Source organism: Niallia tiangongensis, assembly GCF_044704065.1.
Classification (GTDB): domain Bacteria; phylum Bacillota; class Bacilli; order Bacillales; family Cytobacillaceae; genus Niallia; species Niallia tiangongensis.
In genome coordinates, this window is sequence record NZ_CP162613.1 from 4781885 (window position 1) to 4839555 (window position 57671).

Sequence of the window (57671 nt, forward strand, 5' to 3'; positions counted from 1 at the left end):
TTTTGCAACACTATTAACAATGCATTAATTACCAAATATTGAAAACTACTTAAAGCATTTCCAACCCCTTGAATCATTTAGCTCTTAAGAACGCTTAGCAGTGCCAGCTTTCATTTGTTCTCCTAGGATAGCAAAGAAGTCTTCATTGCTTTTTGTTTGTCTTAATTTTCTTAGGAACTTTTCAGCAAAGTCTGGTGAATCAGACATTGATTTACGAATAGCCCATAGCTTGTCTAAATGTTCTTTCGGAATCAATAATTCTTCTTTACGTGTTCCAGAACGTCTAATGTCAATAGCTGGGAATATTCTTCTTTCTGCTAATGCACGGTCTAAATGAAGCTCCATATTACCAGTACCTTTAAACTCTTCATAAATAACATCATCCATACGTGAACCAGTATCCACTAACGCTGTAGCTAATATCGTTAAGGAACCGCCCTCTTCTATATTACGTGCTGCACCAAAGAATCGTTTTGGACGATGGAACGCACCAGGATCTATCCCCCCTGATAAGGTTCTTCCACTTGGAGGAATAACCAGGTTATAAGCGCGGGCTAATCTTGTAATACTATCCATCAAAATAATAACATCACGCTTATGCTCCACGAGACGCATCGCTCTTTCTAAGACTAATTCAGCAACTTTAATATGATTTTCAGGAACTTCATCAAAAGTAGAGCTCACTACATCTCCACTTACAGATCTTTCAATATCCGTAACTTCTTCCGGTCTTTCATCAATTAGTAAAACAATAAGTTCTGCTTCCGGATGATTATTCGTAATACTATTTGCTATTTCCTTAATCAACATTGTTTTACCAGCTTTTGGAGGAGCCACAATAAGACCACGTTGCCCAAATCCTACAGGTGCTAATACATCCATGATTCTAGTAGATACATTTCGTTGTGTTGTTTCTAAATGTATTTGTCGATTTGGATACAGAGGAGTTAGAGCTGGAAAATGAACTCTTTCTTTCGCTGTCTCCGGATCATCTCCATTAACCGCTTCTACCTGAAGTAAACCAAAATATCTTTCGTTTTCTTTTGGAGGACGAACTTTCCCAGAAACTTTATCCCCATTTCTTAAATCAAATCTTCTAATTTGAGATGCAGATATATAAATATCCTGCGAACTTGGAGAATAATTAATCGGTCTTAGGAAGCCAAACCCTTCTGACTGAATAATTTCAAGAACACCTTCCATGAAAAAATAACCCTCTTGCTCTGCTCTTGCTTTTAGGATCGAAAAAATCAGCTCTTTTTTTGTCAACTTACTGTAATAGGCAACTTTATATTCTCGAGCTAATTCATACAACTCTTTTAATTTCATATTTTCTAAACTAGATATATTTAATCCCATTTTTACACCACTCTTTTGTATTTTCAGTTATCCCTACCATTTATTTAGAAATGTGGGAAGGTTAATCTTCTGTTTGAGGCGGACGCTTTTTGTGAAGAGAAATTTTGATGCGAGAAATAATTAATGTGAAGGATGGAAAAGAAGATTCCTACTTCTTCTCCAACTATCGATAAATCGTACACTTTCATTTTTTTAAGGCTCGCTTCATGAGAAAGGCTAAGTTTTTATTAATAGAGAAGAATAAGCCATTGTACGAATAGAAATTTATCTTAAGAGGAGTTTTTATTTTATCCTTCATGTTTATAATGCTTCTTTCGAGAAATCTATCAAAAGCACTCTCTATTTTACCTCCATCTATGAAAAATGTGCAACAAGAATTTTTTTACTGTCTCCTTGTTTACCCATCAGTGGAAGCAAAATATGGATGAAGTCTCTTATGATCCTTCTTTTTTAGGATGGCTCGAAAAGGAAGGTACGTGAGGAAGCTTAATGAATATTCCCGTTTTGAAGGACATTGATTCTTTCATCAACGCAAATGAAAAGGATGGTCCCGACATCCTTTATTGTGAGTATTACTTTTTTATAAGTATCGGAATGTATTGATTAATTATACCTGTTTCAACTAAAATTCTCTTCTGGTAAACTTTATCTTTTGGGCAAAAAGGGTTTTAAGTCTGCTTCTCTGTTACCTTCCACTCTATCTTTTTGCGTAAAAGGGCTTCTGCTTCTTTCCTGTTTATGACAGGGGGAAGGTCATCCCCCGCTCATCTTTTCCACTCAAGAATGGAAAATCCTTTTCAAATAAAATAATGCAACTAAGCCAACATGCATTATGCATTATCTATTTATTTGTTCATATTCTTCTTCGGTCATTTTTTCGCGCCAGATTGTAGCTCCTAAACCTGTAAGCTTTTCTACAATATGACTATACCCTCTGTCTATATGCTCTAGTCCTGTTATTTCCGTTACTCCATCGGCCATAAGTCCTGCTATCACTAATGAAGCTCCTGCACGCAAATCACTTGCTTTTACTTTTGCCCCTTGTAAATGAACAGGTCCATTTATAATCGCAGAACGTCCCTCCACTTTTATCGCGGCATTCATACGACGCAGTTCATCTATATGTTTAAATCTAGCACCATAGATTGTGTCTGTAACCATGCTTGTACCATTTGATTTTGTTAATAGAGACGTGAATGGTTGCTGAAGATCTGTTGGGAAACCTGGGTATACCAGTGTTTTGATGTCTACTGGTTTTAGCGAACTGTTGGAGCTCACAAACACTTGATCATCACTTGATTCAATCGAAACTCCCATCTCCCTTAATTTCGCAATTAGAGACTCTAAGTGCTGTGGGATTACGTTATCGACAAGGACTCCATCTCCAACTGCTGCACCAATAATAATATACGTACCCGCTTCAATCCGATCAGGGATAATCGTATGACGACAGCCATGCAAATGCTCTACCCCTTCAATTCGAATCACATCGGTTCCAGCACCTTTAATTTTCGCTCCCATATTAGTTAAAAGTGTTGCCACATCAATGATTTCCGGCTCTTTTGCTGCATTTTCAATGATTGTCTTCCCTTTTGCTCGAACTGCTGCAAGCATAATATTAATTGTTGCTCCGACACTTACTACATCTAAATAAATTCTTGCTCCTCTTAACTCATCTGCCCGAAGATAAATTGCTCCTTGTTCATTTGTAACCTGTGCACCAAGTGCTTCAAACCCTTTAATATGCTGGTCTATTGGTCTTGGTCCAAGATGACATCCACCAGGTAATCCAATAACTGCCTTTTTGAATCGTCCCAACATTGCTCCCATTAAATAATAAGAGGCACGCAATTTTTTAACCTTCCCATTCGGCATAGGCATAGAAATCATGGTAGAGGGATCTATTGTTATATCAGATGCTGATATAGATACCGCTCCACCTAGCTCTTCCATAATTTCTTTCAATATTTGAACATCTGAAATGTCAGGCAATCCCTCAATCATTACTGGAGATTCAGCTAATATGGTTGCTGGTATAAGTGCAACAGCACTATTTTTTGCACCACTTACCCTTACCGTTCCTTTTAATGGAGATCCACCTGCAATCATAAGTTTTTCCATTTCTAGCTCCCTTCTAAGCCAATGCAAAAGTACAAGTTCTGCTATAAGTTAATCAAGATGAGGCTTGGATGTAGAATCTTGTTTGAATTACTGTTACTTATTATACCAAATATTAAGACTTAATGGAAAAGTATATATGTATGAACTTTTGTTCTTATTCAATGATAAAGTACAAACATTTTTAGTATTACCTATAAAGCAAAACTTCAATCAGTTAGAGATTGCTCGAAAGTAAGTTTTATCACTTTCCTCTTTTTGTTTTTTTAATTCCCAAATACTTCTTTAGTAGCCTCTATCCTACAATACTTAATTTTTACCATATTAACTAACAGTTTGTACGGAGGTATTCTCTAATTTCTTATTTTAGACTTTTGCACTGTCCTAGAAAAATTCAGGCATAGAAAAGGAGGATATCCTTAAGGGTATGTCCCTATAAAGATATCCTCCTTCTATTTTTATCAATTACGCTCTATTTGAAGAACCGAATTCTTTGATTTTGCCGATTACTGTTGCTTTAATCGCATCACGAGCTGGTCCTAAGTATTTACGTGGATCGTACTCTTCTGGTTTAGCAGCTAATGTTTCGCGAACTGCTTTTGCAGAAGCAATTTGGTTTTCAGTATTAACGTTGATTTTAGCAGTTCCTAAAGAAATTGCTTTTGTGATATCTTTTGTTGGGATACCAGTACCACCGTGTAATACTAATGGTAAACCAGTTAAGTTACCGATTTCTTCCATTTCTTTGAAACCTAAGTTTGGCTCACCTTTGTAAGGACCATGAACAGATCCTAAAGCAGGAGCTAATGTGTCAATACCAGTACGTTTAACAAGCTCCACACATTCGTTAGCATCAGCATAAATTACGCCTTCAGCTACAACGTCGTCTTCTTGTCCACCAACAGTACCAAGTTCTGCTTCAACAGAAACACCTTTAGCATGTGCATATTCTACTACTTTAGAAGTGATTTCAACGTTCTCATCAAATGAATGGTGTGAAGCATCGATCATTACAGATGTAAAACCAGCATCAATTGCTTCTTTACATTTTTCAAAGCTTGAACCGTGATCTAAATGAATAGCAACTGGAACAGTGATGTTATAGTCTTCGATTAAACCTTCAACCATTTTTACAACTGTTTTGAAGCCAGCCATGTAACGAGCTGCACCTTCAGATACTCCAAGAATTACTGGAGATTTCTCTTCTTCTGCAGCTTGAAGAATTGCTTGAGTGAACTCAAGATTATTTAAGTTAAATTGACCAACAGCATAGCCTTCTGCTTTTGCTTTGTTTAACATGTCTTTCATTGAAACTAAAGGCATATTTCTTCCTCCTTATTTAATGATCGTTCTTTGTTACAAGAGAATCTTTATTAAATTTCCCAAAGGAAAGTTGAATATGTATATAATACCTCAAGTAAACGAAAACGAATCATTCCTTTTAAACTCAATTGTAATCATACCAAAATAAAACAAGAAATGCTATCTTTCAAGCTTTTTTTTCTATTTTGTCACAATTTAGTTTTGTCATTTGATGAATGAATGCGCTTCAAATATAGAGATATTTTCTAGTGTGAAAAATTCAACAGAAAAACCACCACCCCACTATTCGGATTGGCGGTTTTCTGCCTTTGTATATGACTGTTTTCATAATGTTTTACCGCTTCCCCCGCAGCCTAAATAATTAGTTTTTCCTAGCAGAAAATATCTTGTATAAAATATCACAGATTTTTTTCAAAATCGTAACCGAAATTCTTTTTAGGAATAAAGGATAATTTCTTAGAATATATGTATGATTTCCGAGTAATTACTCATTAATGTACTTTTTTACAGCATCTCTGAGATCATCAATATCAAACGGTTTAGCAAAATGAGTTAGTGCACCGAGATCTTTAGCTTCCTGAATCATATCTAGCTCTCCATAAGCTGTCATGATAATGACACGAATATCCTGATTAAGCTTTTTCATACGTTTTAATATTTCAATGCCATCCATCCCTGGAATTTTCATATCTAGTAGCACTAGGTCTGGAAATTCCTTTGCTACTATTTCTAACGCTTGAATGCCATTTGCAGCTTGAAAAGTTTTATATCCTTCCTTTTGAAAAACTTCATTCAAAAGGATTCTTATACCGAATTGATCATCAACAATTAGTATTTTCCCTTTCATATTTGAACCTTCCCTTCAAATTTGAGTTAATTTTATGTATTCTCCCGTTTTTTATCATAGTTATCTTTCTACTATTTGGTCAACTTCTCCTGCTAATTCCCTTAAATTTTACCTTTTCTCCATAATTAATTATAATTAACTACTATATAATGTGATTTACTGTTAATTTTTATAACAATGGAGGTTTTCCAAGTGCTTAAAATGTTCTCCACACAATTAAGTGGACTATTTAAAAGACTGCTTGAAAAAGAAGAGGAAGCAATCGAAGACAGCTCGAGATTATTAGCACAAGCCATCGTTAGTGATGGAAAAGTATATTTCTATGCAACGAATGAAATGGCAGGTGTGATTCGAGAGGCTACTAGAGGTATGGAGCCGATGCCAAGTGCAGAGGAATGGACAAGCTCTTCCCTTGATTTGATTACTTCAAACGATCGTTTCATTCTTTTCTCTCGTACAAATGATGAGGAAGAGATCAACAGTTTTGCTAAGACTTTATATGATGCTCAAATTCCTTTTGTTTCTGTCTGCTCGATCACTAATACCGGAATCAAATCAATGTTGGACTTTGCAGATGTTGCGATTGATTTAAAACTTTCTAAAGGTTTATTGCCTGATGACGAAGGGAATCGTTATGGCTATCCTTCCTTAATTGCTGCTCTCTTTGTCTATCATGGCATTAAATTTACAACCGATGAAATTTTAAAAGAATATGATATATAAATAGGAAGAAAAGTGACATTATACGTTACAAAAACTCACAAAAGAGGTTATTCCAAATAAAGGGAATAACCTCTTTTTTATTAACCCATTTTCTAATATTATCCACGAAAATGAATCTATCTTTATTATTTCTCCGCTAAGCGAATAGACGCACCAACAAATTCACGGAATAGTGGTTGTGGACGAGTTGGTCTTGAAATAAACTCTGGATGGAATTGAGAAGCAACAAACCAAGGATGATCCTTAAGTTCTACTATTTCTACTAGACGGCCATCTGGACTAGTTCCTGAGAAAATAAATCCTGCGTTTTCCATCTCTTGACGATATTGATTATTAAACTCATAGCGATGACGATGTCTTTCATAAATTACTTCGTCTTGATAAGCTTCATACGCTCTTGTGTCTTCTTTTAATTTACATGGATATAAACCTAAGCGAAGAGTTCCGCCTAAATCCTCTACATCCTTTTGTTCAGGTAAAAGATCGATTACTGGATGGGTAGTCTCTTCGTTAATTTCAGAAGAATGAGCATCATCCCAACCTAAAACATTACGAGCAAATTCAATAGACGCAACCTGCATTCCTAGACAAATTCCGAAGAAAGGAACTTTTTGTTCACGTGCATATTGTGTTGCTAAAATCTTCCCTTCAATCCCACGATCTCCGAATCCACCAGGCACAAGAATTCCATCTGCATCTTGTAGCAATTCTTGTACATTTTCTTTTGTTACATGCTCAGCATTAATCCACTCGATATCAATATCAGCATCATATGCATAACCAGCATGCTTCAATGCTTCTACAACAGAAATATAAGCATCTTGTAGCTCTACATATTTACCAACTAGAGCGATTTTTGTTGTTTTTGACAGATTACGAACGCGATCTACTAATTCAATCCATTCTGTCATATCTGCTTCTTGACATTTTAGTTTTAAATGCTCGCATACAATTTGGTCAAGGTTTTGCTCTTGTAATGCTAAAGGAATCGTATAAAGTGTATCCGCATCACGGCACTCAATAACCGATTTATTGTCGATATCACAAAATAATGCGATTTTGTCTTTCATATCTTCAGAAATAGGTTTTTCTGTTCTTACTACAATAACATTAGGCTGTATTCCCAAACTACGCAGTTCTTTTACACTGTGTTGTGTAGGTTTTGTTTTCATTTCTCCTGCAGCTTTAATATAAGGTACTAATGTACAGTGAATATACATAACGTTATCGCGGCCGATATCACTTTTAATTTGGCGAATAGCTTCTAAGAAAGGTAATGATTCAATATCCCCAACTGTTCCACCAATTTCCGTAATAACAACATCTGCATTTGTTTCACGACCCGCTCTATATACGCGCTCTTTAATTTCATTCGTGATATGTGGAATTACTTGAACTGTACCGCCAAGATAATCTCCTCTACGTTCTTTTCTTAACACGGTAGAATAGATTTTTCCTGTTGTAACGTTGTTATATTTCGTTAAATTGATATCAATAAAACGCTCATAGTGCCCTAAGTCTAAATCTGTTTCCGCGCCATCATCTGTTACAAATACTTCCCCATGCTGATAAGGACTCATTGTACCAGGATCCACATTGATATACGGGTCAAATTTTTGAATCGTTACACTTACACCACGATTTTTCAGTAAGCGTCCAAGAGAAGCTGCTGTAATCCCTTTTCCTAGTGAAGAAACTACTCCACCTGTTACAAAAATATATTTTGTCATTATAATATCCCCCTTGATTTAAGTTTGCTCCAATTCCTCTTTATTTAAGACGAATTAGCTAATTTTTTTAGAGGGGTATGAAACGATTGCTGTTTACTTCTTTACTAAAAAATAAAAAGCGCTCCACTTACTTTCTACAAGTAAGGGAGCGCTATATTTAGCGAATTTAAGTTCGTTCCTCTTTTTAAGGAGCCCAAAAAAGATTTTACTAGCAACGACAGTAAATGTCAAGACTAGGGAGAATTATTTATCCTCGTCCTCTTCATCAGCAAATTCGTCGTCTTCTTCTAACTCATCTTCTTCTTCATCCAACTCATCATAATCTTCGTCGAGTTCTTCATCGAAATCTTCATTTTCCGATAAATCATCGTCTAATAAATCATCGTCTTCCTCTTCATCCAAATCATCATCGTCCTCATCTAGAAGCTCTTCATCATCTAGATCATCATCAAAGTCATCAAAATCGTCCTCGTCTTCGTCTAAGCTATCAAAATCATCGAAATCCTCATCGACTGCTTTTTTCGCTTTTTTCTTCTTTGGTTTTGTTACTGTTACAACATCTTCTTCTGATTTATCTACCGGGTACCATAGGCGAAGTCCCCAACGATTGTCCCCTAATGATAAAAAGCGACCATCAATATTCACATCTGTATAAAATTGGGCTATTTTTTCATTAACCTCTTCTTCACTTAACTCTACTAATTTTGCTACTTCATTCATTAGTTCATTAAATGCATAAGGTGTTTTGCCGCCATTCATAATTTCATGCGCTACATCAATTAGTGACATTTCTCTTAATTCTTCTTTTGTGTATTTATCAACACTCATTATTTCGCACTTCCTTTCTTATCTACTCTTATCCCCTTCCTGAAAGCTTGGAACAATTCAGGTGGAAGTTTCACGTTTCGGGAGTTTATTATTTTTTATACATCTTATTGATCTTGTAAAAATCAATCCATTTAACCTATCTTCTTTTAGTAGGTCGGTTTTAAGGAAAGAAACCTAACTAAAATAGTAAAAATACATATTCTCCATTATAAACAAATTTTAGGTGAATATGCTAGTTCTAGTTAAGGTTTATTTAACTTTTCTTTGAAATAGAAGTTTTTCTTCTCTTTTCCGACTTTATTTTGATCTGATTGTTTATTCATCGCTAGTTTAAAAAAGAGAAGGGATAAGAGAAAAAAGCCGATGGAGCCCAATTGATGCTGATAAAGGAAAGAAAACAAAACTGCATATAAGATTATTCCTATCGAAATCAATATTTTCCGCATTGCTAATCCATCCCAACTTAATTAATAATTTATCTTTCCTTCTAGAATAACGATTATTGGAAGTACCCTGCAAGTTTCTTTTTTATATTTGCTATTTTTCAAACAAATGGTTGATAATTCTTAAAATTCTCCTATAAAAAAATAAGGTATGAAAGGAATAAGATATCGGCAATACTATCTTTTTAAGGAGGGAATTATAAATGAAGATATTCTTGATTATCCTATGCATTATTGCCATACTTATTTTCCTTCTCTATATAGACTATCAATTAGGAAAGAGAGCACACAAAAAACGAATAGATCGAAAAAATCATCCTTTTAGATATACTGATTTCCACATATATTCAGACGGGACAGAACTATTCCCAGCCTTGTTTCAAGCAGTCAAAGAGGCCAAAAGCCATGTTCATATTCTTTTCTATACGATTAAAACAGATAGCATTTCGAATGAATTTCTAGATCTTTTAAAAACAAAAGCACATGAAGGGGTGGAAGTACGCCTTATTTTAGATTGGTTAGGCAGTATAAATATAAGAAAAAAAATAAGAAGAAAGTTAAAGCAAGCGGGTGTTCAATTTGCGTTTTGCCAGCTCCCGAAGTTCCCTTTTCTCTTTTACTCCTTACAAGTAAGAAATCACCGAAAAATCGCTATCATTGATGGAAAAGTTGGTTTTATGGGTGGTTTTAACATCGGGAAGGATTATATTCATGAGAACTTTAAATTAAGTCCATGGCGTGACTACCATCTTCAATTGAAAGGAGAAGGCGTCGATGACTTACAACGAGAATTTTTAATTGACTGGTTAAAAGCCTCTAAAATAAATTTACTGCAAAACCGTGTGTACTTTCCGGTGCAGAAACAGGGTGAAGCTAGACATCAGATAATACCTACACAAGGGGTTTATTTAGAAGAAATAATATGTAATCTAATCAAAAATAGCAAAAGCTCTCTTTTCATTGCTACACCTTACTTCATTCCTAGCAATCGAATAACAGAGGAATTATTAAGGGCATTACATAGAAACGTTAGCCTTACCATCCTTATCCCAAATAAAGCCGATCACATGCTTGTTAAAGAGGCGGCTTTTCCCTATTTACGCAAACTATTAAAGAATGGGGCAAGTGTTTATCAATATATGAATGGGTTTTTCCATGGTAAATTAATAAATGCCGATGATGAAATTATCATTATCGGTTCATCTAATTTTGATAGGCGTAGCATCTTTTTGAACCACGAACTGAACTGTTGCATTTATGACCCTGTTTTCATTGATAAAATGAATAAAATTACTACTATGGATTTAGAACAAGCAAAGGAGTTATCCTTCGAGGTTTTAAAGAAGATAAATTTATGGAGTAAACTAAAAGAATGGCTTGCCCTACTTGCTGCCCCATTTTTATAGAGTGAAGCTTCAATCAGCGGGAGATGCCTCCCCCTGATTGAAAATGGAACTAATTAGGCTACAATTCGTCTCTTCATTTTGCTAAGGTGATTAACTACCCATTGTTTAAGAATAAACTTATCTTTGAAAAAGAACACTAATCCATTCAAATGCACGGTAGCCAGCATATATTCCAAAAATACCTACGATACCTGAAAATGCACCTGGGGCTGGGATCGGCAGTTTCAAAACACCAAAAATGAATCCAGTTAAAAATCCGGTTACTAAAGCAAATATCACTAATTTCATAAGTATCTCCCCTTCAAAAGTAGATACTTTTATTATTCGAAAAGATAGGTCGAAATATCCGATGATTCCTTAATCATCTCAAATTGTTGACAAACAATTTTAAATTTATGGTTCCGTTTTTGTTACCACCTAATGGGAAGTTGATTTCCGCTAAAGGAGTTCGCTTTCCGACTGCGGGGAATAGCAACAAACTTTACGAAAAAAGCCTTCGTTTTTAACCCTTGTCTGGTCAGATGGATTCACCTTTGTCCCCGTTGATTTTGCGCTGCTTAGCTCATCCAAGAAAGACAATCGATTTTGTGAAATGGATTCATCAATTGATAAGAGAACATCAGGTTACAAACGACGTTTAGAAGCTATAAAGTCAAAACCAGATGTGATGTCCAACCTGATTCAGTTTGGCCTTAGAAAAAGGAGTAAATGCAGATTATGTACTAATGTACACTTGGTTTACGCATGCTCCATTAATAGAATCCATTACTGCAAAAGGATTAGATATCCTTGGTATGTTTAAACAAATGAAGCAACGTTATCACTAGCATAACCAACTTTTAAAGCTCGATGAGTTATTTAAGTTGGTCAAGCCTACTCTTGGAAAGAAAGACCTTCTAGGATTTATTCAAGTCAGCTTAAAAAACGACGTCCAGATAGCTGTAAAGATTGCTTTTTGTGAGAAATCACAATAAGAAGAGCGAGTGGTTAGCAGTCTTATGCTCAGATACAGCTATTTGTGAGGAGGAAATCGTCTGAATCTATGGAATCCGTTGGTACATAGAAACGTTTTTTAAATGCACCAAATCTTTCTTAAAGCTTGCAAAAGAATTTCAAGGAAGATCCACGACTCTATAATCAGCCACCAAACACTTGTTTTTCATACGGTACATTCTGCTTGAATGGCAACGCAGAAAGGAACAACCCTTAGACATTGGGTCATCTGTTTTTTTAATGTGTGAAGATGTCAAGAATTTAGATAGGTTAACAGCCTTACAACCATTACTAGAGCTATTTGAAACACTGTTAAAAGACAAGGTTTCTTTGAGCACGAAAGCTATAATGAGTCAATTAACACAATGGTTTCAAACTCTACCTTGTTATATCAAGGATTCATTGAGTTTTTCTATGTGCGAAAGTTGACTGTATATTATTAATCTGTTTTTGATTGGGAGAATGTTGTTTATGAAGAATAAGTGGGTTATTAATTAAGTGAGTGTTTCCACTATTTATGTTATACCAACATTTTTTTGTAGATACCTCCAATAAAAAAACAGACTGTTAGAGGATAATCCCTCTTTATCAGTCTGTTTTTTTAGCTAAGCCTTCTTATGAATGATGAATGAATGAATAAATATATTATCTATCCTCTTAAGAAAGAAAGCGTGTGATTAAGTTCCCCCACTGTACATTCATAAAAAGGAAGTGTCAGAACCTTAAAATAAAATATGAACCGACACTTCAAAATCATATTCTTAACCCTTAATCAAGATAAGAAAATGAAGAGCATATTAATAGTATACTCCCTATATATTTTCTTTTTTTTAAGGAATTGTAAATACATATTAATTTTTGGCAGGACTAGCAATAAGAAATCCTTTTCGTTCATTTTTTTTGCAACTTTACATTAACTTTAAATCAACTTCACAATCCATTAATTTTCCAGCTATATAATGAACTTGTTTTAAAACAATAGACAAGAGAAAAAATCATCTTAATTTGGAGGTCAAAACATTGAAACTAAAAAACTTAAAATTGTCTTTTGCTGCATTATTAATGACTGGTGCTCTTGCAGCATGTGGGAATTCAGAAGAATCTACTAAAGAGAACGATACTTCTTCCGAACCAAAACAAGAAGAAATATCTGGTACTGTTACCGCAGCTGGTTCTACTGCTTTACAACCATTAGCAGAAGAAGCTGCGAACGATATTTTAGAAATATATCCTAATTTAAGTGTTACTGTTCAAGGCGGAGGAAGTGGCACGGGGGTAAACCAAGTGGCTGCTGGAGCGATTGACATTGGTAACTCTGATGTACCTGCAGCTGAAAAGCTAGAAGATCAATCAAAAGTCGATCAATTTGTTGATACTAAAGTAGCTGGTATTGCTTTTGCTGTAGTGGTCAACAAAGATGTAAGTGTTGATAGTTTAACAGATCAACAGTTACAAGATATTTTCTCTGGTAAAATTACAAACTGGAAAGATGTTGGCGGAGAAGATGCTGAGATTAATGTTATCAATCGTCCAGCTTCATCAGGTACACGCGCAACTTTTGAAAAAACCATTATGAATGGCGTTACTGTTGATGACAGCATCGGAACAGCCCAAGAATCAAACGGTGCAGTTGAACAGGCTATCAATTCTACTCCTGGTTCCATTAGTTATTTAGCAATGTCTTACTTAGTTGGCGATAAACAAGATAGTTTAACAACTTTAAAAATTGATGATGTGGAGCCAACAACAGAAAATATCGCTTCAGGTGATTATAAGTTCTGGGCCTATGAGTATATGATTACAGATGGTGAACCTACTGGGGCTACAAAAGCATTTATTGACTACATTTCTGGTGATGGTTTCGCTGACAAAGTGAAAGAAATGGGTTATATTCCAATGACTGAATTAGAATAAGTTTATTCTAACGCTTGTCTAAAAGGTAAACAGAATCATGATTATGATAACTATCTAGTAAACAAGTTATCATCATTAGATAAGAGTATTTCATTAAGAAGCTATTCTTATCTTCCTATCAAATTGCTACTAGATATCTTGAAAGGGCTGATTCTTATTGGACAGCCTTTTTCTTGCTTTTGTTTTTCCTAGGATAAAGGGGGAGTTCTAATGCGTAAGAAACAAAACATAAATTACTTAAAAAATGAGTATTTAGGAAGAGCATTTGTCACTTTTTGCGGTCTTTTGATTGTTGCCATTACATTATCTATCATTGTCTTTATCTTTAATAAAGGCATTCAATCTTTTATTCATAGCAACATCTCTATAATAGAAATGTTAACCTCTACAAAATGGGCACCAAATACAACTGGAGATGGATCTTATGGCGCTCTAGTTTTTATTGGTGGTTCAACTATTGTTTCACTTGGCGCAGTCTTAATTAGTACTCCTATCGGGATAGCTCTTGCCATTTTTATGAACCATATCTCACCTAGATTTGGTTCCAAAGTGCTGAAACCTGTTTTAGAATTATTAGTTGGTGTTCCTTCTGTTGTTTATGGATTATTGGGAGTGACTATAGTAGTTCCCTTGTTAAGAAATCAATTTGGGGGAGTTGGCTTTAGTTTATTAGCCGGGATTATTGTTTTAAGTGTGATGATACTCCCTACCATCGCCAGCCTTGCTGATGATGCAATCAAGAATGTCCCTTTTGATTTTTTAGAAGCATCGTATGGACTGGGTTCCACAAGATGGCAAACGATCTGGCGAGTAATCATTCCAGCATCAAGTAAAGGGATTTTAACTGGAATTATCTTAGGGCTGGCAAGAGCATTCGGTGAGGCTTTAGCCGTTCAAATGGTTATCGGAAATACGATTAAGCTACCAGACAGTTTATATAGTCCTACTTCGACATTAACGGGAATCTTAACAATGGATATGGCGAATACGATTAATGGCACAGCTTGGAACAATGCTCTATGGTCTCTTGCAATGATTCTACTACTTATTTCCTTTCTCTTTATCTTACTTATAAGAGCTGTCGGAAGAAAAGGAGACATAAAATGATGAAAATCAAAGCAAAAACAATGAATAACATAATGACTGGAATCTTTTATGGGATTGCTTTTATCATTGTTGCTCTACTGGTTTTTTTAATTGGAGAAATTATTATCAAGGGCTGGGGATTTTGGGATCCATCCTTTCTTTTTGGTAAACCAAGTAATCTAGCAGCTGGAGGCGGAATTGGTCCCCAATTATTTAATTCCTTTTACCTTCTATTTATCACTCTTATCATTTCGACTCCACTTGGGATTGGAGCCGGAATATACTTAGCTGAATATGCAAAACAAGGGCGCTTTTTAAATTTCGTTCGATTATGTATTGAAACAATGGCCTCCCTTCCGTCCATTGTAGTTGGGCTTTTCGGCCTCTTAGTCTTTGTTACTTTTTCTGGTTGGGGATATACCTTATTTGGTGGGGCTTTAGTTATTACTATTTTAAATCTCCCAGGTTTAACAAGAGTTTGTGAGAATGCCATTACTTCCATCTCTTCAGAAGTAAAGCAAGCTAGTCTTGCCCTTGGAGCAACTAGATGGCAAACGATTATAAAAGTAGTCCTACCTGCTGCTTTGCAACAAATCATTACAGGGATTATATTAGCAGCGGGGAGAATCTTTGGGGAAGCCGCTGCCCTTATTTATACCGCTGGGTTAACTACACCTATTCTAAATTCAGCAGCACCTATTGATAGTCCGATGAATCCATTTAACCTATTTCGTCCGGCCGAATCATTAGCTGTGCATATATGGAAATTAAATTCAGAGGGCATTGTTCCAGATGCCAAATTAATCGCTACTAAATCAGCAGCTGTTCTTATCATTATGGTGCTTTTATTTAATATTATCTCTCGAATACTAGGGAATCTTCTAGATAGGCATTTAACTGGTACAAAACGAACGAAAAGGAAGAAAAATAAGGAAAATGCGGTTATGTAAAGCCAATGCCTTTTGTAAAAATAAATAAGCTCTGTATCTATTTTGTATTATAACTAATAGGTACAGAGCTTTTATATATTATTTATCCCACTCTTACTGTCCGTAGGGGTCGGAATGGTTCAACTAGCCTTCAGGGGAGATAAAGGACCCCCCACTGATGGAAGTTCCACTTTATTACATTTTTTCTGGCGCGGATACACCAATTAGGGCAAGGGCGTTTCTTAATGTTATTTGCGTTGCTTGGATTAATGCTAGTCGTGCTTTTGTTCTTTCTAGATTGTCTGCATCTAATACCTTTTCTGCGTTATAGAAGCTATGGAAAGTCGATGCTAAGTCATAAATGTAATTTGTAATTCGGTGCGGCATTCTCTTTAACGCTGCTTCCCCTACTGCTTGTGGGAATTCGCCTAGTTTTTTCAATAAGTCAAATTCTTTTTCTGCAGTGATTAACGATACGTTTAGTTCATCAGCAAGCTCGATTCCTTGTTCTTTTCCTTGTCTTAAGATACTTGAAATACGCGCATGTGCGTATTGTGCATAGTATACTGGATTTTCATTGGATTGTGATACAGCAAGATCTAAATCAAAATCTAAATGCGTATCTGCACTTCTCATTGCAAAGAAGTAACGTGTTGCATCTAAGCCTACTTCTTCTACTAAATCTCTCATTGTAACAGCTTTTCCAGTACGTTTACTCATCTTCATTTTTTCGCCATCTTTATAAAGATGAACAAGCTGAATAATTTCTACTTCTAATGCATCTTTGTCATAGCCTAATGCTTGAATAGCTGCTCTCATACGTGGAATATAGCCGTGATGATCTGCACCCCAAACATTAATAAGCTTTTCAAATCCTCTTTCTAGCTTATCCTTGTGATAGGCTATATCTGGTAATAGATACGTATAAGAACCATCATTTTTGATAAGAACACGGTCTTTGTCATCACCGAAATCAGTTGAACGTAACCAAGTAGCTCCATCTTGTTCAAAAATATAGCCATTTTCTTTTAATGCGTTTAACGCAACATCAATTTTTCCATTTTGATAAAGAGATGTTTCAGAGAACCACACATCGAACTTCACGCGGAAATCTTCTAAATCCTGCTTTAATTTAGCCATTTCATACTTCAGGCCATATTCACGGAAAAAGTCAAAACGTTCCTGTTCTGAAACATTTACATACTTATCGCCGAATTCCTCTGCTAGTTTTTTTCCGATTCCGATAATGTCTGCACCATGATAGCCATCTTGTGGCATCTCTTTTTCTATTCCTAACGCTTGGAAATAGCGTGCTTCTACTGATAATGCTAGGTTATTAATTTGGTTACCAGCGTCATTAATATAGTATTCTCTTGATACAGCATAACCCGCTTTATCTAAAATATTAGAAAGAGAATCCCCTACTGCTGCACCACGAGCATGTCCTAAATGAAGGTCCCCCGTTGGATTTGCAGAAACAAACTCCACTTGTACCTTCTCTTTGTTTCCAATAGTAGTCTGTCCGTATTGATCTCCTGCTTTAAGAATAGTTGGGATTAAATCTGTTAAATAACTGTTATCCATATAAAAATTGATAAAACCAGGTCCTGCGATTTCTACTTTTTTAATAGATGCCTTTGTTTGATCAAAGTTCTCAATAATAGCATCCGCAATCATTCTTGGTGCCTTTTTAGCCACTCTTGCTAATTGCATCGCCATATTCGTAGAATAATCACCATGTGCTTTTTCTTTTGGTAATTCCAATACTACCTCTGGAATTTGTTCTTCTGTTGCTAATCCAGCTTTTATCACACTTTGCTTAATTTCTTCCTTTAACTTATCTTTTATTTGATTTACAATATTCATTCTTACTCTGTCTCCTCCTTAAATGAAATGGTCATATGATAGGTTCCATTATTGCTGCCTTGCATTTTTAAATCATATAGAATATCTAATGATCCTGTTGTTGCTTGCTCTTCTACTTCTAATGCAAGCCTCTTTGTATCTGTTACTAATTGAAAGACACCGTACGGACTTTCGTAGCTGCCAATTTTTTGTTTATTAATAAGAAAAGGCAGACGCATTTTCACTGCCCCACTTCGAAGGATTAATCCTTCTTTTCCAGTGACTTTTATAATTGTTTTAATGGTGCCTTCTTCTATGATTTCTTCATATTTTATATATTTACTAGTATCTTTTTCTAAGTATTGACCAAACCCAATCCACTCAATACTTTCTTTATTTTTCCCGTTATATATATGTGTTGTAACTTTTAATTTTACAGGCACCTGTTGCGCTGATGGTTGAGACAACGACAACACTTCCTTTTCTTTTACTGTGTAACTTTATAAGTATAAATTTTTTATAGGGGAAGTGCAAGATGGTTCGATAAATGGACGTAGATATTATCTGTGCTTAAGGAATTCCATCCATAGAAAAAACCTACAGCGAATTCCTGTAGGTTTTCGTTTTAATAGTTGCTTAGCTCCTTGATAGGTGTTTGTATAATCACTGGATTCTTTTTAGGGTCTAACCATTTAAGAATCTTCACAACATTCGCTTCTGAGGTTGCTGTACATCCAAGGGTGTAGCTATTTGCAATATGGAAGAAGATTGCACTGCCTTTGTACGGAGTACGTTTTGTATTGTAGTTAATAACAAACCCATATTTGTAGGCAGGTACATTCATATTTTCCGCACTTTTCCATTGACCATTTGTTTTCTTTTTCGATTGCCATGTATTATATAGCTTAGATTTTGGATCATCTACCCACACATCATCATTGGTAATTTTTCGATAAGGTAATTTTGTTCCAGGATTATTTTTGGTGCCAAAGGCTGTCCCAATTGTAAATTTTCCGATCGGAGATTTTTTTCCGCCTTCCTTCATATTTGAAGTGAAGCCAAGTTTACCAATATATCCAGCTGTAGTTAAAACTGGAATCCATTCCCCTTTCGCATTCTTTTCAAATGTACGAATTTCAGCAGCGGATGCATTATATCCATTTGATGTGACAAGAATCAATTGCTTGTTTTTCCCTACCGTCTTTAGACCTGCTGCTAAATTATTGGGAGCAGCTGGCTTTTTGGTAGTCAGGTATTTAGTGGAGATCCAGCCAGTTTTATTTCCAACTATTACTTTGCTCCAAGTTCCTTTTGTTTGCGATACTTTTACAGATTGATTCTTTTTGACGGTCGCAACTATCTTATACGTGGTGCCTGCACCGCTTCTCACATTTAAGGTACTCGCTGTCACATACATTGTTTTTGTAGTTGCTTTTGTAGCTGGCTTCTTTGTTGTTAAATATTTATCGGAAGCCCACCCCGTTTTCTTTCCAACTGTCACCTTATCCCAAGAACCTTTTGTTTGCGTCACTGTCACAGCTTGATTTTTCTTAACAGTGGTAACTACTTTATATGAGGTGCCTGCTCCACTTCGAATATTAAGTGTACTCGCTGTCACATACTTCATTTTTTTACTGGCAGCTTGAGCAGTGTTTACCGTGTGAAATCCTGTAAATAAAACCAATACTCCTATTAAAAGGACAAAAACTTTTTTACCCATTTTATTCCCTCGCTTTATCAAAATGATGATATGTTCTAATCTATTTTTCCAGATTCATTCACTTCAAAAACAGCTCAAACTTTTCAATTTTTCTATATTTTAACATATCATAACAGGTTTTACGCTGGGAATTTTTTAGAGGGATATTGTTGTGATTCGTAATGGTAGAGGAGATAATGAAGAGTATATGACACAACTAAATAGATAATCTGTAAAGACGAACAATGTTAATTTAGCTCTTAAAAAAAGGCTTCTTTCTCATACTGATTATTTATGTTTATAAATTTAGTTAAATGTAAAAACTAATTCGTTCCATTGCGCTACAGACACTCGTTTTTATAAGTTGTTTTTTGTTAATATTTCCAAAGCAATTCAATTAATTTGAAAAACTGAGCAGCCTGAATACACGGAATGCTCCTGTGGGATTAGCGAGGAGGCCACTGAAAAACTGTTAGCTATTGATGATTGAAAGTAACCTCTTTCTAAACTTAGATGTGGGAATTGTTTTCCGCTTTCAAATCTCAAAATCCTAGTTGAATTTAGATTAAACATACTTTTTCAGTGGCCTCATTAGCGAGACTGCTGAGACCCTGCAGGCCAAAGGCAGACCGCTGCTCAGCGTGAGCCCCACGGAAAGCGAAGTGTATTCAGGCTGCGGATAATAGCACAAACTTTACTGAAAAAATCTTTTATAAAACTGTAAATAAATCCGAACAATAACACGTAACTCTAGTGCAGTTGTTCGGATTTTTCTCTAACTGGAATACTTATGTCCCAACCTCTTTTTCTTTAGCTAAGATACTTATGTCCCAGCAACTTTTTAAGCAGTTAGCTTCCCAATGATTCAAGCGGGATTTTACTCGGCTACTGCGTAAGATTTTTTATTATTTTACAAATCCTAAAAGCATTTCGCGGATTAATTTACTTGCCGTATTCGCTGTTTGTTCAGATGGATCATAGATTGGCGCCACTTCAACTAAATCTGCTCCAACTACTTGAACGTTAGAACGAGCGATTTCATGAATAGACGCCAATAATTCTTTAGAAGTGATTCCGCCTGCATCTACAGTACCAGTACCTGGTGCATGCGCTGGATCTAGTACATCAATATCTATCGTTACATAAACAGGTCTGCCTGCAAGCGTTGGTAAAATTTCTTTTAAAGGCTCTAGTACTTCAAACTTAGAAATATGCATTCCTACTTCTTTTGCCCATTGGAACTCTTCTTTCATTCCAGAGCGGATACCAAAGGAATAAACGTTTTTTGGACCAATTAGATTGGCTACCTTTTTGATTGGTGTAGAGTGGGAAAGTGGCTCTCCTTCATACTCATCACGCAAATCTGTATGGGCATCCATATGTATGATTGCTAAATCTGGATATTTTTTATACATCGCTTGGAATACACCCCAAGATACTAAATGCTCTCCACCCATTCCAAGAGGGAATTTATTATCTCCTATTACTTTGTCCACAAATTCTTCAATCATATCTAGGCTTCGTTGCGGATTTCCAAACGGAAGCGGAATATCACCTGCATCAAAATATTTTACTTCATCAAGCTCTCTATCTAAATATGGGCTGTACTCTTCTAACCCAACTGATACCTCTCGAATTCTAGCAGGACCAAAACGTGAGCCTGGACGGAAGCTAACAGTCCAATCCATCGGCATTCCATATAATACCACTTGGCTTTCTTCATAATTTGGATAACTTTTAATAAATACATTTCCTGAATACGATTCATCAAAACGCATTAGTAATCACTCCTTTTTCTATTCCGGGACAGCTCGCTCAATAAGCGGCTATTCTCCTACTCACAAAGATCCTGAACAAACTTTGGCAAAACAAAGGCTGCTTTGTGTAGTTCTTTCGTATAATATTTTGTTTCTATAGAATGGAAACGACTCTCTGGTACCTGCAATGGATCATATTGCTTAGAACCAACAGTAAACGCCCACATGCCACTTGGATATGTTGGAATATTGGCGATATATAATCTGGTTATTGGAAAGATTTCTCTTACATCTCTTTGTACAGAACGAATTAAATCTCCTTTAAACCACGGGTTGTCGCTCTGAGCAACGAAAAGACCATCATCCTTTAATGCTTTCGCTATCCCTGCATAGAAGCCTTTTGTAAAGAGATTAACAGCTGGTCCTACTGGTTCTGTTGAATCGACCATGATTACATCATATTCCTTCTCGCTTTTGGCAATATGCATAAAGCCGTCGCCTACTTGGACATCTACTCGCGGGTCATCCAGCTTCCCTGCTATCTCTGGTAAAAACTGCTTACTATATTCAATTACTTTACCATCAATATCAACAAGCGTCGCCTTTTTAACACTTGGATGCTTTAATACTTCCCGAATCACCCCGCCATCGCCGCCACCAACAACGAGGACCTGCTCAGGGTTTGGATGTGTAAATAGCGGAATATGGGCTACCATTTCGTGATAAACAAATTCATCTTTAACGGAAGTCATTACCATATCGTCCAATAACAGCATATTTCCCCATTCTTCTGTTTCTACCATATCTAACTTTTGAAACGGTGTCTGTTCTGTATGTAATATACGTTTGATTTTCATCGTGATACCAAAATGATCAGTCTGCTTCTCCGTAAACCAAATTCCCATTTTTCATATCCTCCATTCATTTGATTGGTTAAAGTACTTATAAGCTAGAAAGTTGAAATTCTTGTTAAGATGCCTGCTGCTTTTTTTGCAGGAGGCAAGAACCCCTGCTCCAGTCACTCAGACTATTAAGTCTTACCTTTAAAGAAACATTTTTTATGAAAGCAACCTTCTTTTTATACTTCCCAATCAAACAAATAACAAACACGAAAAAAGTATAGTGGATATTTGCAAAAATGCAAAGAAATTTTTTTATATTCCATGATAAAAATGTTTAAAACGCCAATCTTTACCACATACTAGTGCTATCTATTTAATGCTTTGTTTAAAACGATAAAAAACGAAGGAAAATCAACTAAGGAGGTGTCATGTATTGGAAGTCATTGTAAATAGACTAAAGAACTCTGGAAAGTATTTACGCTTATTAATCATATTGGGGCTCCTTTTCATGATAACCGCAAGCATCATTTTTATCGGTATATATGTATATGCTCGTACATTAGGACCTCCTCCTCTAGCCGTTTCCCAATCCACCATCTACTACTCAGATAACGGCAGTATTATTGGAGAAAGCAGTAATGGGCAAAAAAGATATTGGGTTTCCATTGATGATATTAGTCCTTATTTAGTGGATGCCACTGTTTCTATTGAAGATAAGAATTTTTATTCCCATCATGGTTTTGATTATAAACGGATTGGCGGGGCAATTTTAGCTGATATTAAAGCGATGGCGAAAGTACAAGGGGCAAGCACGATTACGCAGCAATATGCCCGAAACTTATTTTTAGAGCATGAAAAGACGTGGACCCGAAAAATTGCAGAAGCTTTTTACACCCTTCGCCTAGAAATATTTTATACAAAGGATGAAATTCTAGAAGGCTATATAAATACAATCTATTATGGTCATGGAGCGTATGGAGCAGAAGCAGCGAGTCAATATTACTTTAGTAAGGAAGCCTCGAAGTTAACTCTGGCCGAGGCAACGATGCTTGCTGGTATTCCGAAGGGACCTAGTATTTATTCTCCATTTTCATCGATGGAGAACGCCAAAAAAAGACAAGGCATCATCCTAAACTCATTAATTGAAAATAGCTATATAACGGAAGAGGACAAAACATTAGCTTTAAATGAAGAACTCTCTCTCGTAGGGAAATTCCCAAATGCTAATATGGAAACAGCTCCTTATTTTCAAGACGCTGTTAAAAACATTCTTAAAAACCAGCTTCACTTAGATGACAAAACGATTCAATTAGGCGGCTTAAGGGTGTACACAACCTTGAATACAGAGCAGCAAAAGATTGCAGAGGAAACGATTACCCATACGATAAATAAGGATAGCAATATTCAAATAGGCTTTGTTTCCATGGATCCATCTACCGGATATGTTAAAGCAATGGTGGGTGGAAGAGATTATGAAGAAAGCCCTTTTAACAGAGCAATTCAAGCGACTCGTCAACCTGGTTCTACGATAAAGCCTTTATTATATTACGCAGCACTTGAACACGGTTTTACTCCTGTTACCATGATGAGCAGCGAGAAAACAACCTTCCGTTTTGATGATGGAAGGGATCCGTATACTCCGCATAATTTTAATAATAAATATGCAGATGGCAATATAACAATGGCCCAAGCGCTCGCCGTTTCCGATAATGTTTATGCTGTTAAAACTCATCTGTTTTTAGGTCAGGATACATTGGTAAAAACAGGAAAAAAATTTGGCGTTACAACCGATTTACAGGAGCTACCTTCTCTCGCTCTTGGAACATCCAATGTTCGCGTAATCGATATGGCAAATGCTTATAGTATGTTTGCCAACGGAGGAAATAGTGTTTCCCCTGTTTTCATTACAAAAATTGAGACAAATGACGGGCAGATACTCTATGAACATAAAGCGAAGAAGGAAAAGGTATTAGATACGGATTTAACCTTCGTGATGAACCAAATGATGACAGGCATGTTTGATCCTAATCTAAATGGCTATGCATCTGTAACAGGGAGTACCGTTAAAAATGAGATAACAAGAATTTATGCCGGCAAATCTGGTTCTACCGAATCAGACAGCTGGATGATTGGTTATACCCCACAACTAGTGTCTGCTGTTTGGACTGGTTATGATCAAGGGGAGCCAATTACACTAACTGCTGATAAAACCTATGCCAAAAAGGTTTGGGTGCAATTTATGGAACAAAGCTTAAAAGAGGAGCCAATCAAGGGATTCCCCCCTACAAAAGGTACTGTTGGCGTGTACATCGACCCTAAGAGCGGAAAACTTGCAACAGATGCTTGTGAAACAAAAAGAATGATGTATTTTACAAAAGAAACTGTTCCAACAGAATATTGCGCTGATTTACCGAAAGACGATTCCAGTGATAACCCAGCAAATAATGAAAAAGGAAAAGAAAAAGTGCCATGGTATAAACGGATTTTGCCTTGGTAGGAAGAAAGTTTGAAAAGAGTCTGGGACATAAGCATTTCAATTAGTAATAAACACGAATTCCCATGCAATGTAGACGCATTTTCGTTCGTGTTTTTTGTTTTAGAAAGAAGGTTTCAAAAAAGTCTGTTGCTATTACCCGCAGTCTAAAATACACTTCGCTTTCCATGGGGCGAGCGCCAAGCCTCCTCGTCGCTAGCTCCTGCGGGGTCTCGGACTTTCTCGCTGCTCCCATAGGAGTATACGTGTATTCAGACTGCTCAGTTCTTCCATATAATTAAATTTTTCTATTAAAATTTTTTTAGAAAAGACTTTAAAAAACGCAATGGAACGGCTTAGTTTTTACATGTGACTATATTTAAAAACATAAATAACCATCCTGAGAAAGTAGCTTTATTTAAGCGCTAAATTAGAGATTGTTCGTCTTTACAGATTGGCTACTTAGTTTTGTCCCAGCCTTTTTTTGTTTAGATCAATTAGATAGCGAGAACTTTTCTCTGTTACCTTCGAAGGCTTTTTTTTGCTTTGTCGGGCTTAGAGACGGATCCTCTGTTACCTTCGAAGGCTTCTTTTTGCTTTGATGGGCTTAGAGGCGGATCCTCTGTTACCTTCGAAGGCTTCTTTTTGCTTTGATGGGCTTAGAGGCGGATTCTCTGTTACCTTCGAAGGCTTCTTTTTGCTTTGTCGGGCTTAGAGACGGATCCTCTGTTACCTTCGAAGGCTTTTTTTTTGCTTTGTCGGGCTTAGAGACGGATCCTCTGTTACCTTCGAAGGCTTCTTTTTGCTTTGTCGGGCTTAGAGACGGATTCTCTGTTACCTTCGAAGGCTTCTTTTTGCTTTGTCGGGCTTAGAGGCGGATTCTCTGTTACCTTCGAAGGCTTCTTTTTGCTGAAATGGGCTTTAAGACAACTTCTCTGTTGCCTTTTCCCAATCTCCCTCTTTATTCCTCCTCCAGCCAAACGTCTTCCACATATTTTCTTTTTTGCTGCTTGCTTATTTTTCGATATTCTTTTGATTTAAAAATAATATCAAAATCATAATCTTCTGGATAAAGCTCTATTCCTTTTATATATAGCTTTAATCGTTTTTGGTTAACTATTCTTTTTTCCTGGCGAACCTGTACTACATATCTTCCTTGTGCATCTGGCCCTTGGTAAACAATTCCCATCTCATTTGTCTCTGTAAGAATAACATTATCTCCTTGCTCAAAAATAGGCGCTTGAGACGGAGGGATATTAACCGTTTTTTTCACCAATGAGTTTCTTGCGTATTTATTAACAACGATTTGCTGTTTATAATTCGCATCATCTAAACGTTGCTCCTGATGGAAATTCCGATGTGTTTTATACGTTATCTCATGGGCTTTTTCAATTAGCTTAGGGTGCAGACCCAATTTGCTTGCAATTTCAAATGCTTGGCTTCTTCCACTTTGCCCTAATAATAGTTTATACGTCGGCCGCAGCGTATCGATATCAAATTCCATCGTTCCATTCAAAAAGCCTTCTGTTTGATCCGCAAATTCTTTCATTTCACTATAATGAGTTGTGGCAAATAATGTTGCCCCTTTTTGATAAAGCTGTTCCAAAATGACAATCGCAAGTGCCATCCCTTCTCCCGGATCTGTGCCTGATCCTAGCTCATCAAGTAGTATGAGAGAGCGATCATTGGTCGTTCTTAAGATATCAATAATATTCACTAGCCTTGAGCTAAACGTACTTAAATTTTGTTCAATGCTTTGTCCGTCGCCGATATCCACAAATATATGCTGAAAGACCGCAATTTTGCTGCCGTCTTTTGCAGGAATCAGTAAGCCTGATTGTGCCATCATTGTTAATAAACCAATCGTTTTCAATGTTACCGTTTTTCCACCTGTATTCGGACCAGTTATTACTAATGCCCGATGTTCTTCCCCAAACGAGATGGTCAAAGGTACAGCCTTTTCACCTAGCATTGGATGGCGGGCTTCTTTTAAATGAATCGTATAGTCTTCTGTTAAAACAGGGGGATTCGCTTCAATGGATCTACAATATTTTGCTTTCGCAAATAAAACATCATAATAGTGCATTGTTTCTATGGCTAATTGAATTGCCTCTTCCTCGCCTAAAAGTCTTTCTGTTAATTCATATAATATCCGTTCCACCTCGTACTCTTCTGCAAGCTTCATTGTTTCTATTTCCGCTTGCATATCTGCCAATTCGAGCGGTTCGATAAATACAGTTGCTCCTGATGCTGAGGTATCTAGTACACTACCTTGGATTTTCGTACGATATTCTCTTTTTACTGATAGAGTCAGATGACCACTACGTTCTGATACAATTTTATCTTGCAGATAACCTGCATATTTTTTTGATTTCACAAGTTGGTTCGCTTTTTCTTTTACTCTGTCTGTCAAGATTGATAGCTGCCTTCTTAAATAAGCTAAGTCACTAGAAGCATAGTCATCGACATTACTATGCCTAATGCATCTCGCTATTTCTTCTGTAAGCTCCCGAACATCAGGGATGGATTGAACGTAAAGAGAGACATTCGGCGCTGCATATTCTTTATCACGCATAAACTGCTTTAGCTTTGTGCAATGCTCTAAAAAGGAAATCACAAACGGAAATTGGTCTGCTCGAATATAGATTCCTTTCTTCGCTTGGTTAAGATAAAGGGACATTTCGTCTAGTGTATGAATGGGCACACTGCTTGATATTTCTAATATTTTCATGGCCTCTTCTATTTCTTTTATCGACTGCTCCATTCTTCTTATGTCCTGCATAGGTCGAAGTTTTTGGATTGTTTCTTTCGCTAAATTAGTTTTCGCAAAAGTTTCTATTTCCTCTAAAATTCTATAAAATCCTAGCACTTCAAATGTCTGTTGATTCATTTTATTACCTCCTGCTTTTCTTTAAAAATAAAAAAAGCTAGCGTGAACAAACGCTCACACTAGCTTTTTGGGGCAGACCTATCCGCCTTTAAAACGGCGTTAGGAAATCCTTTGCAATAAAGTAAAAAAGCTATGACAAATATGCCATAGCTTCTATCTCTATTGCTTGCTATGAGGCTTATTCTTAACCTTCCTTGAAATTCGCATGCTAAATAAACCGGTATAATCCCGATTTTTTCATCAAAATTCAAGGCCGTATAAAATTAACGGTTAGTTAAGAACAATCACACTCATAAAACAATCTCCTTTAAAGGGGTTTTTATTTTTACTCCCTTTTAGTTTATCGATTTCTCTCTTCAATTGTCAACATTTTCAAAAAATTAATCTACTAAATCCTTTTTCAGTTGGTCTAAGGAATTAGACCATAGTTGCTGATCATGGTTTTTTAAGAAATCAGCAAGCACCTTTTTGGACTTATCATCCATATGATTGACCATAATATGTCTTTTCATACTTTTATCCATCTTATTCACATGCTCTGGAAGAGACTTATATCCTCTGCGAATAGAACGGTCCACGGTCATTTCACATGCTGTCACTCCAGCATAATATGGTCCTTCAGGCTTACGGTCAATTGTTACCCACACTAGCCAATAAGGCTTGCCATTTGGTACTTCTTCTTTCGTTTTCAAAAATTTGATACCACGCTCTACAGCACTTCTTGCATGCATGGCTCCGATATCTACGATTGCTTCTCCTTCTTCCACATCAATAATAACAGGAGAGACATTTTCTAAACTAAGACTGCCAATTCCAAATCCTTTATGTCCATCTGTTGGGTCATTTTTAATAATATTAAATCCCATTGTTTTTTTCTTTTTTTCTTCCACTTTTCATACTCCTCCCGTGATTTATTAGCTGCTATGTCGTCTGACTCCTGAGGTAAATAAAGGGAACCTTCCATCAACGGGGGTTTTCCTTCATCCCCTACTGAGGGTTAGTTGAACCAATCGGACCTTTACAGACAGTTGATCTCCCACCTATCTTCCTCGAATTCTCATTAGTAAGAAGTGAGAGTCTTACTATCCGTTAAGAGTGGGATAATTTCTGGCGTATAAAAAACGACTCTTTCCCATGCTGTGAAACTTATCAATCTGATAGAACAACTAAAACAATAATTGATTAAACAGCTGGAGAAAAAAGATTCGTACAAACTCAATCCAAGGGAATATCGTATAGCTCGATAAACCTGTTACAATTAACACAATAAATAAAATCGATCCATATACCTCATACTTTGACATTTGTGCTCTTACTCGAGAGGAAACCAAATCCTCAATAATTCGGTAACCATCTAGTGGTGGTAGAGGGATTAAATTAAAAGCAAAGAGTAATAAATTCATATAAATAAAAATTTGAAAAAACGGATATAAATCAAAATTGCTTCCTAGTGGTACATTTAACTTTATTAATATTGCAATAATTATAAAACCAAGAAAAGCTAGTAGTAAGTTACTAACCGGACCTGCTAATGATACCAATACTCCAGCGAGCTTAGGTCGTTTAAAGTAATGACGATTAACCGGTACTGGTTTCGCCCATCCAAACCCTGCAAGCAAAATAAAGATTGCACCAACTAGGTCAATATGAACGATTGGATTTAACGTCAGCCTTCCTTGCTTTTGCGCTGTTGGATCGCCAAATTTATAGGCTACAAATGCATGTGCAAATTCATGGATGGTAAAACCTATTACAATGGACAAAATAATATAAGGCAAATCCGCCAAATTTTGCGAAAATAACAAATGAATAGCTCCCCTCTATACTCAGTTTCTATGGAAAAGGTTTCTTTTCTCTCTATGTTTCCTTTTAAAATTATACATGATTATAATTTGGAAAGGAAAATATTCTTTCTCCTAGGAAAAAGCATACGGAATAATCCCTATTTTATACCTACTATCTCGAATAAAGACTTGCACTTTTCCAAAAAATATGAAAAACTACTATCAAAAACCAAGGAGGATTTTAACCATGCCCTATGTAACTGTAAAGATGCTAGAAGGTAGAACAGAGGATCAAAAGAGAAATCTAGTAGAGAAAGTAACAGAAGCAGTTGTTGAGACAACAGGAGCATCCAAGGAAAAAGTTGTTGTCTTTATTGAGGAAATGCCAACAAACCATTATGCTGTAGCTGGCAAACGCCTAAGCGATCAAGAATAACTAGCATCATTAGAAAAAGGGCATCCAAAGCAATGTTACAATTTGCTTTGGATGCCCTTTTTTATTTAATGAACCGTTTTTTCTTTTAAATTGTCAATATATGCGTAGGCTATCTCCATTTCTTCCTCTGTATATTTTTGCTTTGCCTTTAAAGTAAAAACCTTTTCCTTTACCTCTTCTTTCGATAAGGTATCGAAGAATAGAACTGTGGAAACAAGCTCAAGAAACCTTGAATTTTGGCCATTCATATCTTCGAGACAAGGGGATAAGTTAGGCATCTCCACTTCATTAAGGGCAAGAAATTCTTTTCCATTATCTGTGAGCGTATAGCGATATTGGAAATATCCTCCCTTTTTTTCTTTTACTTCATTTAAAAATCCCATATTGCATAATTCTTCTACTCGCAAAGTTAATTCTTCTGAATAGGGACCGAAAAAGTGAAATTGATATTTTTCATGAAAAGGAAAATCAAGCTTTTTCGCAATATATATCATTTTTTGTAGCTTTTTTCTTCCAATAATTTCGCCCGAAGCAGCAATTGCTTTCATTACTTTGGCATGATCTTTTAACAAATTGGGTCATCTCCTACTCCATTTAATCCTAAAACACGCATCTATTGAATATCTAACAATTGACGAATTTGTTTTTTGACTTTCCCTTTGGAACTGTCATCCTTCAGGATATCCTTTGGAAAATATAGCTTGTGATCCGTTCTTCTTTTTCCAGAAATACTATCGACTATTTCAGATTCTCTGGAAAGCTCTCTTATTTCTCCGTTTTTCATCAAAAGATGGATTGGTAACCGTTCTTCTTCCTCACCTGGCCTGTAAAAATCATATGGAAGATCGGAGGAGGAATCTACAACCAAATAATACTCTGGATCTAATCCTGCTTTTTGAAATAACCTAGATAGTTCCTGAAGCTTCTTATATTCGTTCGCTGGATCAAACTCTACGTATTTAAAAAGATTCCTATTCATAAATCTACGGCAAAGGTCCTTCAAAATGGCATCATCTTCTTCTTGCCACATTTGAAAATAATAGAGAATAATAGCCTCATCCAATTTCAAGTAGTCTTCTAAGGATGTCTCTTCTTCAAAGAGTGAGTAAAAATGAATTGGGTGATATTTAAAGGCGTAGAACTGCTCGTGTAAGTATTTCGCTCTGTGTAGAATCTTCGTAAGAATTACTTCCGCACTTCTTGTTACTGGGTGGAAATATACCTGCCAGTACATTTGATAACGGCTCATAATATAATCTTCTACTGCGTGCATTCCACTTTTCTTAATAACAGCCTGATCTTCACGGGGACGCATCACACGCAAAATTCGCTCCATATCAAAATTCCCGTAGCTAACCCCTGTAAAATAGGCATCCCTTAGTAAATAATCCATGCGATCTGCATCAATTTGACTGGAGATTAAACTGACTACTAGTTTTTCCTTTGAGGTTTTTGCAATTATTTCGGCAACCTTTTTCGGAAAATCCTTCTCTACTTTCGTTAAAACCTTATTTACTTCTGTCTTCCCCAGAATAATCCTACGTGTAAATTCTTCGTGATCAAGATCAAACACTTTTTCAAACGAATGAGAAAAAGGTCCATGTCCTAAATCATGCAAGAGGGCAGCACATAAAGAAAGCAATCTTTGGTTATTATTCCATTCTTCTCTGCCTTCAAAGACATCGTCAATAATTCTTCTAACAATTTCATATACTCCTAGAGAGTGATTAAATCTACTGTGTTCCGCACCATGGAAAGTAAGGTATGTTGTGCCCAGCTGTTTAATTCTTCGCAGCCGCTGAAACTCTTTTGTTCCTATTAGATCCCATATTACTCGATCGCGCACATGTATATAGCGATGCACTGGATCTTTAAATACTTTCTCTTCATTTAGCTTATCCGTCGAATATGGCATCTTTCTTCACTCTCTTTCGTTCTATTGACTATTTTTTATTCATTCTAGTAATTTAGAGTACACTCCATATTCTAAAGATAGAAAAAGAGGGTTCCGTGTAAGCATTTTAAAAAGGAAAAAATAATTTTTTCTCGATAAAATAACTCTCTAGTGGAAGCTCCTCTGGTTTTACAAAGACTAAATTTTCATTGTTGTTCATTCGAAGATTTAAAATAATGGCTCTTTTCGTAATGTTTGTTGGTAACCCGCAGACTGAATACACTTCGCTTTCCATGGGGCGAGCGCCAAGCCGCTTCACAGCTCACGCTCCTGCAGGGTCTCGGACTTTCTCGCAGCTCCCACAGGAGTCGAGCGGTCACCTCTCCAAACCAACATATTTTCGCTTTCAAAGCTTAAAATCCTAGTTGAATTTAGATTAAACATACTTTTTCAGTGTCCTTCTCGCTAATCCCACAGGAGTATACGTGTATTCAGTCTGCTCCGTATTACTTAAAATTTTTTCAATTGAAAACAGCCAAAATAATAGACTGGTTTCTATTATTTTTTTAACTTCGCATTGATTTTATCCATTAACTCTTCTTCTGTTAATGCAGCTAGTGGACGATTATTGACAAAAGCAAATGTTTTTTTGCGACCAGGACCGCAATAAGATTGACAGCCTATATCAATTTTTGCATCTGGATCTATTTGCTTTAAACGTGGTATTAACGTTTTTAAATTTACTGCCTGACAATCGTCGCAAACACGAAATTCGTTTGCCATTTGGACAACCCTTTCTATAAATGCTCTCCAATAAAGTTATCGACAATCCTATCGACAACATTCTCACTCATTACTATATGGTATTTTACCCCTTCTGAACTAGCAATGCAAGATGCAAAAGATTGTAAAACAGTGACGAATTATCAACAAAAACCGTACGTTTCCCATGACTATTAAAGCTTATTTTTTCATACAAAAATTAAAACCATTTCAATTCTCTATATTAATTAGGTAATATACGTTATAATTTTCTCTTGAATATAGGGAGGTCATGAAATGAACAAAAGTAGAATATTAGTAATGTGCAGCATTGTTCTTGCAATGCTTATTGCCTCTATTGATACGACCATAATGAACACAACCATGCCTATTATTGCAGATGAGCTTGGCGGTACGGAATTATACGCCTGGGCTTTTGCTGCTTATATGATAGCAAGTACCATTCTTTCGCCAATTGCCGGCAGACTTTCTGATCTTTTTGGACGAAAAAAACTGTTTGCTTTTGGCATTATTGTCTTTCTGATCGGCTCTCTCTTATGCGGAATCGCAGCAACTATGCCTCAACTAGTCATTTTCAGAGCACTGCAAGGGATGGGAGCTGGATTTATGATGCCATTTCCCGCTATCATTGCTGGAGACCTTTTTTCTATTGAAAAAAGAGGGAAAATCCAGGCATTGTTTACTGGCATGTGGGCATTATCTGCGGTATTAGCTCCTACACTTGGTTCTCTTTTTGTAGAGTTTATGAGTTGGAGATGGATTTTTTATATTAATTTACCAGTATGTATTATTGCCCTACTAACTTTGATTCCATATAAAGAAGTCTATCAGCCAAAAAAGGCACAGGTAGATTATATCGGAGCAGCACTATTTGGAATCGGAATAACTTGTGTGTTATTAGTTACCGTGCTAGAAAGTTATCTTTATATTTTCGCTATAGTTGGTATCCTTCTATTAATCACATTTTATTTCTTTGAAAAAAGACAGCCTTCACCAATTGTTCCATTATCCATTTTTAAAAATAAAACCATCACCTGGATTTTTCTTAATGGGTTCGTTGGAACATTGGCTTTGTTTGGAACATCAAGCTATATTCCTTTATTCCTGCAAAATCAGGCTGGACTCTCTGTGCTATGGAGCGGCGTTTCTCTCCTTGGTATGTCTGTTGGGTGGATGGCTATGTCCGTTCCAGCTGGTAAATGGATATTAAAATATGGCTATCGCATTCTATTAATAATCGGAAATACATTACTTTTGCTTTCAGGAATTTTATTAGTATTATTAAATGAGTCAAACGGCTTTTGGTACGTATTTATCCTTATGGTTGTTCAAGGACTAGCATTTGGTCTGCTAAGCACTGTCGGAATAATTGGTGCTCAAGCACTAGTTGGAAATCACGAAAAGGGTGTTTCCACCTCATTCTTTATGTTTTGTCGAAACATGGGAACGGCGATTGGTGTTACTATTATGGGTTCCTTATTAAATAGTGGTACAACCTTTATGGAGGGCATTCACCATCTCTTCCTTTTTGGATTTATTGTAAGTATATTTGCTTTTCTCTCTGCATTCTTCATTCAAAATGGAGGAGCTTTAGTAGAAAAACGTGCATAAGTATTTTATTAATATCTGTATCGAACAGTTGGCTTGATGGCCGACTGTTTTTTTTTATCCTCTTTATTTGTATTTTTCCTAAACTATAAAAAAATCTACTATCCTTGTATTTCTTTTGTATAAACAAATACGTTTCTGGAAAAGATGGAACTAGAAAGATTTATTTATCGTGATTAAGTTGGGAGTTGAGTTAGAAATGAAAGTTAGACAAGACGCATGGTCGGAAGAAAATGATCTTTTATTAGCAGAAACTGTTTTAAGACATGTTAGAGAAGGAAGCACTCAGTTAAACGCCTTTGAAGAAGTTGGGGATAAATTAAATAGAACGTCAGCAGCATGTGGATTCCGCTGGAACGCAGTCGTTCGTCACCAGTATGAAAAGGCGCTTCAGCTTGCTAAAAAGCAGCGAAAGCAACGGCAACGTATGTTAGGAAAAGATCAAGGTGGCAAGAAGAAACTATTATATTCACCACCAGTTCCAACAGTGGATGATCTTGAAGCTCTTACCGTTTCCACAAGTTTGGAAATGGGCTCTATGGAAGTGGAAATGGATGTTATGGATACCTTCTTTACATCAGAAACATTAGATACAAATGTTACTAGTCCACAAGAAGACGAGCTTGTAAACTATCAATCAGAAGAAGAACCAGAAGAGGAAGCACAGCCAGTACCAGTATATGACGCAAAAAAAGCACCTGCCTATCCATCAGTAAACCATAGTCATGCTGGTACACTAAATTTTGACACTGTTCTTTCCTACTTACAAAATTTCCGAAATGCCACAATACAGCTGGAAATCCTAAAAAGTGAGAACGAAAGATTAAAACGAGAAATGGCAACAATCAAAAGCCGGAACAAAGAATTAGAAGAGAAACTACATCAAATCGAAAATAACTCAGAAACAATGCAAGAAGATTACGAAACACTCATGAAAATCATGAACAGAGCCCGAAAACTCGTAGTACTAGAAGAAGACGAGCGCCCAACCAAATTTAAAATGGACAGAAACGGAAACCTCGAAAAAGTCGCAGAGTGAGTATAAAGCGGAAAGGGACCGTTTAGCGGCGTGTGGGGTGGAGCGACATTTCCTGAGATATAGGAAACACGGTGAACGCTAGTGAACCGATGTTGACTTATCGTAGGGAAATGGCGGGAAGCCCATCAGCCGCTGGTCCCTTGGAGCTGGATTGAGTATAAAGCGGAGGCGCCTTGCTTATCAGCGTACAAACTGGAGGGCTTCGACTGAGATAAAGGAAACACGGCGAACGTTAGTGAGTCGATGTTGACTTATCGTAGGGAGGAGACCGAAGTTTGCTAGCTGATAGGCGCCGGAGCTGGATTGAGCATAAAGCGGAAAGGGACCGTTTAGCGGCGTGTGGGGTGGAGCGACATTTCCTGAGATATAGGAAACACGGTGAACGCTAGTGAACCGATGTTGACTTATCGTAGGGAAATGTTGTGAAGCCCATCAGCCGCTGGTCCCTTGGAGCTGGATTGAGTATAAAGCGGAGGCGCCTTGCTTATCAGCGTACAAACTGGAGGGCTTCGACTGAGATAAAGGAAACACGGCGAACGTTAGTGAGTCGATGTTGACTTATCGTAGGGAGGAGACCGAAGTTTGCTAGCTGATAGGCGCCGGAGCTGGATTGAGCATAAAGCGGAAAGGGACCGTTTAGCGGCGTGTGGGGTGGAGCGACATTTCCTGAGATATAGGAAACACGGTGAACGCTAGTGAACCGATGTTGACTTATCGTAGGGAAATGTTGTGAAGCCCATCAGCCGCTGGTCCCTTGGAGCTGGATTGAGTATAAAGCGGAGGCGCCTGGTCATCAGCGTACAAACTGGAGGGCTTCGACTGAGATAAAGGAAACACGGCGAACCTTAGTGAGTCGATGTTGACTTATCGTAGGGAGGAGACCGAAGTTTGCTAGCTGATAGGCGCCGGAGCTGGATTGAGTATAAAGCGGAATGGGACCGGGTAAAAAAAAGAGAGAAAATTAGGAGTTGGCAACACATTCACGATTATAAATAGAGGATAAGGAAAGGGATTTTCTTTTACTAAAATTCCCTTCCTTATCCTCTTTTTGGTTTTAGCGGAATGCCTGCATGATTTTCTCGTTTCTTTCCACAACCCGATTATAATAGGATTCAAATTGCGAAAGCTCTTCTCCCTGTAATTGATCTGCAAATAAAAATTCTGCATGATCTTTTAAAGCGAGTAGTAATTTAGTCATCACTTGATCGACTGTTAAAGATACTCCTAACAATTCTGCTAAAGATGCCATTACCTCAGGGTTTATTTCTGGATATTCAAACTTTGTCGTCTCTCCTTTTAGACCAGAAGAGTAGAATTGTTTGATGATTTCCGCTCTTTCCTGTCCACTTCCATTTACACAAAGATAAATTTGAACAGCAACTCCACTTCTTAAGCGTCTTTGAGAAATTCCCGCAAACTTTTTCCCATCTATGCTTAAGTCATAGCTTCCTGGACAATAGGAACCAACAATTTCCCTTGCTTCTATGCGTTTGCCATAATCCTGAAACATATATTTAATCAATTCGAACATCGTTTCATAGCCACTGTTAATATCAATTCGTTTCTCCTGCTCTGGAAGAATAAGAGATATGTTTAACACCTCTTTATCTAAAACGACAGCTAGACCACCTGAATTACGAACAATATATTGATAGCCCTGTTCTTTTAAAAATGCTAACGCATCTTTTAAATGAGGCAGCCTCGTATCCTGTATTCCTAATACAATCGTCCGATCATGTACCCAAGTTCTTGCCGTAGCAGGTACTATCCCGCTTCCAACAGAAGAACATAAAGTATCATCCATTCCGAAAGAATGCAGCGCTGATACATGTAAACCTGTTGTGGACTGATCAATGAGTCTCCACTTATCTTGTTTTAACAAACTAGTATTGCCGACCATCACTTAGCTCCTTCTGTTTTAACAACCATCTATTCTATTTTTAAAAGATATTGTATTCTTTATTCATTCACAATGATTTATTATAACGAAATTGGAGCTATTTCAAAAGCTATCTTCTCTTTTTTGTAGGCAATTTTCGCATACCTTCATATTTTTTGAAGAAAACATAAAACAGCTTCTTTCGCTCCAACAACAAAAGGGGCTGTTATTATTCATTGTTAATTTTCTTGTTGGGATGAGAATTCATAGGCGGAGAATTTCCGGCTAATGTATACAGAGGGAGCCTAAGTAGCAGATATAAGCGGAGATATTCCGAATAACTGCTCTAAATAAGACAAAATTCAACGATTTGGATACTATAAACGGAAAAACCTCCTTTATTTTTAAGGAAATATGGACATTTCCCAATTTAAACGGAATTATACCGTTTATTTTTCAAACACAATAAAATCAACATTCCGTTATAACAGAGCTTAATAAAAAGATTAATCTGTGACTAGGTTACCCATACTTTATATATAAAAGCATTGTTTACGGCTATTTTTTCGGTATGAACAACAAAATGAGGAACGGATCCTAAGAAAAAAGAAAGAGCATAAGCTATTTTATAATCAGGCGTTATATATCCATCAATAGTTCTTCCATAGATTTCATTAGCTATTGAATCTGCCCACACTTCTGATTCCCATGATGTATCAAAAACAACGTCTTCCCTTTTCCATCTTATTTCCATAAATTTTATAACCCCCTTAATCAATTTCCTTATGAATCTCTTAGTGATGGGTAATGTTTATTTTGTATTTTAGATATCAATAATTCTCCAATAGCTTCTTAGCAGTTAGATACCAATTAACTATATCAGCTTTTTAAAAGCATAGTTACTACCCTTTATTGATTATTCTTTTTAAAATTTTGTAAAGCACCTTCTGTATGAGCGGGATAGGGTGAGGGATAGATGTCGGTAGATTCCTTAACATAGCATAACTCAAAAAGGACGCCTCCCTAGCTTAAGGAGACGCCCTTTTTTTAAAAATTACTTTGTTAAGCTTTGACCTGCTGTGATTAATGCTAATTTATAAACATCTTCTTCGTTACATCCACGAGAAAGGTCGTTTACAGGAGCATTTAATCCTTGAAGGATTGGACCAACTGCTTCAAAATTACCTAGTCTTTGTGCAATTTTATAGCCAATATTTCCAGCTTCTAAGCTTGGGAATACAAATACGTTTGCATCACCTTGAATTGGAGAATCAGGAGCTTTTTGTTTTGCAACAGATGGAACAAATGCAGCATCAAATTGGAATTCACCATCAATTACTAATAATGGATCTCTTAATTTTGCTTCTGCTAATGCACCTTCTACTTTTTCTGTTTCTGGTGATTTTGCAGATCCTTTTGTGGAGAAGCTTAACATTGCAACACGTGGATCAATGTCAAACATTTTTGCTGTTTTCGCACTTTCCACAGCGATTTCTGCAAGATCTTGGCTATCTGGAGTAATGTTAATTGCACAATCGGCAAATACATATTTCTCGTCTTCACGAACCATGATGAATACACCAGATGTCTTTTTTACACCTTGTTTTGTCTTAATGATTTGTAAAGCTGGACGAACAGTATCAGCTGTTGAATGAATCGCACCACTTACTAAACCATCTGCTTGGTTAGCATATACAAGCATTGTTCCAAAATAGTTTTCATCTAAAAGGATTTTACGAGCATCTTCTTCTGTTACTTTTCCTTTACGTCTTTCTACAAAAGAAGCAACAAGTGCATCAAATTGAGCATATTTCTTTGGATCGTAAATTTCAGCGTTTTCTAAAGAAACGCCAAGATTGTTTGCTTTTGCTTGAACTTCTTCTATGTCTCCAATTAAAACAGGAATTAAAATTTTATCTTCTGCTAAACGACCAGCAGCTTTTAAAATTCTTTCATCTAATGCTTCTGGAAAAACGATTTTCACGTTTTGGCCAGTTACTTTTTCTTTTAAACTTGTAAATAAATCACTCATTACATTTCTTCCTCCTTTTTATGTACACTTAATAGGATACTCTACCATGATAAAATTTCAAGGAATATTCCTTACTTTCTTCTATTTTTGTCCCTAAAAAACACGATTGGTTCACATTCCTATTACTTGGGAGATGAAAGTTAATATGGATGAAATGCTTCCTTTATACAATCTGATATTTCCCTATATTTATCTTCCTTATACTTTTTTGTGCTATTTCAAACTTCTTTTTATAGCAGTCACAATTTGTTCACAATTATCTCAAGGTTTATTCCGTTTGTAACTGGAGAAACTATGATATAGTTATTTTGTATTTAAGGTTTAAATAAGGAGTGAACATATAAATGAGTGAAGCGGCAAAAACGTTGGATGGCTGGTATTGTCTTCATGACTTCCGAACTGTAGATTGGACAACCTGGAAAATGTTGCCTAGTGAAGAAAGACAGGCAGCAATCAACGAATTTCTAGGACTATTGGAAAAATGGAACGTTGTTCAAGAAAATAATAGCGGCAGCCATGCCCTATATACGATTGTTGGACAAAAAGCAGACTTCATGATGATGATTCTGCGCCCAACTATGGAAGAATTACAGCAACTAGAAACAGAATTCAACAAAACTAAATTAGCTGAATTTACTATTCCAGCTCATTCCTATGTGTCTGTTGTGGAATTAAGCAATTATCTACCATCTGATTCTGATAAAGACCCCTATGAAAATCCATATGTGAAATCAAGATTATATCCAATCCTTCCGACATCCAATTATGTATGCTTCTATCCAATGGATAAGCGTCGCCAAGGAGAAGACAACTGGTATATGCTTCCTATGGAAAACCGTAAAGACTTGATGCGTAGCCATGGGATGATTGGTAGACAATATGCGGGGAAAGTAAAACAGATTATTACAGGATCTGTTGGCTTTGATGATTACGAATGGGGAGTAACGCTATTCTCTGATGATGTTCTTCAATTCAAAAAATTAGTATATGAAATGCGTTTTGATGAAGTGAGTGCTCGTTATGGTGAATTCGGCTCCTTCTTTGTAGGAACCATTCTTAAACAAGAGGGAATCACAGAATATCTACATGTAACTGAATAAAATAGAGTCGTTCTCTAAAAGAGTCTAACCGTCGTATCGATTTATAATTACTGCGGAGCAGAAGCTTATTAGAGAACGCTCTTTTTTTATCGCCTATAGATTTCTTAAAGTTCATTTGATTATGTCCCACATAGATTATTTTTCCCTCAGCACTAGTCATTCCCTCTTTCTATCAACTTATAACCTGCAGCTTCTAATGGCATTAGATTTTCCCACATAGTTCTTTATTGTAGACTCTTCTATTTAAATTGTATCTACTTGTCATAACTTATTCTTTTTCCTCATAGGATGAAATAGTGAGCGATGACCTATGAATGATATAACATTCACCGTCTACTTCTTATTTCTAAATTTTATGGTCAACTTCGAAATGACGGAAGTATGTTGTGAAGATTGGATAGAAGAATATGGAGGGATGAAAATGAGTCAGTCTAATTATGGGAACTATGGTTATCCACAAGGATACGGGGCATATCCCGGACAAATTCCTACCTATGGAAATCAGCAAATGTATCAGCAGCAAGCACCAATACAACAAGGAGTACCTACACCCACACCAAGTACAACACCTACTACACTGCCAGGACAGCTGCCAATTGAAGCATCTTATATCGAGAATATTTTACGCCTTAACAAAGGGAAAATTGCGACTGTATATGCAACATTCGAAAACAACAAAGATTGGAATTCAAAAATCTTTAAAGGCATTATTGAAGCAGCAGGGCGAGACCATCTAATCTTAAGCGATCCACAAACTGGAACTCGCTATTTAATTCCAATGCTATATATTGATTACGTTACGTTTGATGAAGAAATTGAGTATGAATATCCGTATGGAGTTGCAGCACCAAATCTAACTACATACCCACCTAGATAATCCAAAACGCCTACTGCTTTAAAACTTTTAAAATTATGAGACTGGGACATAAGCATTTCAACTAACAACAAACACGAACTATAATGTAATTAAATTACACTATAGTTCGTGTTTGTTTTTTAGAATAAGGTTTAAAAACGAAGTGAAATGGAGCGGAGGACGCTCGACTCCTGCGGGAAATAGAGACGCTTTAGACCCCGCAGCGCAGTGAGGAGGCTCAGCTTCCTCCCCTGCGCATCGAGCGTCTGTAGCGCAATGGAACGACTTAGTTTTTACACTTAACTATATTAAAAAACATAGATAACCATCATGAGAAAGTAGCTATATTTAAGAGCTAAATTAAAGATTGTTCGTCTTTAAAGACTAGTTATTTAGTTTTGTCCCAGTCTCTTTTTTGTTTTACAATACTTTCAGCTTATAAAAAATCCCTTTTTTATCGTTATACAATCTATTCAGCTATTTTATCCTTCACCAAAAAATAAGCTGTTATCCATGCAGTAATAGGAATGACAAGTGTAACACCAGTTCCTGCACTAAGTATCGTGATCATTTCTGCACTGAATATTTTTGAATTGATAATTTCTCCTATTGAGTAAGACAAATCTTTAAACCAAATTAGCAATGCAATGTAGCCTCCAAAGAATGCGAAAAACAACGTATTTGTGCTTGTTCCTAAAATGTCTTTACCAATGCTTAATCCAGCCTTGTATAATTCGCCTTTACTAATATGTGGATTGTGAAAATGGATTTCGCGCATTGGCGATGAAATAGCCATGGCTGTGTCTGTAATCGCACCAATTGTACTCATGATAATTACAGAAGTTCCAATTTTAATAAAATCTACACCGATATTAAGGGAGAACATACTAAGTTCCTCTAATTCTTCGACCCCAAATCCCTGAATCATTGCTTTATTTGACAAGTAGAGAATAAACACGAGTAGAAGAATAATCGTAATCATGGTTGAAAGGAATGCTGTTTTTGTTTTGATATTCACTCCATTAATATAAAATAGGTTGATACAGCTAATTACTATACTGGCAAATAAGGTTAAGATAATCGGATTTATGTTTGGGTTAGTCATGAAAACCGTAATAATAATAACCACACTGAAGTTAAAGAATAACGCGAAAAACGAACTTACTCCCTTTTGTCCACCTATAATGCTCATTAAGATAAATAAAATAATACCTAGCACTACTAATACATTCATTCGCTTGCCCGCTTTCTGTTAACGAAAAAAATAGTTATATATAAACCTATCGGAATCGTTAACACAATTCCTATACCGCCAGCTAACGCTCGTGCCAATTCTAATGATAGGTTCATGGAGAGAGTAAAACCTAATGGCGAGGTATTTTTAAAGTAAAGGATAAGCATTGGTATTGTTCCACTTATATAGGCAAAGAGCAAAATATTCGTCATGGTTCCCATTATGTCTTTTCCAATTTCTCTTCCTGATGTTATTAGAGCTTTAACCGATATATTGTTATTCTTTTCATATAATCCAAATATGGAAGAAGACATCGTAATAGCTACGTCCATAACAGCACCGAGCGATCCAAGGAATAATCCTGCAAGAAAAACCAATTTATAAGGACGCGTGATAAATTGCAGCTCCTCATAGCGAAGACCTTTTTCTGAAGTTAGCCATAAAACTAAATAAGTAATGGCTAAAGAAAGAAACGTACCTAATAAGGTTGCTATAATCGCTGCATATGTTTTTTCATTTCGTCCGCTTACGAGTATAAGAGAAATAATCGTAAATATAATAACACTGATACTACAAATTATTAGGAGGCTTTTCTCTGAATTGTTTACATAAACATCCAATGCAATGGATAATATAATGGCGTTAATGACCAAACTAAACAGAGAAAACAGCCCTTGTTTTTTACCTACAAATAGCAAGGAAAAAATAAAAACCCACGTAATCATCAACAAATATTTATCCCTTTTTACATCGTGAACACTTCCTTTGAGATAGCCATTCTCTCCTAGCTTGGAATCAATATGAACAAATAACTCGTTTCCAACATGAAATTCGTCATTATTTGCCTTGGAGGAAGTAAATTCATTCATTAGATATATTTGTTTCCCTTTTTCCTCTCCGTTTTTTATTTCTCCAATAATCTGCTGCGTAAATAAATAATCTTTATTATTAAAATGATCCTTTATTTCGGTTTGGTCTAGAAGTTCCGCTTTTACTACTTTCACTATTGGCCTTTCATAAAAGGAGTAGTTGTTATGAACAAAAATAATAGAGCCTATAAAGGTAAGTAAAACGACACTAAAAAAGCATTTCATCTTTTTGCTCATTTCTGTTAATGTTTTCATCATTTGATTCAAGAGCAGCCTCCTACTAAAAATTTCGTTTCTTCTTTCAAGAGTAAGAAAAAAAGGATAGGTAAGAACATATTATCTTCTGCTCACCTATCCTTTATTATATAATCCTATTACATCCACTTCCACGCAGCGATAATAACTAATAGCCACGCGGTCAAAAATGCTACGCCGCCTATTGGTGTAATAGCTCCTAGTACTTTAATTTGGGTAACTGCCAATATGTATAGGCTTCCTGCAAATAGAATAATGCCAATAAACATTAGCCACCCTGCCCAGTTTAACAAGCTGCTTGCTGGAAACTTCCCTAAGAGCAAGCCAATTAGTATTAAGCCTGTACTATGGAACATTTGATATGTTACTCCCGTTTTCCATGTTTCCAAGTATTTATCTGGAATTTTACCTTCTAGACCATGGGCACCAAAGGCTCCTAAACCAACGGACAATAATGCATTGATGGCTCCAATAATGATAAAAGTTTTCATTTTTGTCTCCTTTTTTCTTGCAGATTATTGGTATCATATGTATGAAATTGATTGTATGATGAAGGAATAACATTTCTCAAGCTATTGTCTAAAAAGGTATTCCTTCATTTACAAAAACTATCCTATGTCAACAACCCATAACTGAAGTCACGAGGGTTCTCGGCTAAAGCCTAAAAATCAAATAAAGAATCGCCATTTCCTTCATCCATCTTTATTTTATTTGTTTGTGTCTGTATCGGTTGTTGTTTTGGAATGGTTAATGGTGCTTGCATAGCTTGGAAGGATGGCTTTTGCACAGGGTGCTGGTAGGTTATGCTTTCTTTCCCCTCTTGTTCAAGTACTAATTCGCATAAGGATTTAATAGCATAAACTCTTTCCCTTATTCTTGCATCCGAATCGCTTGTCTTTGCTTCTAGTAACTGATCCTCTATTTTAGCAAGTAATTGCTGTACAGATATATTCATTTCATCCCTCCTTTTGCCTGGAAACGAAGGCACTCTTGTCCAGATGCTCTCTTTACTTCAACGGAAGGCATCGTTCTTCCTTTAAATTGAAACGCCTTACATCCTTTAGGGAACTGACTATCCCATGTTACATAGTAGAACTTACATTTATAACAATTTACCTTATTCTTTTCCATTCCATACCCTTTCTTAATCCCTTAAAGAAAAACACAAGCAGAGGCTGGGACAAAAGTATCCCAGCTTAAAATAAACCAGAAAACGAAGTAGCCAACAAAAATCCGCGTACTTTCTTTGTTTGGGCTTTTTTAGCGTGTTCCAGAAAGCTAGTGCTATAATCCACAGCCTATATATTTCCTTTATTATATTATTGTTTTTCTAAAAAATCATCTATGCACCAATTAATAGGAGTCTTCCCTCTATTTTCAAGCATTCTATTAATGGTAGAAAACGGCCGGCTTCCTAAAAACCCTCGATGGGCAGAAAGGGGACTTGGATGTGTTGATAAGATAATGCCATGCTTTTCTTGGTTGATGAGAGCAAGTTTTTTTTGAGCTGGATTACCCCATAACACGAAAATGACTGGCTCCTCTCTCTCATTCAACATGTGTATCACTTGATCTGTAAATTCTTCCCACCCTTTTCCACGATGAGAATTAGCTTGACCTGCGCGAACCGTTAAAACTGTATTTAGCAATAGTACCCCTTGCTCAGCCCAGCTTTTTAAATAACCATGATTTGGAATTGGACAGCCCAAATCATGATGTAGCTCCTTATAAATATTTTTTAAGGATGGCGGTATTTTCACTTCTGGCTTAACAGAAAAGCTTAATCCATGTGCCTGATTTGGACCGTGATAAGGATCCTGTCCTAAAATGACTACTTTCACCTTTTCATAAGGTGTGTATGATAAACTATTAAAGATGTCTTCCTTTTTTGGATAAATAGTGAATTCACTATATTCCTTTTCTAAGAATGCTTCTAATTGGATAAAGTTATCCTTTTGGCGCTCCATTTCTAATAGCTGTTCCCAGGATGTAGCCATCCCGTCTCCCTCCTTTATTCCCCTTCAAAGCTTACTTGAACAGAATAACCTAGTCTTCCATAGAATTCCTTCAATGTTTTTTCAGCATTTTCCTCTGCTTTCACTAAAATCCCTTGTTCTATTGCCTCTTCCTTCATGATTTCCTTTGCTTCATCCATTAAGCTATAGGCTTCTTCCCATTTTACGTCTCCTCTAAAAATACCAGAAACAGAATAAGTCTCGACTTCATCAAAATTAATAGAAGGATTTTGTAGAAAATCTGCTTTTGGCAATAGAATGCGGATACTTTTCTCTTCTTCGTCAATTTCAAGTTGATTTTCTGTAATGGTAGATAGATCTACTCCCGCTGTCAGTGTACCAGGCACAACCAATAATATTTTTCGCTTTGTTCCTGGGATATTTGTCTCAATTTCTTTTCCAAAAATCTCATTATCTTCTTTTTCTAAAATTGTTTTCACAAAGGCTTGAGAGGTGGCTAATGTCGATAAATCCTTCATCTGTTCTAAATAGGCTCCTGTTTTTACAACTGGCTCTTTCGGAAAAGCAACTTTCCAGAGCCCAACAATTCCGACTATTAAAAGTACAATTAAAACACTTAAAAATAGCATGATTTTTTTATTTAGCCGATTCTTTACTCTATATAAACCAAATTTGGGAAAACGAATCCCCCTTCTGTTATTTATCTCCATTGTTGCACTTGCTTGTTCCTTTTCCCCCGCTCTTAGTTCTCGATTAATTTGTTCTTTTTCTCTTTTGCTTACCATTCGACCCCTCCTGTTTTCTATTATTCTCTTCTTTTATTATATAAGGAAATTTGTCGATTGTGGGGATATTTGTCTATTTACAATTTCCCAAATATCGAAAGATGAAAATATTACCAACAGATTAGGTGTTTCATCTTGTTTATAGAAGGCTATATAAAAAACATAGATAAATTCCACTATAATAGGAGGCTATCACTATGTATAAAGTTGAAGTAGTAGAAAATGGTGTACAAGCAAGCAATATTATTCATGCGTTAGAAAACCAAGGCTATAAAAAGGATAATATTTATATTTTCGCACATGATAAAGACCGCTCAGAAGATTTATCAAATGCGACGGAAACAGGAAATGTATCCATGAAGGAACAAGGATTACTTGATTCCATCAGCAATGTTTTCCGAAAAAGAGGCGACGAATTGCGTTCTAAAATGCAATCAGTCGGATTAACCGAAGCAGAAGCATCTAAATACGAGGAAGTTTTAGATACAGGTAAACTAGTTATTGTTGGTTCGCTCGAACAACTCCAACAATAAGAAAAATCCCGCGTTGCATTTCCAACGCGGGATTTTTCTATCTAACCGAGTAATTGATCGTATAGCGTTTTTGCATATACCATATCATTTGTCTCATGTATCAGCGCTCTTCCATCTCGGAAAAACACAACCCTGTTGCTTTCTAGCTGAACGGACAGTAGAAATGGATTTTGTTTCACTGCATATCCTTTCTTTTGAAAACTTTCTGCAAGTTGTTGAAAAGGGATGGCTTTTGGATTAGAAGGACGAATCTGCACGGTTTCTCTTCCACATAGCACAGCTACCTTTGTTTGATTTTCTTTTTCCAGAAAAGGATAGGTCCGATTTTCTCCACATGTAGGACAATCTGCTCTCTTTGCACGACTAACCTTTATGTTTTGGTATTCATTTTCCCATAAATCAAAGGTCAAAAAAGTTCCACGTAATGCATTCTTGTCCCCGATTAACAGCTTTAGTGCTTCGGTTACCTGATGGGAAACCACTAGTTGAACGGCTGGGGCAATGATTCCTACAGTATCACAAGTCATTCCAGTCATAGGCATGGATTTTAATAGGCAATGTAAACAAGGGGTCTCACTTGGTATAATCGTGTAGCTCATTCCTGAACTCCCTACACACGCACCATAAATCCAAGGAATACTATGCTTCACTGCTAGATCATTTAGGATCATTCTTATTTCCATATTATCTGTAGCATCCATTATTAAATCTGCTTTTTTAGCTAGCTGTTCCAATAAATCTACCGTTGCTTCCCCAACAATTCCTTGAACGATGCATTCCTGATTAATTTCCTTTAATCTTCTTTCAGCAGCAATAGCTTTCGGCATTCGTTCCCTCGCATCGTCTTCTGTATACAATTGCTGTCGCTGTAGATTGCTTTTTTCTACATAATCTCTATCTATAATGGTAAGACTCCCAACCCCACTTCTACATAGCATCTCTGCAAGAGACGAACCTAAAGCTCCTGCCCCGATTATTAATACATGCTTTTCTCCTATTACTTTCTGTCCTTCCGCTCCAATAGAGGTGAATAACATCTGGCGGGAATACCTACTTTGCTCCACTTCTCTCTTCTCCTTCCTTCAGCCCCCACTAACAGGTGGAATAAATGCTACTGTATCGTTTCCCTTAACCATATCCTCGTCCAGTGCAAACTCTTCGTTAACTGCTACCATTACTCCTTGAAGAGAAAGAGTGGGATAAGTATTTAATAAATGCTCCTTAATTTGAGCTATCGTCTGTTGCTTCTCTTCTATCATTAACATTTCACTACCTATCGTCTCTCTCACACCCGCAAAAAAAAGCAATGTAATCAATGTAAATCCTCCTCACTCGGCTTACCATTTACATACATTTTGGTCCCTTTTTGATTTCCAATCCACTCTTCTCCAGTTTCCCAATGCTCTTTTTTCCAAATAGGAACGATCTCCTTTATCCTCTCTATTGCATATTGATTTGCTTCATAGGCATCCTTTCGATGAGGCGTTGAAACCGCAATGACTACTGCAACATCACTGATTTCCAGCTTCCCAACTCGATGAGAAATCGCCATTTCAATATCGTCCCACTTTTCCTTGACCTCATCGCCGATTTGTTCCAGTTTTTTCATTGCCATTGGAATATATGCTTCATATGTTAAATATAGTGTTTTTTTTCCTACCGTCATTTCCCTTACTGTGCCAATAAAAGTAGTCACAGCACCCGCATTTCTTCTTATTACTTTATCAATAACATTTTGTATATTAATTGGATGATCTATTATTTCAAAACTCATATAGATTCCTTTCTCCCTGCGTACTTTTTCTTTTGTCCTATTCATAACCGTAAAGAATATATATAGATTACCACAAATGTAGACAGAATTCTCTTACTATTCCCATCTATTACACGACTTTACGTGAGTGGTATGCAAAAAGGTTCTATAAACCAAACTAGGAAGGAAGACGGAAAAGTTGTATCCTTATTTAAAATGGTCTACAATTATTCAATCAAACAAAATTATTTTTCGCTGAAAAAACGTCAATTACATAGGAGGCATAACAAATGAAGAAAGTATTAACTTTAGCAGGTTCTGACACAAGCGGTGGTGCAGGTATTCAAGCAGACTTAAAAACATTTCAAGAACTAGGTGTTTATGGAATGACTGCCTTAACAACGATTGTTACAATGGATCCAAAGAATCATTGGCACCATAATGTTTTCCCGCAGGATATCAATACAGTTAACGCTCAATTAGAAACCGTATTATCTGTTGGAATCGATGCTATGAAAACAGGCATGCTTGGATCTGTCGAAATCATTGAAGCTGCCGCAAAGCTAATCGATGAGAATGATATTAAAAATGTGGTTATCGATCCAGTTATGATTTGTAAGGGAGAAGATGAAGTACTTCATCCAGAGACAGCAGATGCCCTTCGTGAATTACTTGTACCAAGAGCAACTGTCGTAACACCTAACCTTTTCGAAGCTTGGCAGCTTGCTAAAACAGATAAACCAATTAAAACAGTGGAAGATTTGAAAGAAGCTGCTGTAAAAATCCATGAACTTGGACCAAAATATGTTCTAATTAAAGGCGGCAGCAAATTAGGCCATGAGAAAGCAATCGATCTTCTATATGATGGAAAAGAATTTACGATTTTAGAAAGCGAACTAATTGATACTACGTATACCCATGGGGCAGGCTGCACAAACTCTGCGGCTATTACTGCTGAACTAGCGAAAGGTGCTTCAGTAGAAGAAGCTGTTCAAACTGCAAAAGACTTTATTACTGCAGCTATCCGCAATGGCTTTAAATTAAATGAGTACGTGGGACCAACTATGCACGGAGCATATCGTAATGAAAAAGAAAAACTTAGCGTGAAGTAAAAGCCTCTAAAACAGTGGTTTTATGGCATATCTCCTTTTAAACATATGAATCATTGTTATTAAAAACGAGAGCATGCCTAACCATTTTTTTGTCCGATCAATAAAGTGAAACTTCCATCGGTGGGGGGCCTTCATCCCCCACTGATGGTTAGTTGAACCAATCAGACCTTTACGGACAGTTAATTTTCCACCTATCTTCCTCGTATTCTCATACAAGAGGTGAGAATCTAACTGTCCGTTAAGAGTTGGATAAACTAGTAAAAAGGAGGGATACTCTTTGGAATTTGTACAAATCGAAAAAGTACAAGAAGTAATCGATCGTTTAAGCGAAAAAGAAATATATATTCACCTAGAAACGACTAATGGCGCCTATGCAAATCATAATGATGAAACCTTCTTTAACTCCGGTGCTTATATCCGTAATGCAAAGCTATCCTATGAATATGGCAAGATTACAGGAAACGGCCCTTATCGAGTTGGCTTAAAAACCGCTATTGGCTGGATTTATGCGGAAGGTATTACCCATTATGAAGTGGATGACATAAATAGATTGTTATTAGCAGGTCTAGATTTTACTGGAAAATTGGCAGTAGCACTGGAAATAAGTGAAACACCCTTTGAATAATAAATAGAACGTATTTTATTTTATTTTTACCATTCCATGAAAGGAGGATTTTATATGGAGACAGAAAGACAGGTATTAGTTATTTTCCCCCATCCAGACGATGAAGCATTCGGTGTATCCGGAACAATTTCTAAATTTATACACGAAGGAGTACCAGTTACTTATGCTTGCTTAACACTAGGTCAAATGGGAAGAAATTTAGGAAATCCACCATTTGCCACAAGAGAATCCTTGCCAGAAATTCGCAAAAATGAGTTACAGGAAGCTGCCCGAGCAATGGGATTAGAGGATCTTCGTATGCTAGGGTATCGAGATAAAACGATCGAATTCCTAAAGGAGGAAGTTCTAGTCAATGAATTTACCGCGTTACTAGATGAATTAGAGCCTTCTTTAGTCATTACCTTCTATCCAGGTTATTCTGTTCACCCGGATCATGATGCTACAGGGGCAGCTGTTGTAAAAGCAATTGAAAATAGAGAAGCTTCTAAACGACCAACGCTTTATTGTGTAGCCTTTTCCAAAAACTGTGAGGAAGACCTAGGACAACCGGATATTGATATCAATGTTCAAAATTTTGCAGAGCAGAAGGTCGCAACAATCGCTGCCCATCTTTCCCAAACGCAACAATATGCAGCCACTCTTCAAGAAGGGCTAAATAATCAAGAGCCTGATGTTTTAACTCGATTATATACGGAGAGATATTGGACCTATAAATTTTGATTTTTAGAGAACGATAAAAGCAAGCACGGAAAATGATTCTGTGCTTGCTTTATTTTTCCCTATTTTCTAACTGCGGTTCATTGTTATGCCTTTAACCATGCATTAGCAAGCAATAAAGCTCCTTTTGCTGCTTCTGTATGAGCTAATGCATGGAGCATCACAAAGTCATGAATGATTCCGCCAAAGCGAGCAGCTGTTACATCTACTCCTGCCTCACGAAGCTTATTGGCATAGGCTTCCCCTTCATCTCTTAATACATCTGCTTCTGCTGTAATAATTAGAGCCTTTGGCAAACCACTTAATTGCTCTTTTGTTGCTCGTAAAGGAGAAGCTGTAATTTCCGCTCTTTCTTCTTCGTTTGGAGTATATTGATCCCAGAACCACTCCATGCCATCTCTTCTTAAAAAGAAACCTTCTGCAAATTGCTTATATGAACCTGTTTCAAACGATGCATCTGTAACAGGGTAGAATAGTAATTGTTTTTGGATAGCAGGACCCTTACGTTCTTTTGCCATTAATGTAATCGCTGCAGACATATTTCCTCCGACACTATCACCTGCTACAGAAATATTATTTGTATCCAAGCAATAGTCCGCTCCTTTTTCTGCAATCCATTCCAATACAGTATATACTTCTTCCATTGCGATTGGATATCTAGCTTCAGGAGAAAGGCTGTAATTTGTAAATACAACAGCTGCATTCGACCCCACCGCTAGTTCACGAATTAAACGATCATGTGTATGGTCATTTCCAAATACCCAACCTGCACCGTGTGTATATAAAATAACAGGTAGTTTAGTTATAGATGTATGTTCTGGACGAACAATTTTAATAGAAACTTGATTTGTTGGCCCACCTTTAATTAACAATTCCTTTACTTCCACAGGTAATTTATCTATCTCTCCAGATTGTACTTCATCTACCGCTACTCTTCCTTGTTCTGGAGCCAAGTCGAATAAGTATGGAGGGTTAGCCGTATCTTCTGTAAACTTTTTAGCTGCTGGTTCTAATATAATTTGATTATTGTTTTTCATGGTTATTCGCCCCTTATCATTTACAAAATTAAATTGCACACAACTTAAATAGCTAAAATTTTTTACTCCTATTCGCTATATAATTTCTTCGCATTAGCATAGTGAGTAACAATATTATAACTTATACTTTATATTTAAAAATTAAATTGTGCACAACTTAATTTTATATTACTCATTTTCTTTCTCTAAGTCAACCTATTTTTTCAAATAAAATAGCTGAATCAAAAAGTCTTTCTAACAACCTTTTGCCTCAGCTCTTCACGCTACTACAAACTTTCTGCTACTCCTTCTAGCACTTCTTTTGCATTTTGCACATGATCACTATCTTCTGATTTCACCATTTTTACGAGGAAGTTTCTCATTAGTCGCATTTTAAGACCCTTAACATGAACGGTTCCTTCAAACTCTACTTGGGTACCTTCAGGAATCTCTGAAAAACGATAAGCATAGTCAATAGTTAATCCGTTCGAGCTACTTCGTCGTGTAAACCTTACATTTTTTTCATAAGATAAATATTCTATTTCTGCATAGACCTTATTACCCCGTACATTTCTTATTTCTTTATATTTTGTGCCAACCCCTATCGGTTCATCCGTCTTTTTCTCTATTGATTCCACTTTATTCATATATTCTGGAGCATTTGCCATATCTGCAAAATATGCAAACACTTCTTCAATGGGCTCACAAATAATCACACTCGCATTAAAATCAGCCATTTTTCCACCTCAATAGGATCTCTCTTTTTTAATTTAATTATTTCTATTATAGCGAATACATATGGAATTGAATAATTGATTTCAAAAGTTCGATGGAATGTAAGCAGACATTTATTAAAAATGAGTGATTACTCACTTTACAAACTGTTTTTTCTATCGTAATATACGAAGTGAGTAATCACTCACAAACTTAGAAAGGTGGTCTTTTCATGATTGTACCATCCATTGTTTCTGTTAAAAATCTTTCCAAATCATTTGGAAAAAAACGAATTTTAGATGCTATCGATTTACAAGTTTATCCTGGCGAAATTTTAGGATTGCTCGGTCCTTCCGGAGCTGGAAAAACAACACTTGTAAAAGAGATTATTGGTTTAGATTTACCTAATAATGGTTCTATTCATGTATTGGATGAAAAAATGCCAAATCTGAACATAATGGAAAAAATCGGATATATGGCACAAGCGGACGCTTTATACCAAGATTTAACCGCTAGAGAAAATCTTGATTTCTTTGCTAGATTATATGGATTAAAAGGAATAGAGAAGAAAAATAGAATCGAAAGTACTGCCACTTTAGTAGAGTTGTCTGAACATCTTTCCAAGCCTGTATCCCAGTATTCAGGGGGAATGAAAAGGAGATTATCTATTTGTATTGCGCTGTTAAACAATCCAAAACTACTCATTTTAGATGAGCCTACAGTTGGGATTGATCCGATTCTTCGAAAAGCTATTTGGCAAACCTTTAACAAGCTTAAAGAAAACGGGACATCGATCATTGTAACTACACATGTCATGGATGAAGCAGAAAAATGCGATCGGCTAGGGATGATAAGAAATGGTCAACTTATTGCTATCGATACTCCAAGCAACTTGATGAGTAACTGTAATGCACAGACAATGGAAGAAGCATTCTTATATTATGGAGGTTTAGCAAATGAGAATTAATGCCTTAGTATTACGCATTATGAGACAATTCTACCGTGACAAACGAACCCTTGCATTGATGATTTTAGCTCCTATTCTCATATTAACTTTAGTAAATCTAGTTTTTAATGGGGATGACTATGAAACAAAAATAGGGTTAATTAATGTGCCTGAGCCCATTGGTGCAGCTTTTGAAAAAGAAGATTTACGTACCTCTATCTTTAAATCTGAAGCAACAGCAATAGCCTCGTTAAAGGCTGGGGACATCGATGCTTATTTCGCTGTAGAAAATGGAAAGACCAAATTAATGGTAGAAGGAAGCGATCCCTCCATTAGCAAAGCAACAATAGCAAAGATACAGGAAGCCATGCAAAGTCTATCTCCTAATGAAGCAGCAATTGATGTAGACGCACTTTACGGCTCTATTGATATGAAACAATTTGATGCATTCGGTCCTATTTTACTTGGATTTTTTGCATTCTTCTTTGTTTTTCTAGTAGCCGGTGTATCCTTTTTAAGAGAAAGAACAACGGGAACGTTAGAGCGATTGCTTTCGAGCCCTATTAGAAGATGGGAGCTTGTTCTCTCCTATATCATTGGCTTTGGTTTATTCACAATGGTGCAATCAGGAATCATCGTCCTTTATTCGGTTTATGTACTTCATATGTCAAACGCTGGTTCCATTTTATATGTGTTATTAATTACGTTACTATTGGCATTAGTAGCACTTACATTAGGAATTCTCCTATCGTCCTTTGCCAATAATGAATTACAAATGATTCAATTTATTCCGATTGTCGTTGTACCACAAGTATTCTTTTCTGGATTATTCAACTTAGATACGATATCTTCTGCAATTAGTTGGATTTCTTACTTAACTCCTCTATATTATGCAGCAGATGCCCTGCGGGAAGTAATGATTCGCGGCAACGGGTTTATGGAAATAGTAGGATCTCTCAGTATATTGCTTGGCTATTCCATTGTCTTGATGATTATAAATATCTTTGCATTAAAAAAATATCGCAGTATCTAGGTTATTACATTTTTTCTTCGCAATCCTATATAATTAGAGTAGATTGTATGGATAAAGGAGTTTCCTATGAACAATAGCGAAAATATATTAGAGATTATTTTAAAAGAAGAACAATCGATAACAGATAAACAGAAAAAAATATTGATAGCTGCCATTGATGCGTTTTCTGAGAAAGGATATGCAGCAACCTCTACTAGTGAAATTGCAAAAATGGCAGGTGTGGCAGAAGGGACAATCTTCCGTCACTACAAAACGAAAAAAGATTTACTGCTCACCCTTCTCTCTCCACTATTAAGCACACTAATTGCACCAAGAGTGATTAAGGATTTTGACAAAGTATTAAATGTTTCTCATCATAACTTTGAAGATTTTCTACGCGCAATTGTAAAAAACAGAATGGAATTCCTGCAAAAAAATAATACATTATTTAAAATTTTGATACAGGAAATCCCCTTTCATGATGATCTCCGTGAAACGTTTAAAAATCAGATTGCGGTGAAAATCTTTGGACGTTTTCAAGAAATCATGGAATCCTACAAAGAAAAAGGGGAAATTATTTCCATTCCTTCTTCCAGTTCGGTACGTCTAACAGTTACTTCGATTTTCGGTTACTTTATCGCTCGTCATATCCTGCTTCCCGATATAAAGTGGGATGATGAAGAGGAAATCGAACGGACCATACAGTTTATTCTTTATGGATTAAAACCTCGTGAATAGGCAATTTTTATAAAAAAAAACGGTGGATGAACTCATTTATACCAAGTTCATCCACCGTTTTTTTGACTATCAGCAAAAAGAAGCTGTTGCCGCTTATTCCTCTAATGCTTTTCTAATCGCTTGAGCGACGCCACTTTCTTCGTTTGTTCCTGTCACAAAATGACATTGGCGTTGAATATCTTCCACTGCATTTCCCATTGCTACCGCTCTGCCTGCCTTTTGAAACATGGAAACATCATTATAATTATCCCCAATTGCCATCGTATCAGAAAGAGAAATATCGCGGGCATTCACAAATTTCTCTAGAGCAACCCCTTTTTGTGCATGAACAGAAGTAATTTCTAAGTTCTCCTTCCCTGAAGCACTTATTGCCACACCTTCTAGCTTAGTCAACTCTTCTCTAACATTACCTAAAACGATTGGATCAAAATGGAATGCTAATAATTTATAAACAATCTGGTCATCATCTTCAAATAATTCTTCATAGCTATCTAATTGGTGAATAACCGCTAATCGTTCCTCTGCCGCTTTTTTAATCTCTTCCATATCCTTAACATGACCACTCACAGTGAAAATATCCATAATAAGGGATTTAGCAACTGTTTTATCTACCGTATACGTCCCTCTATTCGTGTATACCTCATAATATACTTGATGTTTATGTAAAATTTCAGCAATCTGTCTCGCCAGGCCTTTACTTAATGGGTTCGTATCTACGATGATATGCTCATTCGTTCTTATTTCTGCCCCATTTGCACAAATCATCGGTGTGATAATTCCTGCATCCTTTAAAAGATCTCCTGCTTCTTCATATGCACGGCCAGTAGCAATCACTACTTCTACGCCCTTGCCTTGCGCATATTTAATAGCTTCCCGATTTTCTTCTGTAATTTCTTGCGTGGATGTTAATAACGTACCATCCATATCAATCGCTATGCATCTAATCATCTAAACACCCTCAAATCTTTTATTCATCTTGATTATTTTCGAATTTTCTTACTCCTGTATCATCATAACATGAAAGAACAAGCAGCAAAAGGAAGAGAACTTTAAGAGATGCTTGTCTTTTTGTAAATTATTTTGCGCCAGCTAGTTGTGTATGAGGCAGGTTTTAGGAGCTCAAACAACTTTATTTGCGACTTTCTCACTTTTACTTGCAACTTCCTACCCTTTACTTGCAACTTCCGCACCTTTACTTGCGACTTCCTACCCCTTACTTGCAACTCCTACCCTTTGCTTGCAGCTTCCTCCCCCTTACTTGCAGCTTCCGCACTTTTACTTGTTACTTGCGACTTCCTACCCTTTGCTTGCAGCTTCCCCACTTTTGCTTGCGACTTCCTACCCTTTACTTGCAACTTCCTCCCCCTTACTTGCAGCTTCCGCACCTTTACTTGCGACTTCCTACCCCTTACTTGCAACTCCTACCCTTTGCTTGCAGCTTCCCCACTTTTACTTGAGACTTCCTACCCCTTACTTGCAACTCCTACCCTTTACTTCCAGCTTCCGCACTTTTACTTGCAGCTTCCTCCCCCTTACTTGCAACTCCTACCCTTTACTTGCAGCTTCCGCACTTTTACTTGCGACTTCCTACCCTTTACTTGCAGCTTCCGCACTTTCCTCATTACCATTCCTACTATACCCATCCCCTATTTTGTCATTTCTGTGAACGAATATGTGAACATTTTTCAAACAATGAGTGAAGTTTACCGCAAACAATCAAAATTTCATTATGATATATCTATCATTCACCTAAAGGGGACGATCGGAAAAGCAAATCTGTTTAAAACCTTTTATAACAATGTTTATCGACGTTTTTCAACATCTAATTACATAGGAAGAGCACCAAGAAAATGACATTTCCAGCAGTTATTAAAGCTTCCTATATAGCATCAAGCTTGTTCATATTCATCTTACGCAATGATTTTTATCGCTTTTGCGAACAATAAGATTCACAATTCTATTCAGAAAAACAAAAAAAGGAGGAGAAATCCATGGATATGCTTTTTCTATCGCGTTTGCAATTTGCTTCGACGACCATTTTCCACTTTCTATTCGTTCCTATTTCTATCGGTTTAGTATTTATTATCGCAATCATGGAATCTTTTTATGTGAAGACCGGAAATGAAGAATACAAGAAAATGGCTAAGTTTTGGGGCAAACTATTTTTAATCAACTTTGTTATTGGTATTGTTACAGGGATTCTACAAGAATTCCAGTTTGGAATGAACTGGTCCAATTATTCACGCTTTGTAGGGGACGTATTTGGTGCACCGCTTGCCATTGAAGCATTGCTTGCCTTCTTTATGGAAAGTACCTTTATCGGATTATGGATATTCGGTTGGGATCGTTTATCGAAAAAAGTTCATTTGGCCTGTATTTGGTTAACTGCATTTGGAACAACTGTTTCTGCCTTCTGGATTTTAGTAGCGAATAGTTTTATGCAACGTCCAGTCGGTTTTGAAATTAATAATGGTCGAGCAGAAATGAATGATTTCTTCGCTCTTATTACAAACGGTCAGGTTCTTGTGGAATTCCCTCATACAGTATTTGCTGCACTAGCTACAGGAGCATTTTTAGTTTGTGGAATTAGTGCTATTAAATTATTAGGAAAAAAAGATGTGGATTTTTTTAAAAAATCCTTTCAAATCGGTATTACAGTTGCCTTAACTTCAACTTTCTTAACACTTGTTGCAGGGCATGCCCAAGCACAATTTTTAGTAGAAACGCAACCAATGAAGATGGCAGCAAGTGAAGGACTATGGGATAGAAG

56 protein-coding genes (1 of these 56 cut by a window edge) are annotated in these 57671 nt (G+C 36.5%); 19 read left to right on the top strand and 37 right to left on the bottom strand.

Annotated features, from left to right (window positions below):
* Window positions 1-84: 84 nt before the first annotated feature.
* The 4 genes from rho to AB3U99_RS22650 all read right to left on the bottom strand — a co-directional run bounded on the left by rho (window position 85) and on the right by AB3U99_RS22650 (window position 5647).
* Window positions 85-1359: a transcription termination factor Rho gene (gene rho / locus AB3U99_RS22635; RefSeq protein WP_031538949.1), complete on the bottom strand. Its 1275-nt coding sequence runs from the start codon at window positions 1357-1359 to the stop codon at window positions 85-87.
* An 837-nt stretch (window positions 1360-2196) separates the two neighbouring features.
* Window positions 2197-3480, bottom strand: coding sequence for a UDP-N-acetylglucosamine 1-carboxyvinyltransferase (locus AB3U99_RS22640; RefSeq protein WP_400244076.1), 1284 nt, complete (start codon window positions 3478-3480; stop codon window positions 2197-2199).
* A 462-nt stretch (window positions 3481-3942) separates the two neighbouring features.
* Complete coding sequence (locus tag AB3U99_RS22645; protein WP_341194810.1) at window positions 3943-4800, bottom strand: class II fructose-bisphosphate aldolase; 858 nt, start codon at window positions 4798-4800, stop codon at window positions 3943-3945.
* Between the two features lie 484 nt (window positions 4801-5284).
* Complete coding sequence (locus tag AB3U99_RS22650; RefSeq protein ID WP_400244079.1) at window positions 5285-5647, bottom strand: response regulator; 363 nt, start codon at window positions 5645-5647, stop codon at window positions 5285-5287.
* Window positions 5648-5839: 192 nt separating this feature from the next.
* On the opposite strand from AB3U99_RS22650, the gene AB3U99_RS22655 reads away from it, so the two are divergent.
* Window positions 5840-6370, top strand: a complete 531-nt coding sequence (locus tag AB3U99_RS22655) for a DUF2529 domain-containing protein (protein ID WP_400244081.1) — start codon at window positions 5840-5842, stop codon at window positions 6368-6370.
* Between the two features lie 125 nt (window positions 6371-6495).
* Here AB3U99_RS22655 and AB3U99_RS22660 read toward each other — a convergent pair whose 3' ends face one another.
* From AB3U99_RS22660 to AB3U99_RS22670, 3 genes are all read right to left on the bottom strand, one after another.
* Complete coding sequence (locus tag AB3U99_RS22660) at window positions 6496-8100, bottom strand: CTP synthase (RefSeq protein WP_400244083.1); 1605 nt, start codon at window positions 8098-8100, stop codon at window positions 6496-6498.
* Between the two features lie 243 nt (window positions 8101-8343).
* Entirely contained in the window at window positions 8344-8928 is a 585-nt protein-coding gene (gene rpoE / locus AB3U99_RS22665; RefSeq protein WP_400244084.1) for a DNA-directed RNA polymerase subunit delta, read from the bottom strand.
* Between the two features lie 242 nt (window positions 8929-9170).
* Window positions 9171-9374 (bottom strand): hypothetical protein, encoded by a 204-nt coding sequence (locus AB3U99_RS22670; RefSeq protein WP_400244086.1) that lies wholly within the window; start codon window positions 9372-9374, stop codon window positions 9171-9173.
* Window positions 9375-9574: 200 nt separating this feature from the next.
* Between AB3U99_RS22670 and cls the strand changes: the two genes are divergently transcribed.
* Window positions 9575-10777 carry a cardiolipin synthase gene (gene cls, locus AB3U99_RS22675; protein ID WP_400244088.1) on the top strand — a complete coding sequence of 401 codons (1203 nt, stop codon included), beginning with the start codon at window positions 9575-9577 and terminating at the stop codon, window positions 10775-10777.
* Window positions 10778-10894: 117 nt separating this feature from the next.
* Here the strand turns inward: cls and AB3U99_RS22680 are convergent, their stop codons facing one another.
* Window positions 10895-11065 carry a XapX domain-containing protein gene (locus AB3U99_RS22680; RefSeq protein ID WP_400244090.1) on the bottom strand — a complete coding sequence of 57 codons (171 nt, stop codon included), beginning with the start codon at window positions 11063-11065 and terminating at the stop codon, window positions 10895-10897.
* 1725 nt (window positions 11066-12790) lie between these two features.
* Here AB3U99_RS22680 and AB3U99_RS22685 point away from each other — a divergent pair.
* From AB3U99_RS22685 to pstA, 3 genes are all read left to right on the top strand, one after another.
* Window positions 12791-13684: a phosphate ABC transporter substrate-binding protein PstS family protein gene (locus AB3U99_RS22685; protein ID WP_400244092.1), complete on the top strand. Its 894-nt coding sequence runs from the start codon at window positions 12791-12793 to the stop codon at window positions 13682-13684.
* 210 nt (window positions 13685-13894) lie between these two features.
* Complete coding sequence (pstC, locus tag AB3U99_RS22690) at window positions 13895-14791, top strand: phosphate ABC transporter permease subunit PstC (RefSeq protein WP_400244094.1); 897 nt, start codon at window positions 13895-13897, stop codon at window positions 14789-14791.
* Window positions 14792-14796: 5 nt separating this feature from the next.
* Window positions 14797-15720 carry a phosphate ABC transporter permease PstA gene (gene pstA / locus AB3U99_RS22695; protein ID WP_400248157.1) on the top strand — a complete coding sequence of 308 codons (924 nt, stop codon included), beginning with the start codon at window positions 14797-14799 and terminating at the stop codon, window positions 15718-15720.
* A 174-nt stretch (window positions 15721-15894) separates the two neighbouring features.
* Here the strand turns inward: pstA and argS are convergent, their stop codons facing one another.
* The 5 genes from argS to speE all read right to left on the bottom strand — a co-directional run bounded on the left by argS (window position 15895) and on the right by speE (window position 21905).
* Entirely contained in the window at window positions 15895-17565 is a 1671-nt protein-coding gene (gene argS, locus AB3U99_RS22700) for an arginine--tRNA ligase (RefSeq protein ID WP_400244096.1), read from the bottom strand.
* Window positions 17566-17567: 2 nt separating this feature from the next.
* Entirely contained in the window at window positions 17568-18011 is a 444-nt protein-coding gene (locus AB3U99_RS22705; RefSeq protein WP_400244098.1) for a DUF1934 domain-containing protein, read from the bottom strand.
* A gap of 158 nt (window positions 18012-18169) precedes the next feature.
* Window positions 18170-19264, bottom strand: coding sequence for an SH3 domain-containing protein (locus AB3U99_RS22710; protein WP_400244100.1), 1095 nt, complete (start codon window positions 19262-19264; stop codon window positions 18170-18172).
* 884 nt (window positions 19265-20148) lie between these two features.
* Window positions 20149-21021 carry an agmatinase gene (speB, locus tag AB3U99_RS22715; RefSeq protein WP_031538966.1) on the bottom strand — a complete coding sequence of 291 codons (873 nt, stop codon included), beginning with the start codon at window positions 21019-21021 and terminating at the stop codon, window positions 20149-20151.
* A gap of 56 nt (window positions 21022-21077) precedes the next feature.
* Window positions 21078-21905 carry a spermidine synthase gene (gene speE / locus AB3U99_RS22720; protein ID WP_400244102.1) on the bottom strand — a complete coding sequence of 276 codons (828 nt, stop codon included), beginning with the start codon at window positions 21903-21905 and terminating at the stop codon, window positions 21078-21080.
* A 370-nt stretch (window positions 21906-22275) separates the two neighbouring features.
* Between speE and AB3U99_RS22725 the strand changes: the two genes are divergently transcribed.
* Window positions 22276-24339 carry a transglycosylase domain-containing protein gene (locus AB3U99_RS22725; RefSeq protein ID WP_400244104.1) on the top strand — a complete coding sequence of 688 codons (2064 nt, stop codon included), beginning with the start codon at window positions 22276-22278 and terminating at the stop codon, window positions 24337-24339.
* 937 nt (window positions 24340-25276) lie between these two features.
* Here the strand turns inward: AB3U99_RS22725 and AB3U99_RS22730 are convergent.
* The 3 genes from AB3U99_RS22730 to AB3U99_RS22740 form a co-directional block, all read right to left on the bottom strand.
* Window positions 25277-27205, bottom strand: coding sequence for an endonuclease MutS2 (locus AB3U99_RS22730; RefSeq protein ID WP_400244106.1), 1929 nt, complete (start codon window positions 27203-27205; stop codon window positions 25277-25279).
* 380 nt (window positions 27206-27585) lie between these two features.
* On the bottom strand, window positions 27586-28095 hold the full coding sequence (locus tag AB3U99_RS22735) for a YwhD family protein (protein WP_400244108.1): 510 nt from the start codon (window positions 28093-28095) through the stop codon (window positions 27586-27588).
* 276 nt (window positions 28096-28371) lie between these two features.
* Window positions 28372-29016: a site-2 protease family protein gene (locus tag AB3U99_RS22740; protein ID WP_400248158.1), complete on the bottom strand. Its 645-nt coding sequence runs from the start codon at window positions 29014-29016 to the stop codon at window positions 28372-28374.
* A gap of 181 nt (window positions 29017-29197) precedes the next feature.
* On the opposite strand from AB3U99_RS22740, the gene AB3U99_RS22745 reads away from it, so the two are divergent.
* The gene (locus AB3U99_RS22745) at window positions 29198-29425 is read left to right on the top strand and encodes a 2-hydroxymuconate tautomerase (RefSeq protein ID WP_400244111.1); all 228 of its coding nucleotides are present in this window, start codon (window positions 29198-29200) and stop codon (window positions 29423-29425) included.
* Window positions 29426-29490: 65 nt separating this feature from the next.
* Here the strand turns inward: AB3U99_RS22745 and AB3U99_RS22750 are convergent, their stop codons facing one another.
* The 4 genes from AB3U99_RS22750 to AB3U99_RS22765 form a co-directional block, all read right to left on the bottom strand.
* Entirely contained in the window at window positions 29491-29997 is a 507-nt protein-coding gene (locus AB3U99_RS22750) for a YwgA family protein (protein WP_400244113.1), read from the bottom strand.
* A gap of 41 nt (window positions 29998-30038) precedes the next feature.
* Window positions 30039-31340 (bottom strand): HD domain-containing protein, encoded by a 1302-nt coding sequence (locus AB3U99_RS22755; protein ID WP_400244114.1) that lies wholly within the window; start codon window positions 31338-31340, stop codon window positions 30039-30041.
* A gap of 106 nt (window positions 31341-31446) precedes the next feature.
* Window positions 31447-31638 (bottom strand): hypothetical protein, encoded by a 192-nt coding sequence (locus AB3U99_RS22760; RefSeq protein WP_400244116.1) that lies wholly within the window; start codon window positions 31636-31638, stop codon window positions 31447-31449.
* Between the two features lie 239 nt (window positions 31639-31877).
* Complete coding sequence (locus AB3U99_RS22765; RefSeq protein ID WP_095329532.1) at window positions 31878-32102, bottom strand: DUF1450 domain-containing protein; 225 nt, start codon at window positions 32100-32102, stop codon at window positions 31878-31880.
* A 276-nt stretch (window positions 32103-32378) separates the two neighbouring features.
* Between AB3U99_RS22765 and AB3U99_RS22770 the strand changes: the two genes are divergently transcribed.
* Both AB3U99_RS22770 and AB3U99_RS22775 read left to right on the top strand, forming a co-directional pair.
* Window positions 32379-33713 carry an MFS transporter gene (locus tag AB3U99_RS22770; RefSeq protein WP_400244119.1) on the top strand — a complete coding sequence of 445 codons (1335 nt, stop codon included), beginning with the start codon at window positions 32379-32381 and terminating at the stop codon, window positions 33711-33713.
* Between the two features lie 196 nt (window positions 33714-33909).
* Entirely contained in the window at window positions 33910-34749 is an 840-nt protein-coding gene (locus tag AB3U99_RS22775) for an RsfA family transcriptional regulator (protein ID WP_400244121.1), read from the top strand.
* A 1054-nt stretch (window positions 34750-35803) separates the two neighbouring features.
* Here AB3U99_RS22775 and AB3U99_RS22780 read toward each other — a convergent pair.
* From AB3U99_RS22780 to pta, 3 genes are all read right to left on the bottom strand, one after another.
* Window positions 35804-36649 (bottom strand): biotin/lipoate A/B protein ligase family protein, encoded by an 846-nt coding sequence (locus AB3U99_RS22780; protein WP_400244123.1) that lies wholly within the window; start codon window positions 36647-36649, stop codon window positions 35804-35806.
* A 496-nt stretch (window positions 36650-37145) separates the two neighbouring features.
* Window positions 37146-37376, bottom strand: a complete 231-nt coding sequence (locus AB3U99_RS22785) for a hypothetical protein (RefSeq protein WP_400248159.1) — start codon at window positions 37374-37376, stop codon at window positions 37146-37148.
* 306 nt (window positions 37377-37682) lie between these two features.
* Window positions 37683-38660 carry a phosphate acetyltransferase gene (pta, locus tag AB3U99_RS22790; RefSeq protein ID WP_400244125.1) on the bottom strand — a complete coding sequence of 326 codons (978 nt, stop codon included), beginning with the start codon at window positions 38658-38660 and terminating at the stop codon, window positions 37683-37685.
* 344 nt (window positions 38661-39004) lie between these two features.
* On the opposite strand from pta, the gene hemQ reads away from it, so the two are divergent.
* On the top strand, window positions 39005-39760 hold the full coding sequence (gene hemQ, locus AB3U99_RS22795; RefSeq protein ID WP_400244127.1) for a hydrogen peroxide-dependent heme synthase: 756 nt from the start codon (window positions 39005-39007) through the stop codon (window positions 39758-39760).
* Window positions 39761-40181: 421 nt separating this feature from the next.
* Window positions 40182-40637 carry a spore coat protein GerQ gene (gerQ, locus tag AB3U99_RS22800; RefSeq protein ID WP_400244128.1) on the top strand — a complete coding sequence of 152 codons (456 nt, stop codon included), beginning with the start codon at window positions 40182-40184 and terminating at the stop codon, window positions 40635-40637.
* 448 nt (window positions 40638-41085) lie between these two features.
* On the opposite strand, the gene AB3U99_RS22805 is transcribed toward gerQ, so the two are convergent.
* The 7 genes from AB3U99_RS22805 to AB3U99_RS22835 form a co-directional block, all read right to left on the bottom strand.
* Window positions 41086-41850 (bottom strand): YibE/F family protein, encoded by a 765-nt coding sequence (locus AB3U99_RS22805; protein ID WP_400244130.1) that lies wholly within the window; start codon window positions 41848-41850, stop codon window positions 41086-41088.
* Window positions 41847-42977, bottom strand: a complete 1131-nt coding sequence (locus AB3U99_RS22810; RefSeq protein ID WP_400248161.1) for a YibE/F family protein — start codon at window positions 42975-42977, stop codon at window positions 41847-41849. The genes AB3U99_RS22805 and AB3U99_RS22810 overlap by 4 nt, the downstream gene beginning before the upstream one ends.
* Window positions 42978-43093: 116 nt before the next feature.
* Window positions 43094-43465: a DUF423 domain-containing protein gene (locus tag AB3U99_RS22815; protein WP_400244132.1), complete on the bottom strand. Its 372-nt coding sequence runs from the start codon at window positions 43463-43465 to the stop codon at window positions 43094-43096.
* A 170-nt stretch (window positions 43466-43635) separates the two neighbouring features.
* A complete protein-coding gene (locus AB3U99_RS22820) occupies window positions 43636-43929 on the bottom strand; it encodes a YwdI family protein (RefSeq protein WP_400244134.1) in 294 nt (97 codons plus the stop codon).
* Window positions 43926-44105: a hypothetical protein gene (locus AB3U99_RS22825; RefSeq protein WP_031540148.1), complete on the bottom strand. Its 180-nt coding sequence runs from the start codon at window positions 44103-44105 to the stop codon at window positions 43926-43928. Before AB3U99_RS22825 ends, AB3U99_RS22820 begins: the two co-directional genes overlap by 4 nt.
* A gap of 188 nt (window positions 44106-44293) precedes the next feature.
* The gene (locus AB3U99_RS22830) at window positions 44294-44971 is read right to left on the bottom strand and encodes a uracil-DNA glycosylase (RefSeq protein ID WP_400244136.1); all 678 of its coding nucleotides are present in this window, start codon (window positions 44969-44971) and stop codon (window positions 44294-44296) included.
* A 14-nt stretch (window positions 44972-44985) separates the two neighbouring features.
* Window positions 44986-45735 (bottom strand): DUF4230 domain-containing protein, encoded by a 750-nt coding sequence (locus AB3U99_RS22835; RefSeq protein ID WP_400244138.1) that lies wholly within the window; start codon window positions 45733-45735, stop codon window positions 44986-44988.
* Between the two features lie 197 nt (window positions 45736-45932).
* Here AB3U99_RS22835 and AB3U99_RS22840 point away from each other — a divergent pair, with 197 nt between their 5' ends.
* Window positions 45933-46268 carry a general stress protein gene (locus tag AB3U99_RS22840; RefSeq protein ID WP_400244140.1) on the top strand — a complete coding sequence of 112 codons (336 nt, stop codon included), beginning with the start codon at window positions 45933-45935 and terminating at the stop codon, window positions 46266-46268.
* A 41-nt stretch (window positions 46269-46309) separates the two neighbouring features.
* Here the strand turns inward: AB3U99_RS22840 and AB3U99_RS22845 are convergent, their stop codons facing one another.
* The 3 genes from AB3U99_RS22845 to AB3U99_RS22855 are packed head-to-tail and all read right to left on the bottom strand — an operon-like array spanning window position 46310 to window position 48042.
* Entirely contained in the window at window positions 46310-47332 is a 1023-nt protein-coding gene (locus AB3U99_RS22845; protein ID WP_400244142.1) for a MoeB/ThiF family adenylyltransferase, read from the bottom strand.
* Window positions 47333-47350: 18 nt separating this feature from the next.
* On the bottom strand, window positions 47351-47584 hold the full coding sequence (gene moaD, locus AB3U99_RS22850) for a molybdopterin converting factor subunit 1 (protein ID WP_400244144.1): 234 nt from the start codon (window positions 47582-47584) through the stop codon (window positions 47351-47353).
* Window positions 47581-48042, bottom strand: a complete 462-nt coding sequence (locus tag AB3U99_RS22855; RefSeq protein ID WP_400244146.1) for a molybdenum cofactor biosynthesis protein MoaE — start codon at window positions 48040-48042, stop codon at window positions 47581-47583. The genes moaD and AB3U99_RS22855 overlap by 4 nt, the downstream gene beginning before the upstream one ends.
* Before the next feature lie 269 nt (window positions 48043-48311).
* Between AB3U99_RS22855 and pdxK the strand changes: the two genes are divergently transcribed.
* The 3 genes from pdxK (at window position 48312) to bshB2 (ending at window position 50478) form a co-directional block, all read left to right on the top strand.
* Window positions 48312-49133, top strand: a complete 822-nt coding sequence (pdxK, locus tag AB3U99_RS22860) for a pyridoxine/pyridoxal/pyridoxamine kinase (protein WP_400244148.1) — start codon at window positions 48312-48314, stop codon at window positions 49131-49133.
* A 277-nt stretch (window positions 49134-49410) separates the two neighbouring features.
* Complete coding sequence (locus tag AB3U99_RS22865; RefSeq protein WP_400244149.1) at window positions 49411-49758, top strand: YojF family protein; 348 nt, start codon at window positions 49411-49413, stop codon at window positions 49756-49758.
* Window positions 49759-49812: 54 nt separating this feature from the next.
* Complete coding sequence (gene bshB2, locus AB3U99_RS22870; protein WP_400244151.1) at window positions 49813-50478, top strand: bacillithiol biosynthesis deacetylase BshB2; 666 nt, start codon at window positions 49813-49815, stop codon at window positions 50476-50478.
* An 83-nt stretch (window positions 50479-50561) separates the two neighbouring features.
* Here bshB2 and AB3U99_RS22875 read toward each other — a convergent pair whose 3' ends face one another.
* Together AB3U99_RS22875 and AB3U99_RS22880 are read right to left on the bottom strand one after the other, a co-directional pair.
* The gene (locus AB3U99_RS22875; protein WP_400244153.1) at window positions 50562-51512 is read right to left on the bottom strand and encodes an alpha/beta hydrolase; all 951 of its coding nucleotides are present in this window, start codon (window positions 51510-51512) and stop codon (window positions 50562-50564) included.
* Window positions 51513-51778: 266 nt separating this feature from the next.
* On the bottom strand, window positions 51779-52228 hold the full coding sequence (locus AB3U99_RS22880) for an SRPBCC family protein (RefSeq protein ID WP_400244156.1): 450 nt from the start codon (window positions 52226-52228) through the stop codon (window positions 51779-51781).
* Between the two features lie 209 nt (window positions 52229-52437).
* Between AB3U99_RS22880 and AB3U99_RS22885 the strand changes: the two genes are divergently transcribed.
* From AB3U99_RS22885 to AB3U99_RS22895, 3 genes are all read left to right on the top strand, one after another.
* Window positions 52438-53172, top strand: a complete 735-nt coding sequence (locus tag AB3U99_RS22885) for an ABC transporter ATP-binding protein (protein WP_400244158.1) — start codon at window positions 52438-52440, stop codon at window positions 53170-53172.
* Window positions 53162-54184, top strand: a complete 1023-nt coding sequence (locus AB3U99_RS22890) for an ABC transporter permease (RefSeq protein WP_400244160.1) — start codon at window positions 53162-53164, stop codon at window positions 54182-54184. The genes AB3U99_RS22885 and AB3U99_RS22890 overlap by 11 nt, the downstream gene beginning before the upstream one ends.
* Before the next feature lie 66 nt (window positions 54185-54250).
* A complete protein-coding gene (locus AB3U99_RS22895) occupies window positions 54251-54901 on the top strand; it encodes a TetR/AcrR family transcriptional regulator (RefSeq protein WP_400244162.1) in 651 nt (216 codons plus the stop codon).
* 93 nt (window positions 54902-54994) lie between these two features.
* On the opposite strand, the gene AB3U99_RS22900 is transcribed toward AB3U99_RS22895, so the two are convergent.
* On the bottom strand, window positions 54995-55849 hold the full coding sequence (locus AB3U99_RS22900; RefSeq protein WP_400244164.1) for a Cof-type HAD-IIB family hydrolase: 855 nt from the start codon (window positions 55847-55849) through the stop codon (window positions 54995-54997).
* Window positions 55850-56127: 278 nt separating this feature from the next.
* The gene (locus tag AB3U99_RS22905) at window positions 56128-56256 is read right to left on the bottom strand and encodes a hypothetical protein (RefSeq protein WP_400244166.1); all 129 of its coding nucleotides are present in this window, start codon (window positions 56254-56256) and stop codon (window positions 56128-56130) included.
* A gap of 636 nt (window positions 56257-56892) precedes the next feature.
* Here AB3U99_RS22905 and AB3U99_RS22910 point away from each other — a divergent pair.
* A protein-coding gene (locus AB3U99_RS22910) for a cytochrome ubiquinol oxidase subunit I (protein WP_400244168.1) crosses the window boundary here: on the top strand, window positions 56893-57671 show its 5' portion. 625 nt of this gene lie beyond the right edge of the window; the window shows 779 of its 1404 coding nt (coding positions 1-779); it begins with the start codon at window positions 56893-56895; its stop codon lies off the right edge, out of view.

Coding starts and splice junctions, on each gene's coding strand:
- AB3U99_RS22875 (WP_400244153.1), bottom strand. CDS start 51,512: ATGAAAAACAATAATCAAATTATATTAGAACCAGCAGCTAAAAAGTTT.
- AB3U99_RS22815 (WP_400244132.1), bottom strand. CDS start 43,465: ATGAAAACTTTTATCATTATTGGAGCCATCAATGCATTATTGTCCGTT.
- AB3U99_RS22825 (WP_031540148.1), bottom strand. CDS start 44,105: ATGGAAAAGAATAAGGTAAATTGTTATAAATGTAAGTTCTACTATGTA.
- AB3U99_RS22640 (WP_400244076.1), bottom strand. CDS start 3,480: ATGGAAAAACTTATGATTGCAGGTGGATCTCCATTAAAAGGAACGGTA.
- AB3U99_RS22765 (WP_095329532.1), bottom strand. CDS start 32,102: ATGGCAAACGAATTTCGTGTTTGCGACGATTGTCAGGCAGTAAATTTA.
- cls (WP_400244088.1), top strand. CDS start 9,575: ATGAAGATATTCTTGATTATCCTATGCATTATTGCCATACTTATTTTC.
- speB (WP_031538966.1), bottom strand. CDS start 21,021: ATGCGTTTTGATGAATCGTATTCAGGAAATGTATTTATTAAAAGTTAT.
- argS (WP_400244096.1), bottom strand. CDS start 17,565: ATGAATATTGTAAATCAAATAAAAGATAAGTTAAAGGAAGAAATTAAG.
- AB3U99_RS22835 (WP_400244138.1), bottom strand. CDS start 45,735: ATGGTAAGCAAAAGAGAAAAAGAACAAATTAATCGAGAACTAAGAGCG.
- AB3U99_RS22730 (WP_400244106.1), bottom strand. CDS start 27,205: ATGAATCAACAGACATTTGAAGTGCTAGGATTTTATAGAATTTTAGAG.
- AB3U99_RS22885 (WP_400244158.1), top strand. CDS start 52,438: ATGATTGTACCATCCATTGTTTCTGTTAAAAATCTTTCCAAATCATTT.
- AB3U99_RS22680 (WP_400244090.1), bottom strand. CDS start 11,065: ATGAAATTAGTGATATTTGCTTTAGTAACCGGATTTTTAACTGGATTC.
- AB3U99_RS22810 (WP_400248161.1), bottom strand. CDS start 42,977: ATGATGAAAACATTAACAGAAATGAGCAAAAAGATGAAATGCTTTTTT.
- AB3U99_RS22770 (WP_400244119.1), top strand. CDS start 32,379: ATGAACAAAAGTAGAATATTAGTAATGTGCAGCATTGTTCTTGCAATG.
- rpoE (WP_400244084.1), bottom strand. CDS start 8,928: ATGAGTGTTGATAAATACACAAAAGAAGAATTAAGAGAAATGTCACTA.
- rho (WP_031538949.1), bottom strand. CDS start 1,359: ATGGGATTAAATATATCTAGTTTAGAAAATATGAAATTAAAAGAGTTG.
- bshB2 (WP_400244151.1), top strand. CDS start 49,813: ATGGAGACAGAAAGACAGGTATTAGTTATTTTCCCCCATCCAGACGAT.
- AB3U99_RS22755 (WP_400244114.1), bottom strand. CDS start 31,340: ATGCCATATTCGACGGATAAGCTAAATGAAGAGAAAGTATTTAAAGAT.
- AB3U99_RS22820 (WP_400244134.1), bottom strand. CDS start 43,929: ATGAATATATCTGTACAGCAATTACTTGCTAAAATAGAGGATCAGTTA.
- AB3U99_RS22880 (WP_400244156.1), bottom strand. CDS start 52,228: ATGGCTGATTTTAATGCGAGTGTGATTATTTGTGAGCCCATTGAAGAA.
- AB3U99_RS22710 (WP_400244100.1), bottom strand. CDS start 19,264: ATGGGTAAAAAAGTTTTTGTCCTTTTAATAGGAGTATTGGTTTTATTT.
- AB3U99_RS22890 (WP_400244160.1), top strand. CDS start 53,162: ATGAGAATTAATGCCTTAGTATTACGCATTATGAGACAATTCTACCGT.
- AB3U99_RS22670 (WP_400244086.1), bottom strand. CDS start 9,374: ATGCGGAAAATATTGATTTCGATAGGAATAATCTTATATGCAGTTTTG.
- pdxK (WP_400244148.1), top strand. CDS start 48,312: ATGAAGAAAGTATTAACTTTAGCAGGTTCTGACACAAGCGGTGGTGCA.
- AB3U99_RS22895 (WP_400244162.1), top strand. CDS start 54,251: ATGAACAATAGCGAAAATATATTAGAGATTATTTTAAAAGAAGAACAA.
- gerQ (WP_400244128.1), top strand. CDS start 40,182: ATGAGTCAGTCTAATTATGGGAACTATGGTTATCCACAAGGATACGGG.
- hemQ (WP_400244127.1), top strand. CDS start 39,005: ATGAGTGAAGCGGCAAAAACGTTGGATGGCTGGTATTGTCTTCATGAC.
- AB3U99_RS22775 (WP_400244121.1), top strand. CDS start 33,910: ATGAAAGTTAGACAAGACGCATGGTCGGAAGAAAATGATCTTTTATTA.
- pta (WP_400244125.1), bottom strand. CDS start 38,660: ATGAGTGATTTATTTACAAGTTTAAAAGAAAAAGTAACTGGCCAAAAC.
- AB3U99_RS22780 (WP_400244123.1), bottom strand. CDS start 36,649: ATGGTCGGCAATACTAGTTTGTTAAAACAAGATAAGTGGAGACTCATT.
- AB3U99_RS22855 (WP_400244146.1), bottom strand. CDS start 48,042: ATGAGTTTTGAAATAATAGATCATCCAATTAATATACAAAATGTTATT.
- AB3U99_RS22660 (WP_400244083.1), bottom strand. CDS start 8,100: ATGACAAAATATATTTTTGTAACAGGTGGAGTAGTTTCTTCACTAGGA.
- AB3U99_RS22805 (WP_400244130.1), bottom strand. CDS start 41,850: ATGAATGTATTAGTAGTGCTAGGTATTATTTTATTTATCTTAATGAGC.
- AB3U99_RS22830 (WP_400244136.1), bottom strand. CDS start 44,971: ATGGCTACATCCTGGGAACAGCTATTAGAAATGGAGCGCCAAAAGGAT.
- AB3U99_RS22900 (WP_400244164.1), bottom strand. CDS start 55,849: ATGATTAGATGCATAGCGATTGATATGGATGGTACGTTATTAACATCC.
- AB3U99_RS22650 (WP_400244079.1), bottom strand. CDS start 5,647: ATGAAAGGGAAAATACTAATTGTTGATGATCAATTCGGTATAAGAATC.
- pstC (WP_400244094.1), top strand. CDS start 13,895: ATGCGTAAGAAACAAAACATAAATTACTTAAAAAATGAGTATTTAGGA.
- speE (WP_400244102.1), bottom strand. CDS start 21,905: ATGGGAATTTGGTTTACGGAGAAGCAGACTGATCATTTTGGTATCACG.
- AB3U99_RS22645 (WP_341194810.1), bottom strand. CDS start 4,800: ATGCCTTTAGTTTCAATGAAAGACATGTTAAACAAAGCAAAAGCAGAA.
- AB3U99_RS22745 (WP_400244111.1), top strand. CDS start 29,198: ATGAAAAACTACTATCAAAAACCAAGGAGGATTTTAACCATGCCCTAT.
- AB3U99_RS22840 (WP_400244140.1), top strand. CDS start 45,933: ATGTATAAAGTTGAAGTAGTAGAAAATGGTGTACAAGCAAGCAATATT.